This is a genomic window from Xanthobacter tagetidis (genome assembly GCF_003667445.1).
GTDB lineage: Bacteria > Pseudomonadota > Alphaproteobacteria > Rhizobiales > Xanthobacteraceae > Xanthobacter > Xanthobacter tagetidis.
This window is the reverse complement of record NZ_RCTF01000007.1, coordinates 169,225-224,366: the sequence shown is the minus strand read 5'-3', so window position 1 is coordinate 224,366 and position 55,142 is coordinate 169,225. Positions and strand designations below refer to the sequence as shown.

General features: G+C 69.5%; 54 protein-coding genes and 1 tRNA gene (2 of these 55 only partly in view). 17 read left to right on the top strand and 38 right to left on the bottom strand.

Annotated features, from left to right (window positions below; all coding sequences use genetic code 11):
* Window positions 1–629, bottom strand: the 5' portion of a protein-coding gene (proB, locus tag D9R14_RS11000; RefSeq protein WP_121623391.1) for a glutamate 5-kinase. 508 nt of this gene lie to the left of the window's left edge; only the first 629 of its 1,137 coding nucleotides appear in the window; its start codon is at window positions 627–629; its stop codon lies beyond the left edge, outside the window.
* Window positions 630–830: 201 nt separating this feature from the next.
* Here proB and D9R14_RS10995 point away from each other — a divergent pair, with 201 nt between their 5' ends.
* Window positions 831–1,442, top strand: a complete 612-nt coding sequence (locus D9R14_RS10995; protein WP_121623363.1) for a hypothetical protein — start codon at window positions 831–833, stop codon at window positions 1,440–1,442.
* Between the two features lie 33 nt (window positions 1,443–1,475).
* Here D9R14_RS10995 and obgE read toward each other — a convergent pair whose 3' ends face one another.
* Window positions 1,476–2,513, bottom strand: coding sequence for a GTPase ObgE (obgE, locus tag D9R14_RS10990; RefSeq protein WP_121623362.1), 1,038 nt, complete (start codon window positions 2,511–2,513; stop codon window positions 1,476–1,478).
* 49 nt (window positions 2,514–2,562) lie between these two features.
* The gene (locus D9R14_RS10985) at window positions 2,563–2,916 is read right to left on the bottom strand and encodes an antibiotic biosynthesis monooxygenase family protein (protein ID WP_121623361.1); all 354 of its coding nucleotides are present in this window, start codon (window positions 2,914–2,916) and stop codon (window positions 2,563–2,565) included.
* Between the two features lie 143 nt (window positions 2,917–3,059).
* Between D9R14_RS10985 and D9R14_RS10980 the strand changes: the two genes are divergently transcribed.
* Complete coding sequence (locus D9R14_RS10980) at window positions 3,060–5,234, top strand: primosomal protein N' (RefSeq protein ID WP_121623360.1); 2,175 nt, start codon at window positions 3,060–3,062, stop codon at window positions 5,232–5,234.
* Between the two features lie 276 nt (window positions 5,235–5,510).
* Here D9R14_RS10980 and D9R14_RS10975 read toward each other — a convergent pair whose 3' ends face one another.
* A complete protein-coding gene (locus tag D9R14_RS10975) occupies window positions 5,511–6,548 on the bottom strand; it encodes a c-type cytochrome (protein WP_121623359.1) in 1,038 nt (345 codons plus the stop codon).
* 175 nt (window positions 6,549–6,723) lie between these two features.
* Between D9R14_RS10975 and D9R14_RS10970 the strand changes: the two genes are divergently transcribed.
* Window positions 6,724–7,338, top strand: coding sequence for a 50S ribosomal protein L25/general stress protein Ctc (locus D9R14_RS10970; protein WP_121623358.1), 615 nt, complete (start codon window positions 6,724–6,726; stop codon window positions 7,336–7,338).
* A 108-nt stretch (window positions 7,339–7,446) separates the two neighbouring features.
* On the top strand, window positions 7,447–8,055 hold the full coding sequence (pth, locus tag D9R14_RS10965) for an aminoacyl-tRNA hydrolase (protein WP_121623357.1): 609 nt from the start codon (window positions 7,447–7,449) through the stop codon (window positions 8,053–8,055).
* A 30-nt stretch (window positions 8,056–8,085) separates the two neighbouring features.
* On the opposite strand, the gene D9R14_RS10960 is transcribed toward pth, so the two are convergent.
* Together D9R14_RS10960 and D9R14_RS10955 are read right to left on the bottom strand one after the other, a co-directional pair.
* Window positions 8,086–9,549, bottom strand: coding sequence for an aldehyde dehydrogenase family protein (locus tag D9R14_RS10960; RefSeq protein ID WP_121623356.1), 1,464 nt, complete (start codon window positions 9,547–9,549; stop codon window positions 8,086–8,088).
* Between the two features lie 52 nt (window positions 9,550–9,601).
* The gene (locus D9R14_RS10955; protein WP_121623355.1) at window positions 9,602–11,017 is read right to left on the bottom strand and encodes a UbiD family decarboxylase; all 1,416 of its coding nucleotides are present in this window, start codon (window positions 11,015–11,017) and stop codon (window positions 9,602–9,604) included.
* 157 nt (window positions 11,018–11,174) lie between these two features.
* Between D9R14_RS10955 and D9R14_RS10950 the strand changes: the two genes are divergently transcribed.
* Window positions 11,175–12,185, top strand: coding sequence for a LysR family transcriptional regulator (locus D9R14_RS10950; protein ID WP_121623354.1), 1,011 nt, complete (start codon window positions 11,175–11,177; stop codon window positions 12,183–12,185).
* 31 nt (window positions 12,186–12,216) lie between these two features.
* On the opposite strand, the gene D9R14_RS10945 is transcribed toward D9R14_RS10950, so the two are convergent.
* The 5 genes from D9R14_RS10945 to D9R14_RS10925 form a co-directional block, all read right to left on the bottom strand.
* A complete protein-coding gene (locus tag D9R14_RS10945) occupies window positions 12,217–12,540 on the bottom strand; it encodes a hypothetical protein (protein WP_121623353.1) in 324 nt (107 codons plus the stop codon).
* Between the two features lie 451 nt (window positions 12,541–12,991).
* A tRNA-Ala gene (locus D9R14_RS10940) sits at window positions 12,992–13,067 on the bottom strand.
* Window positions 13,068–13,177: 110 nt separating this feature from the next.
* Window positions 13,178–16,420, bottom strand: a complete 3,243-nt coding sequence (locus D9R14_RS10935; RefSeq protein ID WP_121623390.1) for an efflux RND transporter permease subunit — start codon at window positions 16,418–16,420, stop codon at window positions 13,178–13,180.
* Between the two features lie 44 nt (window positions 16,421–16,464).
* Window positions 16,465–17,493 carry an efflux RND transporter periplasmic adaptor subunit gene (locus D9R14_RS10930; RefSeq protein WP_121623352.1) on the bottom strand — a complete coding sequence of 343 codons (1,029 nt, stop codon included), beginning with the start codon at window positions 17,491–17,493 and terminating at the stop codon, window positions 16,465–16,467.
* Window positions 17,494–17,523: 30 nt separating this feature from the next.
* Window positions 17,524–17,727 carry a YgaP family membrane protein gene (locus tag D9R14_RS10925; protein ID WP_121623351.1) on the bottom strand — a complete coding sequence of 68 codons (204 nt, stop codon included), beginning with the start codon at window positions 17,725–17,727 and terminating at the stop codon, window positions 17,524–17,526.
* A gap of 115 nt (window positions 17,728–17,842) precedes the next feature.
* Here D9R14_RS10925 and D9R14_RS10920 point away from each other — a divergent pair, with 115 nt between their 5' ends.
* The gene (locus D9R14_RS10920; RefSeq protein WP_245420722.1) at window positions 17,843–18,133 is read left to right on the top strand and encodes an ArsR/SmtB family transcription factor; all 291 of its coding nucleotides are present in this window, start codon (window positions 17,843–17,845) and stop codon (window positions 18,131–18,133) included.
* Window positions 18,134–18,237: 104 nt separating this feature from the next.
* Here the strand turns inward: D9R14_RS10920 and D9R14_RS10915 are convergent, their stop codons facing one another.
* From D9R14_RS10915 to D9R14_RS10875, 9 genes are all read right to left on the bottom strand, one after another.
* Entirely contained in the window at window positions 18,238–19,605 is a 1,368-nt protein-coding gene (locus D9R14_RS10915) for an arylsulfatase (protein ID WP_121623349.1), read from the bottom strand.
* A 28-nt stretch (window positions 19,606–19,633) separates the two neighbouring features.
* Window positions 19,634–20,587 carry a formylglycine-generating enzyme family protein gene (locus tag D9R14_RS10910; RefSeq protein ID WP_245420721.1) on the bottom strand — a complete coding sequence of 318 codons (954 nt, stop codon included), beginning with the start codon at window positions 20,585–20,587 and terminating at the stop codon, window positions 19,634–19,636.
* 91 nt (window positions 20,588–20,678) lie between these two features.
* Window positions 20,679–20,873, bottom strand: a complete 195-nt coding sequence (locus D9R14_RS10905) for a hypothetical protein (RefSeq protein WP_121623348.1) — start codon at window positions 20,871–20,873, stop codon at window positions 20,679–20,681.
* Between the two features lie 54 nt (window positions 20,874–20,927).
* Window positions 20,928–21,803 carry an ABC transporter ATP-binding protein gene (locus D9R14_RS10900; RefSeq protein ID WP_121623347.1) on the bottom strand — a complete coding sequence of 292 codons (876 nt, stop codon included), beginning with the start codon at window positions 21,801–21,803 and terminating at the stop codon, window positions 20,928–20,930.
* The gene (locus D9R14_RS10895; RefSeq protein ID WP_121623346.1) at window positions 21,803–22,585 is read right to left on the bottom strand and encodes an ABC transporter permease; all 783 of its coding nucleotides are present in this window, start codon (window positions 22,583–22,585) and stop codon (window positions 21,803–21,805) included. The genes D9R14_RS10900 and D9R14_RS10895 overlap by 1 nt, the downstream gene beginning before the upstream one ends.
* 59 nt (window positions 22,586–22,644) lie before the next feature.
* Complete coding sequence (locus D9R14_RS10890) at window positions 22,645–23,469, bottom strand: ABC transporter ATP-binding protein (RefSeq protein WP_121623345.1); 825 nt, start codon at window positions 23,467–23,469, stop codon at window positions 22,645–22,647.
* Window positions 23,466–24,320: an ABC transporter permease gene (locus D9R14_RS10885; RefSeq protein WP_245420720.1), complete on the bottom strand. Its 855-nt coding sequence runs from the start codon at window positions 24,318–24,320 to the stop codon at window positions 23,466–23,468. The genes D9R14_RS10890 and D9R14_RS10885 overlap by 4 nt, the downstream gene beginning before the upstream one ends.
* A gap of 29 nt (window positions 24,321–24,349) precedes the next feature.
* Window positions 24,350–25,588: an ABC transporter substrate-binding protein gene (locus D9R14_RS10880; protein WP_121623343.1), complete on the bottom strand. Its 1,239-nt coding sequence runs from the start codon at window positions 25,586–25,588 to the stop codon at window positions 24,350–24,352.
* A 259-nt stretch (window positions 25,589–25,847) separates the two neighbouring features.
* Window positions 25,848–26,573, bottom strand: a complete 726-nt coding sequence (locus tag D9R14_RS10875; protein ID WP_121623342.1) for a Crp/Fnr family transcriptional regulator — start codon at window positions 26,571–26,573, stop codon at window positions 25,848–25,850.
* Between the two features lie 249 nt (window positions 26,574–26,822).
* Between D9R14_RS10875 and D9R14_RS10870 the strand changes: the two genes are divergently transcribed.
* The gene (locus D9R14_RS10870) at window positions 26,823–28,148 is read left to right on the top strand and encodes an NAD(P)/FAD-dependent oxidoreductase (protein WP_245420718.1); all 1,326 of its coding nucleotides are present in this window, start codon (window positions 26,823–26,825) and stop codon (window positions 28,146–28,148) included.
* Between the two features lie 8 nt (window positions 28,149–28,156).
* Here the strand turns inward: D9R14_RS10870 and D9R14_RS10865 are convergent, their stop codons facing one another.
* A complete protein-coding gene (locus D9R14_RS10865) occupies window positions 28,157–28,795 on the bottom strand; it encodes a helix-turn-helix domain-containing protein (protein WP_245420716.1) in 639 nt (212 codons plus the stop codon).
* A 116-nt stretch (window positions 28,796–28,911) separates the two neighbouring features.
* On the bottom strand, window positions 28,912–31,272 hold the full coding sequence (locus tag D9R14_RS10860) for a mechanosensitive ion channel domain-containing protein (protein ID WP_121623340.1): 2,361 nt from the start codon (window positions 31,270–31,272) through the stop codon (window positions 28,912–28,914).
* Between the two features lie 339 nt (window positions 31,273–31,611).
* Here D9R14_RS10860 and D9R14_RS10855 point away from each other — a divergent pair, with 339 nt between their 5' ends.
* Complete coding sequence (locus D9R14_RS10855) at window positions 31,612–32,037, top strand: Hsp20 family protein (protein WP_121623339.1); 426 nt, start codon at window positions 31,612–31,614, stop codon at window positions 32,035–32,037.
* Between the two features lie 43 nt (window positions 32,038–32,080).
* A complete protein-coding gene (locus D9R14_RS10850; protein WP_121623338.1) occupies window positions 32,081–32,365 on the top strand; it encodes a BQ00720 family protein in 285 nt (94 codons plus the stop codon).
* Between the two features lie 79 nt (window positions 32,366–32,444).
* Here the strand turns inward: D9R14_RS10850 and ptsN are convergent, their stop codons facing one another.
* The 4 genes from ptsN to D9R14_RS10830 all read right to left on the bottom strand — a co-directional run bounded on the left by ptsN (window position 32,445) and on the right by D9R14_RS10830 (window position 35,379).
* Window positions 32,445–32,909, bottom strand: a complete 465-nt coding sequence (gene ptsN, locus D9R14_RS10845) for a PTS IIA-like nitrogen regulatory protein PtsN (RefSeq protein WP_121623337.1) — start codon at window positions 32,907–32,909, stop codon at window positions 32,445–32,447.
* A gap of 480 nt (window positions 32,910–33,389) precedes the next feature.
* A complete protein-coding gene (gene hpf, locus D9R14_RS10840) occupies window positions 33,390–33,959 on the bottom strand; it encodes a ribosome hibernation-promoting factor, HPF/YfiA family (protein WP_121623336.1) in 570 nt (189 codons plus the stop codon).
* A 153-nt stretch (window positions 33,960–34,112) separates the two neighbouring features.
* Window positions 34,113–34,676 carry a cytochrome b gene (locus tag D9R14_RS10835; RefSeq protein ID WP_121623335.1) on the bottom strand — a complete coding sequence of 188 codons (564 nt, stop codon included), beginning with the start codon at window positions 34,674–34,676 and terminating at the stop codon, window positions 34,113–34,115.
* Window positions 34,621–35,379: a RibD family protein gene (locus D9R14_RS10830; protein ID WP_121623334.1), complete on the bottom strand. Its 759-nt coding sequence runs from the start codon at window positions 35,377–35,379 to the stop codon at window positions 34,621–34,623. The genes D9R14_RS10835 and D9R14_RS10830 overlap by 56 nt, the downstream gene beginning before the upstream one ends.
* Window positions 35,380–35,540: 161 nt before the next feature.
* On the opposite strand from D9R14_RS10830, the gene ribA reads away from it, so the two are divergent.
* Window positions 35,541–36,656 (top strand): GTP cyclohydrolase II RibA, encoded by a 1,116-nt coding sequence (gene ribA / locus D9R14_RS10825; protein ID WP_121623333.1) that lies wholly within the window; start codon window positions 35,541–35,543, stop codon window positions 36,654–36,656.
* Between the two features lie 80 nt (window positions 36,657–36,736).
* On the opposite strand, the gene D9R14_RS10820 is transcribed toward ribA, so the two are convergent.
* Window positions 36,737–37,258 carry an invasion associated locus B family protein gene (locus D9R14_RS10820; protein ID WP_121623332.1) on the bottom strand — a complete coding sequence of 174 codons (522 nt, stop codon included), beginning with the start codon at window positions 37,256–37,258 and terminating at the stop codon, window positions 36,737–36,739.
* 420 nt (window positions 37,259–37,678) lie between these two features.
* Between D9R14_RS10820 and D9R14_RS10815 the strand changes: the two genes are divergently transcribed.
* A complete protein-coding gene (locus D9R14_RS10815) occupies window positions 37,679–38,659 on the top strand; it encodes an NADPH:quinone oxidoreductase family protein (RefSeq protein ID WP_121623331.1) in 981 nt (326 codons plus the stop codon).
* Here D9R14_RS10815 and D9R14_RS10810 read toward each other — a convergent pair.
* The 5 genes from D9R14_RS10810 to D9R14_RS10790 all read right to left on the bottom strand — a co-directional run bounded on the left by D9R14_RS10810 (window position 38,643) and on the right by D9R14_RS10790 (window position 42,231).
* Window positions 38,643–39,044 (bottom strand): YkvA family protein, encoded by a 402-nt coding sequence (locus D9R14_RS10810; protein WP_121623330.1) that lies wholly within the window; start codon window positions 39,042–39,044, stop codon window positions 38,643–38,645. The two genes, D9R14_RS10815 and D9R14_RS10810, sit on opposite strands and share 17 nt — an antisense overlap.
* Before the next feature lie 101 nt (window positions 39,045–39,145).
* A complete protein-coding gene (gene thpR, locus D9R14_RS10805) occupies window positions 39,146–39,679 on the bottom strand; it encodes an RNA 2',3'-cyclic phosphodiesterase (protein WP_121623329.1) in 534 nt (177 codons plus the stop codon).
* Between the two features lie 132 nt (window positions 39,680–39,811).
* Window positions 39,812–40,501, bottom strand: coding sequence for a GyrI-like domain-containing protein (locus tag D9R14_RS10800; RefSeq protein ID WP_170168576.1), 690 nt, complete (start codon window positions 40,499–40,501; stop codon window positions 39,812–39,814).
* Between the two features lie 427 nt (window positions 40,502–40,928).
* Window positions 40,929–41,675: a glutamine amidotransferase gene (locus D9R14_RS10795; RefSeq protein ID WP_121623327.1), complete on the bottom strand. Its 747-nt coding sequence runs from the start codon at window positions 41,673–41,675 to the stop codon at window positions 40,929–40,931.
* A 76-nt stretch (window positions 41,676–41,751) separates the two neighbouring features.
* Window positions 41,752–42,231, bottom strand: coding sequence for a tellurite resistance TerB family protein (locus tag D9R14_RS10790; protein ID WP_121623326.1), 480 nt, complete (start codon window positions 42,229–42,231; stop codon window positions 41,752–41,754).
* Between the two features lie 348 nt (window positions 42,232–42,579).
* On the opposite strand from D9R14_RS10790, the gene D9R14_RS10785 reads away from it, so the two are divergent.
* Both D9R14_RS10785 and D9R14_RS10780 read left to right on the top strand, forming a co-directional pair.
* Complete coding sequence (locus tag D9R14_RS10785) at window positions 42,580–43,248, top strand: PRC-barrel domain-containing protein (RefSeq protein WP_245420714.1); 669 nt, start codon at window positions 42,580–42,582, stop codon at window positions 43,246–43,248.
* 48 nt (window positions 43,249–43,296) lie between these two features.
* On the top strand, window positions 43,297–46,299 hold the full coding sequence (locus D9R14_RS10780) for a response regulator (RefSeq protein ID WP_147453005.1): 3,003 nt from the start codon (window positions 43,297–43,299) through the stop codon (window positions 46,297–46,299).
* 96 nt (window positions 46,300–46,395) lie between these two features.
* On the opposite strand, the gene D9R14_RS10775 is transcribed toward D9R14_RS10780, so the two are convergent.
* Together D9R14_RS10775 and D9R14_RS10770 are read right to left on the bottom strand one after the other, a co-directional pair.
* Complete coding sequence (locus D9R14_RS10775) at window positions 46,396–46,704, bottom strand: hypothetical protein (RefSeq protein ID WP_121623323.1); 309 nt, start codon at window positions 46,702–46,704, stop codon at window positions 46,396–46,398.
* 229 nt (window positions 46,705–46,933) lie between these two features.
* A complete protein-coding gene (locus D9R14_RS10770) occupies window positions 46,934–47,713 on the bottom strand; it encodes a response regulator (RefSeq protein WP_121623387.1) in 780 nt (259 codons plus the stop codon).
* 190 nt (window positions 47,714–47,903) lie between these two features.
* Between D9R14_RS10770 and D9R14_RS10765 the strand changes: the two genes are divergently transcribed.
* The 3 genes from D9R14_RS10765 to D9R14_RS10755 all read left to right on the top strand — a co-directional run bounded on the left by D9R14_RS10765 (window position 47,904) and on the right by D9R14_RS10755 (window position 51,061).
* Entirely contained in the window at window positions 47,904–49,643 is a 1,740-nt protein-coding gene (locus D9R14_RS10765; protein WP_121623322.1) for a sensor histidine kinase, read from the top strand.
* A 216-nt stretch (window positions 49,644–49,859) separates the two neighbouring features.
* Window positions 49,860–50,138, top strand: a complete 279-nt coding sequence (locus D9R14_RS10760; protein WP_121623321.1) for a con-10 family general stress protein — start codon at window positions 49,860–49,862, stop codon at window positions 50,136–50,138.
* A gap of 383 nt (window positions 50,139–50,521) precedes the next feature.
* A complete protein-coding gene (locus D9R14_RS10755) occupies window positions 50,522–51,061 on the top strand; it encodes a sigma-70 family RNA polymerase sigma factor (protein WP_121623320.1) in 540 nt (179 codons plus the stop codon).
* A 13-nt stretch (window positions 51,062–51,074) separates the two neighbouring features.
* On the opposite strand, the gene D9R14_RS10750 is transcribed toward D9R14_RS10755, so the two are convergent.
* Both D9R14_RS10750 and gloB read right to left on the bottom strand, forming a co-directional pair.
* Window positions 51,075–51,515, bottom strand: coding sequence for a cupin domain-containing protein (locus D9R14_RS10750; protein WP_121623319.1), 441 nt, complete (start codon window positions 51,513–51,515; stop codon window positions 51,075–51,077).
* Between the two features lie 3 nt (window positions 51,516–51,518).
* Window positions 51,519–52,292, bottom strand: a complete 774-nt coding sequence (gloB, locus tag D9R14_RS10745) for a hydroxyacylglutathione hydrolase (RefSeq protein ID WP_121623318.1) — start codon at window positions 52,290–52,292, stop codon at window positions 51,519–51,521.
* Window positions 52,293–52,610: 318 nt separating this feature from the next.
* Here gloB and D9R14_RS10740 point away from each other — a divergent pair, with 318 nt between their 5' ends.
* The gene (locus D9R14_RS10740) at window positions 52,611–53,342 is read left to right on the top strand and encodes a class I SAM-dependent methyltransferase (RefSeq protein ID WP_121623317.1); all 732 of its coding nucleotides are present in this window, start codon (window positions 52,611–52,613) and stop codon (window positions 53,340–53,342) included.
* A gap of 18 nt (window positions 53,343–53,360) precedes the next feature.
* On the opposite strand, the gene metW is transcribed toward D9R14_RS10740, so the two are convergent.
* The gene (gene metW / locus D9R14_RS10735) at window positions 53,361–54,029 is read right to left on the bottom strand and encodes a methionine biosynthesis protein MetW (protein ID WP_121623316.1); all 669 of its coding nucleotides are present in this window, start codon (window positions 54,027–54,029) and stop codon (window positions 53,361–53,363) included.
* A 5-nt stretch (window positions 54,030–54,034) separates the two neighbouring features.
* Window positions 54,035–55,142: the 3' portion of a homoserine O-acetyltransferase MetX gene (gene metX, locus D9R14_RS10730; protein WP_121623315.1), read on the bottom strand. 107 nt of this gene lie beyond the right edge of the window; the window shows 1,108 of its 1,215 coding nt (coding positions 108–1,215); its start codon lies off the right edge, out of view; its stop codon occupies window positions 54,035–54,037.

Below are 55,142 nucleotides of genomic sequence, written 5' to 3'. Positions count from 1 at the left end.
GCCTCGATCTCCGCGGTGATGCGCGGCACCACGGGAATGAGCGTGGCGCCGGGGTCCTGCGCCGGCGGGGCGGTATAGAGGCCGTCGATGTCGGAGAGCAGCACCAGCAGGTCCGCGCTCGCCATGGTGGCCACGCGGGCGGCGAGGCGGTCGTTGTCGCCGTAGCGGATCTCGGTGGTGGCGACCGTGTCGTTCTCGTTGATGATCGGCACGGCGCGCAGGTCCAGAAGCCGGGCCAGCGTCGAGCGGGCGTTGAGATAGCGCCGGCGCTCCTCGGTGTCGCCGAGCGTCAGCAGCACCTGCCCGGCGGTCACGCCTTCATGGGACAGCGTCTCGGCCCAGGTGCGGGCGAGCGCGATCTGGCCCACGGCGGCGGCGGCCTGGCTGTCCTCCAGCTTCAGCGGCCCCTTGGGCAGGCCGAGCACCGTGCGGCCGAGCGCGATGGCGCCTGAGGACACCACCAGCACGTCGCAGCCCTTGGCGTGGAGCGCGCCGATATCCTCCACCAGCGCCGTCAGCCATGGCAGGCGCACCTTGCCCCGCGCGGAATCGACGATGAGGGCGGAGCCGACCTTGATGACGATGCGGCGGAAGTCGGCGAGGGAGGGCGCGGCGGAGGGGGCGGTCATGGCGATGGGCACGGGCTGGTGGACGGGCACCGCGGGCGGCGCGCCCGCGCGGGAGCACGGCATAGGCCATCGCGCCCGCGAAGTCCAAGCCCGCCGCGCGGGCCGCCTCCGCGATAGGGCCAGAAAGAGCCGTTGATCCGCGCGCGGACATCCGGTCTTGCGGACAGACACGCGCCGCAGCGCGGACTTGAGGAGGCGACCATGACCATCGGCAGGCTCATCACCGGGAGTGTCCGGGGCGGCGCGCTCGCGGCCGCGCTGTTCGCAGCGGGCACGGCGGCGGCGCAGACGCCCACCAGCGCCCAGCAGCAGGCGCTGAAAGCCTCGTGCCAGTCGGACTTCCGCGCCAATTGCGCCGGCGTCTCGCCGGGCGGCCAGGCGGCGCTCGCCTGCCTTCAGAAGAATGTGGCGCAGCTCTCGGCCAACTGCCAGAGCGCGGTGAACGCCATCGGCGGCGCGCCCGCCGCCGCGACGCCCGCGACAAGCGCCCCCGCCGCGACGACCCCGGCACCGGCGACCACCGCGCCTGCCACCACCGCACCTGCCACCAAGCCCGCATCGAAGCCCACGACGCCGCCCCCGCCGAAGCCGCCGAAGCCCGCGGCGGTTCCCCCGCCGCCTCCGGCCGCGGCGCCGCCCACCGTGATCGTGCTGTCGCCGCGCGAGGAGATCGTGCTGGTGCGCCGCTTCTGCGGGGCGGACGTGCGCACCTTCTGCCAAGGCGTGCCGCTGGGCCGGGGCAACATCGCCACCTGCCTCGCCGCAAACATGCCGCGCCTTTCGCCCGGCTGCCGCGGCGCGCTCACGCGCTGAGGCTGCGGGCTGCGGCGCGGGAGGTCGGCGCGGTCAGGGCCGCCAGGACACCCGCGCCGTCTCCGCCTCCGCCTCGGCGCCGCGCGCCTCCTCGATCACTGCGAGCAAGGCGCGCAGCGCCTCCTGGACACCCTGCCCGGACTGGGCGGAGACCAGCAGCGGCGTCTTCTTCGCCGCGCGCTTCAGGCGCTCCTTCTGCTGCTTCAGCAGCTCGGGCGAAAGCGCGTCCACCTTGGAGAGGGCGACGATCTCCGGCTTCTCCGACAGGCCGCCGCCATAGGCCTCCAGCTCGGCGCGCACCACCTTGTAGGCCTTGCCGGCATGCTCGCTGGTGCCGTCCACGAGGTGGAGGAGCACGCGGCAGCGCTCCACATGGCCGAGGAAGCGGTCGCCGATGCCCACCCCCTCGTGCGCACCCTCGATCAGGCCGGGAATGTCGGCGAGCACGAATTCGCGCCCGTCCGCCCGCACCACGCCGAGGCCGGGATGGAGCGTGGTGAAGGGATAGTCGGCGATCTTGGGCTTGGCCGCCGTGGTGGCAGCCAGAAACGTTGACTTGCCGGCATTGGGCAGGCCGACGAGGCCGGCGTCGGCGATCAGCTTCAGCCGCAGCCAGATCCACTTCTCCTGGCCTTCCAGGCCTGGATTGGCGCGGCGCGGGGCCTGGTTGGTGGAGGTCTTGAACTGGGCGTTGCCGAAGCCGCCGTTTCCGCCTTCCAGCAGCTTGATGCGCTGGCCCACCTCGGTGAGGTCGGCGAGTACCGTCTCCTCGTCCTCGTCCAGGATCTCCGTGCCGGCGGGCACCTTCAGCACCACGTCCGCACCCCTGGCGCCGGTGCGGTTCGCGCCCTTGCCGTGGTCGCCCTTCTTGGCCTTGAAGTGCTGCTGGTAGCGGTAGTCGATCAGCGTGTTGAGGCCGTCGACGCACTCGATCCACACATCGCCGCCGCGCCCGCCGTCGCCGCCGTCGGGACCGCCGAACTCGATGAACTTCTCGCGCCGGAACGAGACGCACCCCGCCCCGCCGTCACCGGAGCGCACATAGACCTTGGCCTGATCGAGGAATTTCATGGGTTCGAGGTAGACGCGCGCCGTCCCGAACGCAAGGGGTCGCCGCGGCTCAGATCTCCGGCGCGTGGGCGGCGCGGCTGTCGGCGGGCGCCTCTTCGCGCTCGGTGAGGCCGTAGTCGCGCATCACGCTCGCCACCCGCAGCCGGTAATCCTGGAACACGCCGCCGCGCCCCGCCGCCTGCGCCTTCCGGTGGGACATGAGGGCGCGCCAGTTCCGCACCGCCTCCTCGTCGCGCCAGATCGAGAGCGAGAGCAGCTTGCCCGGCTCGGTCAGGCTCTCGAACCGCTCGACCGAGATGAACCCGTCCATCTGGACGAGATCGCTGCGCAAGGCGGCCGCGATGTCGAGATAGCGCTGGCGCTGCCCCTCGGCGGGCCACACCTCGAAGATGACGGCGATCATGACCCCTCCGCGTCGCGCCGGCTCGACCGGCCTCGCCCCAGCATGCCCGGCCCGGCGCGCCGCGGCCACTCCGATTCTGGCGCGCGCTCATGGGTGCCTGCGGCCGCCTTTGACGTTTCCGGCGCGTCGGATCACAAGGGGCCATGAGCCCACGCACCGTCGACGTCCTCCTGCCTCTCGGCCTCGACGCCGCATATTCCTACCTCGTGCCCGACGGCATGCGCCTCGCGCCCGGCGACCTGGTGCACGTGCCGCTCGCCACCAAGAGCGTGATCGGCGTGGTGTGGTCCGAGGCCGGACCGCCGAAGGCGGTGGATACCGCCAAGCTGAAGGCGGTGAAGGCGCGGCTCGACTATGCGCCGCTGCCGCCCGACCTCATGACGCTGATCGACTGGATGGCGGACTACACCCTCGCCCCCCGCGGCATGGTGCTGCGCATGGCGCTGCGCCACGGCGAGGCCCCCGGCGCCGGTCGCGAGCGGGTCGGCGTGCGCGCCACCGGGGCACGGCCCGAGCGCATGACGGCGGCGCGCGAGCGCCTGCTGGCGCTGGTCGCGGACGGCTTCGTGCGCGGCAAGAGCGAGGCGGCGCGGGAGGCGGGCGTCTCCCCGTCCGTGGTGGACGGCCTGATGGACGACGGCGCACTGGAGGCGGTGGTGCTGCCGCCCGAGCCCGCCGCCTATCCGCCCGACCCGGACCACGCCGCCGTGTCCCTCTCCGAGGCGCAGGCGGAGGCCGCCGAGGTCCTGCGCACGGCAGTGGATGCGCACGCCTTCGCTGTGCACCTCTTGGATGGCGTCACCGGCTCCGGCAAGACCGAGGTCTATTTCGAGGCGGTCGCCGAGGCGATCCGCCAGGGCCGGCAGGCGCTGATCCTGCTGCCGGAGATCGCCCTCACCCAGGCGTTCCTGGAGCGCTTTTCCGCGCGCTTCGGCGTGAAGCCGGCGGAATGGCATTCCGGCGTCTCCACGCGCCGACGCGCGCGCATCCTCAACGAGGTGGCCTCCGGTGCGGTGAAGGTGGTGGCGGGCGCGCGCTCGGCGCTGTTCCTGCCGTTCCGCGACCTCGGCCTCGTGATCGTCGACGAGGAGCACGACCCCGCCTACAAGCAGGAGGACGGTGTCGCCTACAATGCCCGCGACATGGCGGTGGTGCGGGCGCGGCTCGCCGCCTGCCCGATCGTGCTCGCCTCGGCGACGCCATCCATCGAGACCGAGGTGAACGCCCGGCGCGGGCGCTACAAGCGCCTCGCGCTGCCGCTGCGCTTCGGCGGCGCCAAGGTGCCGGCGCTGACCCCCATCGACCTGCGCAAGGAGGGCCCGCCGCGCGGGCGCTGGATCGCCCCGCGGCTGGAGGCGGAGGTCAACGACACGCTGGAGGCGGGCGGCCAGGCGCTGCTGTTCCTCAACCGGCGCGGCTATGCGCCGCTGACGCTCTGCCGCTCGTGCGGGCACCGCATGCGCTGCCCCTCCTGCACCGCCTGGCTGGTGGAGCACCGCTATCGGCGCCGCCTCACCTGCCACCATTGCGGCTACCAGGCGCCGGTGCCCGAGGCCTGCCCGGCCTGCGGCGAGAAGGACAGCCTCGTTCCCGTCGGCCCCGGCGTCGAGCGGCTCCAGGAGGAGGTGAACGCGCTGTTCCCCGCCGCGCGCACGCTGGTGCTCTCCTCCGACCTGCTGGGCGGCGTCGAGCGCATGCGCGCGGAGCTCGACGCGGTGGCGAAGGGGGAGGTGGACGTGGTGGTCGGCACCCAGCTCGTCGCCAAGGGCCACAACTTCCCCGGCCTCGCCCTCGTTGGGGTGGTGGATGCGGACGTGGGCCTCGGCCACGGCGATCCGCGCGCCGCCGAGCGCACCTTCCAGCTGGTGCATCAGGTGGCGGGGCGCGCCGGGCGCGGGGCGGCGGAGGGGCGCGGCTTCGTGCAGACCCACATGCCCGAGCACCCGGTGATGCGGGCGCTGGTGAAGGGCGACCGCGCCGCCTTCTACGAGAGCGAGATTGCCGCCCGGCAGGAGGCCATGCTGCCGCCGTTCGGGCGCATGGCGAGCCTTGTGGTCTCGGCGAGCGAGGCGCTCGCGGCGGAGGCCCATGCCCGCCGCCTCGCCGCCTGCGCGCCGATCACGCCGGAGGTGCGCATCCTCGGGCCGGCGGAGGCGCCGCTCGCCGTGCTGCGCGGGCGCCACCGCTGGCGCCTGCTTGCCCGCTCCCCGCGCGGCTTCGACCTGTCCGCATACCTCCGTGCATGGCGCGACGTGGCGCCGCGGCCGAAGGGCAATGTGCGCGTGGCGATCGACGTGGACCCGCAGAGCTTCCTGTGACGCCCTTTTCTTCCGCGCGCGGCGCACTATGGTGGAGCCGTCATCAAGGGACAGGCGGAGCGGAAGGCCCATGCGCGCGATGGTGAGGATTGCCGTGGTCGCCGTGCTCGCCCTCGGCCTTTCCGGCTGCGACAAGTGCGGCAACTGGTTCGGCCAGTCGACTCCGAAAACCTGCAGCTCCGACACGCCCCGCTAGCACGGGCCGATCCCGTCCGCCCCGCACGCGGATCGGGTCACGCGATCTCCCACATCAGGTGAAAGGCCCGGCTTCCCGGCTCACCGGTCGTTGGGATTGGGCACGCTGCCCTTCTCAGCCTTCAGCCGCGCGATCTCGGCGCGGATGGGGGCGAACGGGCCGTATTTGTGCTGGGCGGCGGAAAACCCATCCGCATAGGGGCCGTAGGCCGTGTCGACGGGCTTCAGCAGCAGGTCCGGGAAGTCCCTGTCGATGCCGGCGCGTGCCGGCCGCGGCTTCGAGAGCACGAACGCCGCCACGTCCCAGGCATCGGCCGGCTCGACGATCGGCATCCGCCAGTCGACCCCGTTCGGCATGTTGTCGTGCATGAAGTTCGCCGCCGTGATGAGGCGGTTCATGCCGGCGCCGTCATTGAAGCTGTCCGGCCCCCACAGCGGCGGCACGCCGTAGCCGAACGAGGCGTCCGCCACGTTGCGGCGCACCCCCTGGCCCTCGGGACCGTGGCAGACGGCGCAAGTCTGCGCGAACACCTGAGCGCCGCGCGCCGGGTCGGCGGGACGATCCAGCTCCGGCATCGCCCCTGCCCCCGCGCCGACGATCTTCGCCCCCGCCGGCAGCGAACCGGACAGGACCTTCAGATAGGCCACCAGCGCCTTCATGGGCCGGGCGTCGGCAGGCATGGCCCGCCCGTTGAGCGAGCGCGTCATGCAGCCGTTGAGCCGGTCCTCGATGGTGGCCGGCGCGCCGGAGCGGGAGGAATAGGCCGGATAGTCCGCCGAGGCGGCGACCAGCGGCAGGCCGAACTTCTTGGTGCCGGCATTCAGGTGGCAGTTGCCGCAGGCGAGGTTATTGCCGGCAAAGCGCATTGCCGGGTCGGCGGCGTCCGGCCCGATGTGCCGCGGCGTCGCCAGCAGGATCGAGCGGCCGAGGCGGGCGAGGCGGCCGGCCTCGTCGTCCGGCAGCAGGTCCATGTCCGGCAGGTCCCACACGGCGATGCGCTCGTTGGCCTTGGCGAGCGCGGCGCCATGTGCGGCGGCATCGGGCGCCGGCTGCGACGCGGCCGGCGTGCAGGCCAGAACGAGGAGGACGACCGTGCCCAAACCCGCGCGCCAGGCCATGCCTTCCCCCCAAAGTGCCGCCATTGTTGCCTTCGCGCGCCCATGCGGCTATAAGCGCGCCTTCCCGCGCGCAGGCATGCGCCCCCCTGGAGGCGTGCCGGCATGCGGGACGATCTGCGGCCGCGCGAGCGGCCGTGTTCCTTTCTAGAACCAATTCAACGTTAGGACGAGTGCCATGACTGCCATCAAGGAACTGAAGGCTGTGGCGCGCCCGCGGGTCGGCAAGGGGGCCGCCCGTGCCGAGCGCCGCGCCGGGCGCGTGCCCGCCGTGATCTACGGCGAGAAGCAGGAGCCGATCGCGATCTCGCTGAACCACATCGAGATCAACAAGATCATCTATGCCGGCCACTTCCTCACCACCCTCTTCGAGGTCGATGTGGATGGAACGAAGCACCGGGTGATCCCGCGCGATTACCAGCTCGACCCGGTGAAGGACTACCCCCTGCACGTGGACTTCCTGCGCGTCTCCAAGGGCGCGACGGTCACCGTCGAGGTGCCGGTCCACTTCGTCAAGCAGGAGGCGTCCCCGGCCCTCAAGGGCGGCGGCACCCTCAACGTGGTGGCCCACACGGTCGAGCTGGAATGCCCGGCGGAGTCCATCCCGGACGCCATCGAGGTCGACCTCTCCGGCGCCGGCTACGGCGACAGCTTCCACCTCTCCGGCATCACCCTGCCGAAGGGTGTGACCTGGGCGGGCCATGGCGACGACACGCTCGCCACCATCGTCGCCCCGTCGGGCCTCAAGGAGGCCGACGCCGACGAGGCCGCCAAGGAAGAGCCCAAGGCCTGACCGGCCTGATGCCGTTCCGGCCGGGCCGAGGCCCGGCCGGCCACCCGGCGCCCTGACGCGCGCCGCCAGGCGCCCACGTCCTATCGTCCCACAGGAGGCCCGCCCCCCGTGTTCCTGCTCGCAGGGCTCGGCAATCCCGGGCCGAAATATGCCGGCAACCGGCACAATGTGGGCTTCATGGCCCTCGACGCCATCTGCCGCCGCCACCGCCTCGCACCGCTGCGCCGCCGCTTCCAGTCGCTTGCCGCGGAAGGCGAGATCGCCGGCGAGAAGGTGATCGCGCTGTTCCCCGAGACCTACATGAACGAGAGCGGGCGGGCGGTCTCCGAGGCCATGCGCTTCTACAAGATCCCGCTCGACCGCGTGTTCGTGCTGCACGATGAACTGGACCTGCCCCCTGCCAAGGTGCGGCTCAAGAAGGGCGGCGGCAATGCCGGCCACAACGGGCTCCGCTCCATCACCGCGCAGTGCGGCAACGACTATTGGCGGGTGCGGCTGGGCATCGGCCATCCCGGCGACAAGCAGATGGTGATGCCCTACGTGCTCGGCGACTTCGCCAAGTCCGAGAAGGGCTGGGTGGACGCGGTGTGCGACGCCTGCGCCGATTTCACCGACCTTCTGGCCGCCGGCCGGCCCGAGGAATTCCAGAACCGGGCGCACCTGTTCCTGGAGGCCCAGGGCTTTTCCGAGCCGAAGCGCGTCGGCGAGAAGGGCTGAACGCGCACCGCCTCCCGCCCCTCCGGCACCTCAGACCACGCCGGCGTCCTGGAAGACGTGCTTGATCTCCACGAAGTCGATCAGCGCGTCATAGCCGTGCAGGCGGCCGAGGCCCGAGCGCCGGTAGCCGCCGGTCTCCGCCTCCGCGAACAGCCTGTTGTGGTCGTTGATCCACACCGTGCCGTTGCGCAGCGCGCGAGCCACACGCAGCGCGCGGGCGCCGTCGTTGGTCCACACGCTGGCGGACAGGCCGTATTGGGTATGGTTGGCGCGGCGCACCGCGTCCTTCTCGTCGGAGAACCGCTCGATCACCACCAGCGGGCCGAAGATCTCCTCCTGGACGAAGAAGGCCGCCGTGTCCTCGTGCGCCACCAGCGTCGGCGACAGGAAGGTGCCCTTCTCCAGCGCGCCGCCGGGCCGCGCGCCGGCCAGCACCACCTCGTCGGCCGCCGCCATGGTCTCCTCGATCCGCCGACCCACCCGCGCGAGCGCGTCGGCATCGATCAGCGGGCCGATCTGGGAGCGGGGCGCGTCCCCCGGCCCCACCTGAAGCCCGGCGAGCGCGGCCTTGAGCGCCGCCTTCATCTCCTCGAACCGGCTTTCGTGCACCAGGACGCGCCGCGCCGCCGTGCACTGCTGGCCGGAGATGATGGTGGCAGCCGCCGCAAGCTTCGGCGCAACGGCTGCCACGTCCGCATCGGGGAACACCAGGCAGCAGGACTTGCCGCCCAGCTCCAGCGACAGCTTCTTCATGGTGGGTGCGGCGTCCGCCATGATGCGCGTGCCGGTGGCGTTCGAGCCGGTGAAGGAGATCACGTCCACCTCCGGCGAGGTGACGAGCGCGCGCGCCACCTCGTGCCCGGTCTCGCAGACGAGGTTGAGCACGCCCGGCGGCAGGCCCTCCACCTCGTGCAGCGTGCGCAGGATCTCGGCGGTGAGGATGGCGGTCTGCGGCGCCGGCTTCACCACCACCGTGCAGCCGGCCGCGAGCGCCGGGGTGAGCGCGCGGATCAGCAGCACCGACGGTGCGTTCCACGGAATGATGAGCCCGGCGACGCCGGCCGGCTCCTTCATCATGGTGGAAAAGACGCCGGGCTCCACCTCGAAGGCGTGGCCGGGAATGTAGCGCGCGAGGCCGGCATAATAGCGGATCTCGGACACCGAGCCGGCGATCTCGCCGCGCGACTGGGCGAGCGGCTTGCCGTTCTCGGCGGTCAGGAGCCGGGCGAGCGCCTCGCCGGCGCGCTCCATGGCGTCGGCCCAGCGCAGCATCACCATCTGCCGCAGGCGCGGATTCTGCGCCCAGCCCGGCTGCTCGAAGGCCCGGCGGGCGGCGGCGATGGCGGCGTCTGCGTCCGCCGCCCCCGAGGCCGGGAAATGGCCGATGACCGCGCCTGTGGCGGGATCGAAGCTCGGCGCGGCGGCGCCATCGGCCGCGTCCACCCACGCGCCGTCGATGAGGTTCCTGGCGACGAGGCCGGTCAGCGCGGTCATGGGTGATGCTCTCGATTGTCGGGTTGCGGCGGCACCGGCGGCACGGCGTGCGTCAGGACCTGCCGGCCATGAGGCGGGCGAAGGCGGCGGCGGGGTCCGTCACCAGAGCGGTCTGAAGATCGACCGCCTCCTCGCCCTTCACATGGATGCGGCGGAACGCCATGGGGTCGTCGGTGAGCGGGGCGGTGGCGTCGAGGCCGAGCTTGGCGGACACCCCGTCGTCGGACGAGGGATCGAGCTTGGAGCCCTGCGCGCCGGCCACCAGCACCAAGTCGCGGTCGGCCTGGAAGCGGGTGGCGACCGCCCATTCGATCTCCTCGGCGACGGCGATGTCCACGTCCTTGTCCACCACAATCACCTGCTTGATGTCGTAGTGGCCGCCGAACGCGCACATGATGATGTTCTTCGGCTCGCCCGCGCTCTGCTTGTCGATCTTCACCGCCAGGTGATAGCGGCAGGTTCCGCCCAGGGTCAGGCGCACGTCGAGCACGTTGGGGAACGAGCGCTTGAGGTGCTGCAGCAGCGTCGCCTCGCGCGGCACCTCGCCCAGCACCAGGTGCTCGAAGCTGCCGCCGACGATGGTGTGGAAGATCGGCTGGCGGCGATGCGTGAGCGCATCGATCTCGATCACGTCGCGCGGGGCGCGGGGGCCGTAATATTGCGGGAACTCGCCGAACGGGCCTTCCGGCTCCAGGACGCCGGGCAGGATGCGGCCCTCCAGCACGATCTCGGCGTCCGCCGGCACCCGCACCGCATTGGTCCGGCACTTCACCACCTCGATTGGGCGCCCCAGCAGCGCGCCGGCGATGGCCATCTCGTCCTCGTCGAGCGCTGCGATGGCCTGGGAGGCGAGCAGCAGCGCCGGGTGGACGCCGATGACGATGGCCACCTCCAGCGCCGTCCCGGCCGCGGCCGCCATCCGGCAATAGGCGCGGGTGTGGCGCGGCAGGATCAGGATGCCGATGCGGTTCGGACCGCTGACCTGGCAGCGGTGGATCGAGACGTTCTGCACACCGGTGACGGGATTGCGGGCGATAAGCAGGCCGGCGGTGATGTAGGGGCCGCTGTCCAATTCGTTGTGCTTGGGCACGGGAAGCTGGCGCAGCAGGTCCACCTCGGTGTGCACCACCTCCTGGGCGGGGCCCTGCGCGACTTCGACGCTCGGCAGCGGACGGGCCGCGGCGGCGAGAAAGCGCGGCAGGAGGTCGGCCTCGCTGACCCCGAGGCTGTCGGCGACCCAGGCGCGGCGGGTGAAGAGGTTCACCGCCACCGGGATGGCATGGCCGCTTGGCCGCGGGAACAGAACCGCCGTGTCGCGCTCCGTGCGCTTGGCGATGGCGGCGAGCTCGTCGATCAGGCCGACGCCCTCGCGTGCCACCGCGAGGTCGCCGCGCCCGGCGAGCACGTCGAGCCAGGCGCGCAGGTCCGGCGCGGCGGCGTTCGGGCGGGCGGCGGGTGGGCTGTCCATGGGGGATGTGTTCCTCGGGCGCGGTGCCGCGCCGCTCGCGCGCCCCGTCGCGGACGCGGTCCGACCATAGGAAGGCTGGATCATCAAAACAAATAATGATTGATTATCTGAAAAATCATCAAACCTGATGATGCGCGCGCCGTTGCGGGAGACAGGCATGGACGTCCGCCAGATGCAGTATTTCCTCTGCCTCGCGGAGACGCGCCACATGACGCGGGCGGCGCGCCGGCTCAACATCGTCCAGCCGGCGCTGTCGATGCAGATCGCCAGGCTGGAGGCGGAGTTCGGCCAGAAGCTGTTCGACCGCAGCGCCCACGGCGTCACCCCCACGCGCGCCGGCGAGACGCTGGCGCGGCTCGTCGCCCCCATCGTCCGCGACGTGGAGCACGCCATCCAGGAGATGGCCCGCCTCGACGGGCGCATCGGCGGCCGCGTGGCGGTGGGGCTCGTGACCTCGGTGGCGCAGAGCACGCTCGCCAGTTCCACCGCGACCATCGTGGCGCGCTATCCGGACGTCGAACTGTCCGCCTGCGAAGGCTATACGGAGACGCTGCTCGACTGGGTGGCCTCCGGCCAGCTCGACCTCGCCTTCGTCAACGTGCCGCGCCGCAGGCTGAGCCTCGATGCGGTGCATGTGCTGGACGAGGACATGGTGTTCGCCTGCCGGAATGACCCCGCGGACGCGCCGCCTGGGGATCTCACCATCGCGCAGCTCGAACGCTTCGACCTCGTGCTGCCCTCGCGCCGGCACGGGTTGCGCGCCATTCTCGACGAGCGCGCCGCGGAGGCGGGCATCAAGCTCAAGCCCCGTCTGGAAATCGATACGCTGCCCGCCATCTGCGACGTGATCGCGAGCACCGACCTCGTCACCGTCCTGCCCACCATCGCCCTGCACCAGGCCCTTGCCCTCGGCAAGGTGCAGGCGCGCCGCTTTCGCGGCCCGCGCCTCTCCCGTTCCATCGTGGTCGCGCACCATCCGCGCCGCGCCATCTCGGCCGCGGCGATGGCGGTGGTGGAGGTGCTGCGCCAGGACATGGTGGCCGCAGCCGCTTCGGCCAGCCGCTTCATCGTCGACCCGCTGCAGGCCGATGGGGATCCCAGCATGCCTGCGGGCGCGCCGCGCGCGGCGCCGCGACGTGCTCCACGAAGGCCGAAACCCGCGTCCTGAGGGCTGCCGGCCAAGGAATAGCTGGCCTGGCTTAGCGCCGCCCGTTGCTGGCGATCACATAGCCGGCGGCAAAGCCGATCAGCATGCCCATGAGGCCGGCCGACGACAGCACCGCGGCTGCGGTCCCAGGGTGCTCGCCAGCGGCTTCCGAGACCATCCGGGCCTTGCGTCCGGCCTGCTTCACCGCGCCGCTGGCCTTGGAGCGGATGTCGTGGAAGGCCTCCTCCGCGTCGTCGGCGACGTCCGCCATGCGGTCCTTGATGGACGTGCTCAGCCGAGCCATCTCGTCCCGCAGTTCGACAACTCGCGGTTCCAGGGCCTCGCGTGCCGCCCGGCCGGTATCGCTCTCTGCCATTGCTGCAATCCTCGCATCGTGCCGCGCCGGCCCATCTGCTGACCCGGTCACTCAGGTCAAACGCGGCCGCGAGACCCCCTGTTCCATCGGCCGCGATCTCCCGCATGCGCCGCGCCCGCAGCCGAGGAGCACAAGAGGCAAGGAGCGGACGAAGGTGATGCGGGCCGAGCCACGCCGGAGGGCGCCGGCCACGGCCCAGACGAGGACATCCGAGCGGATACGAATATCCTCCCGACCGGGTCGTTTTTCGATCTTACGGGAGAGGGCGCCTTGTCTCACCGATCGTCGCGAAGGCAGCCCGGCATTGACCGCGGCGCATGAGAAGGCGACAAGAGCTGATCCAGCGAGCGCCGTTTCCGGCAATGGGGCCCACCTGAGGATAGCGGCGATCGAAGCGCCGCTACGACCCTGCCGTTCGAGGTGCCAGCGGCGGTTTGCCTGTCGGGGAGCTTGGTGGAGCCGAGGGGAATCGAACCCCTGACCTCTGCAGTGCGATTGCAGCGCTCTCCCATCTGAGCTACGGCCCCGAACCATGGGAGGCGCCATTTACCGGGCGGCTCCCCCCCCTGTCAAGCGCGCGGGGAGCGTTGACGCAAGCCCTCCTCAGGTCCGTTGCCGCACCTTGCGCGGGACGGCCTTACGCCTCCCGTTCGCTGCGCGTGCCGCGCCCGCCCCGCAGCACCACATAGATGGCCGGGATCACCAGCACCGTGAGCGCGGTTGACGAGGCGAGCCCGAACAGCAGCGAGATGGCGAGGCCCTGGAAGATCGGGTCGGTCAGGATCACCGCCGCGCCGATCATCGCCGCGAGCGCAGTCAGCAGGATCGGCTTGAAGCGGATCGCGCCCGCCTCCAGCAGCACCTGCGTAAGCGGTCGCTGGGCGCCTCCCGGCGCCGCCCGCGCGTGGCGGATGAAGTCCACCAGCAGGATCGAGTTGCGCACAATGATGCCGGCCAGCGCAATGAAGCCGATCATCGAGGTGGCGGAGAACGGCGCGTCGAACAACCAGTGCCCCGCCATGATGCCGATGAAGGTGAGCGGGATCGGCGTGAGGATGACCAGCGGCAGCTTGAACGAGCCGAACTGCGCCACCACCAGGATGTAGATGCCGAGGATGGCGACACCGAAGGCAGCGCCCATGTCGCGGAAGGTGATCCAGGTCACCTCCCATTCGCCGTCCCACAGCACGGTCGGCCGGCTCTCGTCCACCGGCTGGCCGTTGAGCGCGATCTGCGGCTTGGGCAGGCTGCCCCAGTCCATGGCGTCGAGCGCCGCGTTCACCGCGATCATGCCGTAGACCGGCGCCTCGTAGGCGCCGGCAAGGTCCCCGCTCACCATCTCGGCGGCGCGCCCGTTGTGCCGGAAGATGGGGAAGGAGGAGGGCTCCCGCCTGACGCTCACCACGTCGCCCAGCTCCACCACGCCGCGCCCGCCGGGCAGCGCATTGGCCGGAACCGGCGTCGTCAGCGTGCGCGCGTCGGCCGCCTTGTCGGCCTTCGAGAGCGCAAGGCGGATGGGAATGGGCGCGCGGCCCTCGCCGCGGTGGGAATAGCCGACCGTCTGGCCGCCGAAGAAGGTGCGGATGGCGTCGTAAACGTCGGCCTGCTCCACCTTGTAGAATTCGAGATTGTCCTGGTCGATGGCGAGCCGCACCCGCTCGGCGGTGGTGCCGAAGCTGTCGTCCACGTCGACGATGTAGGGCACGCTCTCGAACGCCTGGCGCACCTTGCGCGCCACCGCGCGGCGGGTGTTCGCATCGGGGCCGTAGACCTCGGCGAGCAGGGTCGCGAGCACCGGCGGGCCGGGAGGCGGCTCGACCACCTTCAGCGCGCTGCCGTCGGGCAGCGGCACCGCCTTGAGCCGCTCGCGCAGCTCCAGCGCGATGGCGTGGCTGGTGCGCCCGCGTTCCGCCTTCGGCGCGAGATTGACCGCGATGTCACCCTGGCGCGGCGTGGCACGCAGATAGGAATGGCGCACCAGGCCGTTGAAGTTGAACGGCGAGGCGGTGCCGGCATAGGTCTGGAACGAGACCACCTCCGGCACCGCGGCGAGCACGTCCACCATCTGCTGGAGCACCCGGTTGGTCTCCTCCACCGCAGTGCCCTGGGGCATGTCGAGCACCACGTTCAGCTCGGTCTTGTTGTCGAACGGCAGCAGCTTCACCGTCACCTGGCGGGTGTAGATGAGGCTGAGCGAGGCCAGAGTCACCACGCCCACCGCCAGCAGGAAGGCGAGTGCGCGCCCCCGCGAGGCGAGGATGGGGCTGGCCACCTTCACATAGAGCCGGCCGAGCGCGCCGCCGCCGGCCGCCTCGTGCTGGTGCGCCACCGCCTTGGCGGAGCCCGCCACCTTCATCATCAGCCAGGGGGTCAGCATCACCGCGACGAAGAAGGAGAACACCATGGCGGCTGAGGCGTTGGCAGGGATCGGGCTCATGTATGGGCCCATCATTCCCGACACGAACAGCATGGGCAGCAGCGCCGCCACCACGGTGAGCGTCGCGACGATGGTGGGGTTGCCCACCTCCGCCACCGCATCGATGGCGGCGCGGGCGCGCGGGCGGCCGTCCTTCATCGCCCAGTGGCGGGCGATGTTCTCGATCACGACGATGGCGTCGTCCACCAGGATGCCGATGGAGAAGATGAGCGCGAACAGGCTGACGCGGTTGAGCGTGTAGCCCATGAGGCGGGAGGCGAACAGGGTGAGGAGGATGGTGGTGGGGATCACCACCGCCACCACGATCGCCTCGCGCCAGCCGATGGCAAAGCCCACCAGGACGACGATGGAGATGGTGGCGAGGCCGAGATGCAGCAGCAGCTCGTTGGCCTTCTCGTTGGCGCTCTCGCCGTAATTGCGGGTGACGGTGAGCGCCACGTCCTGCGGCAGCCACTGGCCGCGCACGGCGTCGAGGCGCTGGAGCACCGCGTCGGCGATGACGACCGCATTGGTGCCGGCGCGCTTGGCGATGGCGAGCGAGACCGCAGGCCGGCGCTCCAGCGTGTCCTTCACCCGCGTCACGTCGAACACGCGGGTCTCGTTGGGCTCGGTGGCGAGCGTGATGGCGGCGACATCGCGCACATAGACCGGCCGGCCATCGCGGGCGGTGAGCAGCAGGTTGCCGATCTCGCCCGCCGACTGCAGCGTCTGGCCGGCGACGAGGGTGCGCTGCTGGCCCTTCTCGCGCACGTAGCCCGCCTGGAAGGAGCGGTTGGCGCCCTCGATCTTGCCGGCGAGCTGGGCGAGCGTGATGCCGTAGAGCGAGAGCTTCTCGGGGTCCGGCGCGACGCGGATTTCTTCCGGCTGGGCGCCGACGATGTAGGTGAGGCCGATGTCGGGCAGCTTGGCGATCTCCACCTGGAGCTCGCGGGCGAGACGGGTGAGGTCGTTGGCGGTCCAGCGGGCGGCGACTTCGGGCGTAAGGTCCGCGCGCGGCGCCAGCGTCACCACCAGGATCGCCACGTCGTCGATGGACCGCCCGACGATCAGCGGCTCGGGGATGCCGACGGGGATGCGGTCGAGATTGGCGCGCAGCTTCTCGTGCACGCGCAGGATCGCTGCGTCCGGGCTGGTGCCGGTGAGGAAGCGGGCGGTGACGAGGACGCCGTCGTCGGCGGTGGTGGAATAGACGTGCTCGACCCCGTCGATGCTCTTGACGATGGTCTCCAGCGGCTCGGTCACCAGCTTCACCGCATCTTCGGCCTTGAGCCCGTTGGCCTCCACATGGATGTCCACCATGGGCACGGAGATCTGCGGCTCCTCCTCGCGCGGCAGCGTGACGAGGGCGATGAGGCCGAAGGCGAAGGCGGCGATCAGCAGCAGCGGGGTCAGCGGCGAGCCGATGAAGGCGCGCGTCAGCGTGCCGGCGATGCCGAGCCGCACAGGCGGGATCTCGCCCGAGCCGGGGGTGTCGATGGGCGCCCCGCTCATGGCGCCAGCACCGTGTCGCCGTCCACGAGGCCGGTGAGCACGACGACGCGCGGCGCGCCGTCCACCTCCAAGCGCTCACCCAGCACCACCGGCACGGCGATCGTCCCGCCGGCGGCGGCGACGCGCACGAGGTCGATGCCGTGGCGCGTCGTCACCGCATCCAGCGGCACCGCCAGCACCGAACGTCGGCCGATCTCGATCCACACCAGGGTGCGCTCGTTGACGAAATAGTCGCCGAGGCCTTCCACATCCACGTCCGCCATCACCCGCCCGGCGGTGATCTCGGGATAGACCTTGACGATGCGGCCGGAGCGGGCGGCGGCGATGCCGCCGGCCTTCTCCGGCGACAGGCCACGCGCGCCGATGCGCACCGTTCCGCCTTCCTTGATGTCCGCCGCATGGCGCTCGGGCAAGGACAGGCGCAGGTAGTACTGGCCGGAGGCGATGCGGGCGATCTCGTCGCCCGCCAGCACCACGCTGCCGGGGGTGACGGGCACGGTCAGAACGCGCCCGCCGGCGGGGGCGAGGACCGCGCCCTCGCGCGCCCGCTCCACCACCACGGCGCGGTCGGCCTCAGCCGCGGCCACCTGGTTGGCGGCGACGTCATACTGGGTCCTGGCGGTGTCGACGCGGCTCTGGCTCGCGACGCCGCGGGCGAGCAGCTGCTGCGCGCGGTCAAGCTCGGTGGCGGCATTGGCGAGCTGGGACTTCAGCTCCTGGATTCTCGCATTGGCGGCGTTGAGCGAGAGCGCGAGCTTGTCGTCCACCACCAGGGCGATCTCGTCGCCCTCCTTCACCTGCGAGCCCTCGGAGACCTTCACCTCGCGCACCGTGCCGCCGATCCGGGCGCGGGCCGGCACCACGGTGCGGCTCTCCACCTCGGCGAACACCGCCTTCAGCTCGGGCACCTCGATCGGGCGCACGAGGAATTCGGCGGCCTGCGCCGGGATGGCCGCGGTGCCGAGCGCTCCGGCGACGGCAATGAGGCGGAACGCCGGCGCGAGCCGGCGCGGGAGAAGCTGCATGATCGTGTCCCTGGTGCCGGCGGGGTCCGCTCAGTTGAAGGCGCAGCCCGACTTCACGCCCAGTTTCTTCAGGATGATGGCGGCCGGGCAGAAGCCGGTGACGGCGGCCTGCATGAGGTTGGCGCCCACGAAGGCGGTGAGCCAGAACCACAGGGGCGAGACGTAGATGCCGAGCGCCAAAGACAGCAGGACCATGAACCCGGCAAACAGCATGACCGCGCGATCAACCGACATTATGCTCTCCTGGAACTTGTGCCATCCGGCGCCATCCGCAGGCTGCGGCGGTGCGGGTGTTGGCTTGCACATAACATTCAAATAATCTAAATTCAATACTATGAATGTTTCAGACATGATCCCTGCATCGGAGCAGGCGGCCGAGCTGATGCGGGCGCTCTCCCATCCGCAGCGCCTCCTCGTGCTGTGCGCGCTCGGCGCCGAGGAGAAGTCGGTCGCGCAGTTGCGCGAGGAGCTGGGGATCGAACAGGTGCCCATGTCGCAGCAATTGATGCGCCTGCGTGCGGACGGCCTCGTCGCGGCGCGGCGCGAAGGCACCAGCGTGTTCTATCGCATCGCCCGCCCGGAGGTGCTGGACGTGGTCGAGGCGCTCCACGGCGCCTTCTGCGGCAAGGCCAAGGCCTGACCGGCCCACCGGGCGCGGCTGCACGCGGGGGCGGATGAAACGGACCGGGCCGGACGGCATCCCGTCCGGCCCTCGCCCATCACAGATTCGGATTGGCCCGCGCGTCACTCCGCCGACGGCGGCACGTAGCGCCCCTTCAGGCCCTCCGGGACCGGCGGGTGCTTGCGCAGCGTCTCCTGGAAGGCGGAGATCGCCTTCAGGCAGACCGACATCACCCATGTGTTGCGCAGGCTCTCCTCCGGATACTCCTCCTTCGGATCGGCCACGAGATTGAACACCTTGGGCATGGTGAGCTTCTGCGGCGAGGCGAACCAGTCACGCGTCTCCTCGTAGAAGGCGAGCTTCCAGTTGCGCCACTTCACCGCCTCCAGCCGCTCGGCGACGAAGGCGAACACCACGTCGCGCGGCGACTTCTCGCTCTTGCCCAGGATCAGGTCGCTCAGGTCCATGCCGTCGATCGGCCGGTCGTCGGGCACCTTGGCGCCGCACAGGACGGCGAGCGTGGTGAACGTGTCGATCTGGTGCACCATCTCGTTGGTGACCGCGCCTGGCGGGATGCGGCCGGGCCAGCGGATGATGCACGGCACCCGGAGCGACCCCTCCATGTGCGTGAAATAGTAGCCGCGCCACGGCCCGGACGAGCCCTGCCAGGGCCAGGTGGGATCGGGTCCGTTGTCGGAGGTGAAGACGACGATGGTGTCGTCGCGCACGCCGAGCCGCTCGATGGTGTCGAGGATCTGGCCAAGGCGATGGTCGGTCTCGGCGAGGCTGTCGGCGAAGTCGCCGTTGCCGGTCGCGCCCTTGAAGTCGGGGTGGGGCAGCGTCGGCAGATGCACCTGCGTGAGGGGCACATAAGCGTAGAACGGCATCTTCGCCGCGACGGCGCGCTCCATGAAGTCGATGGTGCGCCGGGTGATCTCGGCGTCCATGAAGGCGCGCTGTTCGAGGTCGTAGGGCTTGAGCCGCCGGCTCGTCTCGCCCTTCACGCCCTCCATGATGTATTGCGGCTCGATGCCGGCTTCGAGGAAGTGCGGATTGTCGGGCCAGAACACCTCGTCCGTGGTGCGCGGGATGCCGTACCACTCGTCGAAGCCGTGGTCGTTGGGCAGGCGCCCGTCGACGCTGCCCAGATGCCACTTGCCGAAATGTCCGGTGGCGTAGCCGATGTCGGACAGAAGCCTGGCGATCGTCACCTCGTAGGGGTTCAGCCCCTGCACCTCGATGTCGCCCACTGCCGGGTTGCCGATGGGCACCGTGAGCGTGCCGGAGCGGATGGCGTAGCGCCCGGTCATGATGGCCGAGCGGCTCGGGGTGCACTGCGCCTCCACGTTGAAGTTCGTGAACCGCATGCCCTCGGCGGCGAGCGCATCGGCGCGCGGCGTCGGCGCGCCCCGGAGCGCACCGCCGCCATAGCAGCCAAGCTCTCCGTAGCCGAGATTGTCGGTCAGGATGAAGACGACGTTGGGCTTCATTGGTCTTGTCCTTGGGCGGGGGTGAAATTCAGGCGTCGGCCACGCAGCGGAAGCCGATGTGGCAGGCCGCGCTGTCGATCATCTGCGGCTGGCGCGCCGCCGGCCGGTAGCGCTGGCAGAAATCCGGCGCGCACAGGAACGAGCCGCCCTTCAGCACCTTGCGCGGGATCGGCAGGTCCGGCTGGGCGGGGTCGAGGCTACGCGCGCGTGCTGCGCAGCAGGATCTTCCGGGGGCGCCCTCGGCTGCGGCCGCGTGCCGGGTGCCATACCAGTCGTCCGTCCACTCCCAGACGTTGCCGATCATGTCGTGCAGGCCGAAGCCGTTGGCGGGATAGAGCCCCACTGCCGCCGTGCCGGGCGGCGTGTCGCCTGCGTGGCGGGGAAACGGGCCGCCGGGCCAGATGTGCGCCATGCGCCGCCCGCCCGGCGCGAGCTCGCCGCCCCAAGCATATTCGGCCGCCCTCAAGCCGCCGCGGGCGGCGCATTCCCATTCGGCCTCGCTGGGAAGGCGCTTGCCGGCCCAGGCGGCATAGGCGGCCGCGTCCTCATGGGCCACATGCACCGCCGGGTGATCGTCGCGGCCATCAAGATCGCTGGCGGGCCCCTGCGGATGGCGCCAGCAGGCACCGGGAACGTAGCGCCACCAATCGGCCGGACCGCGGTTCGGACCATCGGTGCGCGGCGCGAAGACGAGGCTGCCGGGCACGAGCTGGTCCGCGGTCACGCCGGGATAGCGCGCCGGATCCGGCACCCGTTCCGCGACCGTGACGTAGCCGGTGGCGGCGACGAAGGCCGCGAACCGCGCGTTCGTGACCGGCGTGCGATCCATGAGGAAGCGCCCGACCTTTGCCCGGTGCGCCGGCCGCTCCTCCGGATAGAAGCGGTCGGACCCCATCACGAAGGCGCCGCCTGGAACAAGTGCCATGCCGTCCTGGGCCCCCTTGGGAGCGAGGAAGAGATCGAGCGCGCGTCTGAATCCCATGGCGGTCCTCGAAGGCAAAGGTGTCCCTGCGGCGCGCGCGGCGCCGTCTGAAAGGCGGTTTCGGCAAGGGCCCCGCGTCGGGGGGCGCGAACTAGGCCAGGGCCATGCCCGCGAGCAGAAGGACGCTCACGCTGGTGGCTCCGTAGGCGAAGAGATAATGGCGGCGGCGCCTGCGGTCGGGGTCCGGCCCGTCCATCAGCGGCACCCGGGCGGCCAGCAGCGACCAGCCTCCGCCGAGCAGCGCGAAGGCGATCGCCGCCACCTTCAGGATCAATGCCGTGTCCATGGCCCTCCCCCTGTCGGCTGGGAGCGCGCGAGGCGGCGAACCGCGCCGCGCCCATCAGTCGGCGACATGACGCCTCTCGAACGCTTCCTTGATGTCGGCCCCGGCTCCGGTCTCCTCGAAGGCGGCGGCGGCTTCGGCATAGAGCAGGTTCAGCGCCTGCTCCTTCAGCTCCGCGTAGCGGGGCGAGGAAAGCTGCTCGAACCGGCGCGGGCGCGGCAGGTCGACCTCGATCACCGCCGCCACCCTCGCCGGCGCGCGGGACAGCACCACCAGCCGGTCGGCGAGGAAGATCGCCTCGTCGATCTCGGAGGTGACGAAGATGGTCGTGGTGCGCGTCTCCTCGAACAGCCTGGTCAGGTATTCCTGCATCAGCTGGCGCGTCATGGCATCGAGCCCGCGGAACGGCTCGTCCATCAGCAGCACCAGGGGATCGTTGATCAGCGCGCGGGCCAGCTCGCCGCGCCGCTGCATGCCGCCGGACAGCTCGCGCGGATAGCGGTTCTTGAACTCGCCGAGGCCGAACCTCTCCAGCAGCGCCCCGGCTTCGGCGCGGATCTCCGGCATGGTCTTGATGCCGCGCACCATCGGCCCGTAGGCGACGTTCTCCAGCGTCGTCATCCAGGGGAACAGCGCCGTTTCCTGGAACACCATCAGGCGGTCCCAGCCCGGTCCCTTCACGTCCACCCCGTCGAGCCGCACGGTGCCGGCGTCGGCGCCGATATAGCCGGCGATGAGGTTCATCAGCGTGGTCTTGCCGCAGCCGGAGGGGCCGACCAGCACCGTGAACAGCCCGCGCTCGGCGAGGAAGGAGCAATCCTCCACCAGTTGCAGCGACTTTCCGCCCCGGTCGAACATGCCGACACTGGCGTGGCTCACCACGATCTCGCCGGAACCGGCGCCGGGAGAGCGTGCATTGGTCCGCGCGTCCATCAGCGCCTCCCCTGCCAGGGGGTGAGCAGTCGGCCGACCCGGCCGATGAGGGCGCTCGACACGAATCCGGCGATGCCGATGGCGAGCATGCAGACGATGACCTGGGCGCCGGCATTGATCTCGAACGACTGCCAGAGCAGGTAGCCGAGGCCGGTGTCGGAGGCGATCATCTCCGCCGCCACCACCATTTCCCAGCTGATGCCCATGCCCACCACCATGCCGGTGACGATGGATGGCATGGTCGCCGGCAGGACGATGTAGCGGAACAGGTGCCAGCGGTTCGAGCCGAGCGAGAGCGCGGCGCGGCGGTAGCTCTCGTCGATGGTGGAGGCGCCGCCGATGGTGTTGAGCAGCACGATCCAGAAGGCGCCGAGGAAGACGATGAACACGGTGCTCATCTCGCGGGTCGGCCAGAAGATGATCGCAACCGGGATCCACGCCACCGGCGGGATCGGCCGCAGGATCTCCGTGACCGGGAAGATGGTGTGGAACGCCATGCGGTTGGTGGCCATCATCAGGCCGATCGGCACGCCGATGATCTGCGCCAGCGCGAAGCCGGCAAGGATGCGCAGCACGCTCTTGTAGCAGGCGGTCCAGAAGGTGGCGGACGACAGGAGGTCCCAGGATGCGGCCACCACCTTGGTGGGCGGCTCGACCGCGGACAGGCCGGGAATGCCGAGCGGGCGCGCGAACTGCCAGGCGAGAAAGAAGGCGATGAGGGTCGCGGCCCCCACCACCAGGTCGAAGTGGCGATGGACGTATTTCCTGATCCCGGCGGACAACGGAACTCCCCTTTCGGCGGGCGTCGCGGATGGAGCGGATGCGGCGGTGGCGAGCGACTTCATCGGGCCATCTCCTTCTCGCCGGCCTCGAAGGCGCGCATGGCCTCGGTGTGGACCACGGCGGACAGCGCGGCCTTCAGCTCGAGGAAGCGTGGCGAGGTGAGCACCTCGTGGCTGCGCGGCTTCGGGATGTCGACGCTCACGACCTCCTTGATGCGGCCGGGGCGCGATGTGAACACCACGACCTTGTCGCCGAGGAACAGCGCTTCCTCCAGATCGTGGGTGATGAAGAACACGGTCTTCGGGAACTGCACCAGAAGTTCCAGCAGGTATTCCTGCATCACGCTCTTGGTGAGCGCGTCGAGCGCCCGGAACGGCTCGTCGAGCAGCAGCACGGCCGGGTCGTTGATGAGCGCGCGCACGATTTCCACGCGCCGCTTCTGGCCGCCGGACAAGTCGTTCGGATACTTGTCCTCGCACCCCTTGAGGCCGACGCGGGCGAGCAGCTTCAGCCCGTGCTCGCGGGCCTCGCGCTCGCTCATCCGGCCCTGCATGACGGGGCCGCATGTGATGTTCCACATCACGCTGCGCCAGGGGAATAGCGCGCCGTTCTGGAACACGACGATGCGGTCCTCGCCCGGCGCCGCGCTTGCGTCGGGGGTGGCGATGGTGCGCCCATCGAGCTGGATGGCGCCCGCGGTCAGCGTCTCGAAGCCGGCGACCGCATTCAGCAGGGTGGTCTTGCCGCATCCGGAGGGTCCGACGATGGCGCAGAATTCGCCGGGGGCGATGTCGAGGTCGACGCCGTCGAGCGCCAGCACCGCCTTGCCCTCGGGATCGTAGACCTTGCGCACCGCGCGGAAGGAGAGAGCGCCCCGGCTCATGCCACGCCTCCGAGGGTCTTGCCGCGCCAGCGCATGAGATAGGCGCCGAGCCGGCGGATGATGGCGCTGGAGATGTAGCCGCAGATGCCGAGCGTCAGGATCATGATGACCATGGTCTCGAACTGCACGTAGTAATAGGCCTCCCACACCTTGTATCCGAGGCCCGCCGTGCCGGAGACGATCTCCGACGCCACCAGCGAGAACCAGCAGGCGGCCATGGCGATCTGCAATCCGACGAAGATGAAGGGCAGCGCGCCGGGGATCACCACGTGGCGCAGGATCGCCCAGCGCGAGAAGCCGAGCGACTGGGCGGCGCGGAAATAGACCTCGTCGATCGAGCGGACGCCCAGCATGGTGTTGAGGATGGTGATGAAGAAGGCGGCGAGAAAGGTGAGCGCGATCACCGCGCTCTCGCGCGACGGCATCACCAGGATGACGAGCGGAATCCAGGCCAGAACCGGGATCGGCCGCGCCAGTTCCAGCAGGGGCTGGCACACGGCGCGAAACCAGCGGTTCCAGCCCGACAGGATGCCGATCACCACGCCGGCCGAAACCGCGATGAGGAATGCGAAGACGACCCGGCCGGCGCTGGCCTGCAGGTGATCGTAGTATTCCTTGGTGAATACCGAGACGCCGAAGGTGGGATCTGGGCTGAACATCTCGCGCAGACTGACCGAGAGCTTCGGAAGCTGCGCGAAGCGCCACACGGCAAACACATCCACCAGCAGGAACCAGGACAGGAAGAATATCGAGATGCCGAGCATCGCCTGGAAGAACGCAATCCACCGGGCCGCGGGCCTGGCGCCGGCCGGGCCGGACCCCGGACCCGGCAAGGAAGTGGGAGCTGCCATGACATGGCCTTTCCTGCTTTCGTCGTGGCTCAGCTGAACAGCGCCACATAGTCCTCGATGCGGTCCTTGTTGCCGAGCAGCGGATAGCCCTTGTCCAGCGGCACCGCCTTCAGGGTCACGAGCGGAGAGGAGACGCCCATCTCCTTCATGGCTTCGCGGGCGATGCTGTCGTCGACGGCACCGGGCAGCAGGGTCGAGGACGGGATCACCTTGTTGGCGGCGAGATACTCGACCACCTTGGCCTGGACAGCGCGGATCTCGTCGTTCCACACGAACAGCTTCTCGTCCCGGATCGGGCCGCCGTAATAGGGTTCGGGAAGCAGGCCGGCCAGCGAGAACCAGAGCGCCTGACGGGACAGGCCCTTCACGTATTTCTGCGCGATGGTGATGACTTCGTCATGGTTGCGCGGATCGCAGTACCAGATCTGCGCTTCGATCTCGGACTTCAGCCAGGCCTTCATGATCTCCGGCTTGGCGTCCATGAAGTCCTTGCGGGCGACCATGGTGCCGAAATCGCGCTCGTTCCAGGGATAGCCGGTGGCCACCACGCGCGCGATGCCTTCGCCGGCCACGGTGCTCACCGCCGCGCCCTGCGGGTCCCAGGTGCACGCGCCGTCGATGGTGCCGTTCCGGAGGCTGGTGGTGATGACGCCGATGGCGAGATTGAGGTATTCCGCCGGCTTGACGCCCTCGCGCTTCAGGACGTCCTGGAAGAAGCGATCGGACGCCGAGCCCTTCGGCGTGGCGACCTTCTTGCCGTCCATCCACTTGAGCGCTTCCTTCGAATTCGCGAACTCGGGCGCGTCCTTGCGCACCAGAACCTGGAAGGTGGCATAGCCCGAGGGCGACGAGCCGATGATGCCGACCGCGCGGATGTCCACGCGCTCGCGCTGGAAGGTGGCGATCAGGCCGGGCGCATCGCCGTTATGTCCGATCACGCTCTTGTTGGCGATCAGCTCGCTGGTGACGATGCCGCCCTGGATCGGGTGGGAGAAGGTGACGTTGGAGCCGGCCGGCAGATACTTTTTCCAGAAGCCCTTTTCCTGGTTGATCATGCCGAACCAGCCCTGGGTCCAGTCCGGCCGGATGGCGACGTTGAACTCCACCGGTGCGCCGGAGAGCTGCTGGCCGTAGGCAAGATCGCCCCAGGCGAAGCCGTAGGACGAGGCCGCCGCCCCGGCGATGGTCGCCGCCGAGCGCACCATGAACTGGCGGCGGGAGAAATCCAGCCGTGACTGGGCCGGAAGGGGCGTCTCGTGATCGGCCATTTGCGCGCTCCTGGAAGTCTGCTGTTTTTTGCTGTGAGGAAACAAATTTATCTGAGAGTAGGAGTCGGGCAGGAATAGTCGCAATCCCCGTAGTCAAGGAATTGCACTGCGCCTCAAGCAATGGCGCGCATTTAGGCAGACGCCTTCAAGATCGCCGGGAATCGGTGCAGACACGCTCTGCACCGAGAAGATCAGCAGAACCAGATCGCCAGTACAGCGGTCGAAATTATTGAATTGAAATACCACCTCGACGTCGCACTCAGTGGTCGAGCGCCTTCAGCGCATCCCAGTCACGGATCACAAGGTTGCGGCCATCGCCGCCCACCACGTTGTCTTCGCGGAACTTGGCGAGGGTCATTGTGACCCACTGGCGCGTCACGCCGATCAAGGCGGCGAGTTCGCTGTGGGTGTAGGGCAGTTCCAGATGCACCCCGTCCGCGGCCGGCACGCCATAGCATTCCGCCAGTTCCAGGATCGCCTTGGCGAGGCGCGCGGCCGCGCTCTGCGTCCCGAGCATCTGCAGCAGGTTGGACATGCAGCGGCCCTTGATGACCAGCCCGTCGAGCAGCGCCATGGTGAGCAGCGGCATGTGCGGCAGCAGTTCGCACAATTGGTCGCCGCTCAGGTAAAGCACCTGGGAATGCTCGGTCGCCTGCCCGGACCAGCAGTGCTTGCCGCGGCCGAACAGCTCCGGCCCGCCCACGAAATTGCTGGGCGTCCAGTAGGCAATGGTCAGTTCGCGCCCGCGCTCCGAGGTGTAGAAGGTGCGCACCCGGCCACTTTCGATGACGAAGATGCCGCCGTGCCGCGTCCCCTGCCTGAACAGCAGGTGGCCGGGATTGAGCCAGAGCGGACGCCCGGCCGCGCGCAGCGCCTGCCTCTCGTCGGGTGACAGGCGCTCGAAGATGCCGAGTTCCAGCGGGTCGCCCCGAAGCTGATCGAAATAGACGAACTCTTCCGCCGGCCGTGAGGGGTATGCTCTCATGATCGTCCACCGCGCGAGAGATGCCGCGACTGCGTCCCGGTATTGTCAGGCAATCTTCATGCCGCGGGACGGGACCCGCCAGGCACATGAGGATTTTCGCGCCGGCGAGCCGGAAGCTGTCGCGGATGCTCATCATTTGCGAAGTTTGCTTCAGCTGCAAACAGTTTGTATGAAATAGGAAGTGACACGGCGCAGGATGACGGCGGGGCGCGCATGGACGATGGTGGGAGAGGTCCGAGCCTGGTCTCCTTGGCGCGCGGCCAAGCCGGGACTGCGGCCATCGCGCGTCAGCCATACTGGTGGGATCGGACGCCGCCGCGCGATCCCGCGCTTCCCATCCCGCTCTCCGCCCGGCTGCCGCGGCAGGCCGATGTGCTGGTGGTGGGCTCCGGCTTCACGGGATTGTCCGCGGCCCTGATCCTCGCCCGCGCGGGGCGGCAGGTCCTCGTGGTGGACGCCGGTCCGCTGGGGTTCGGCGCCAGCACCCGCAACGGTGGGCAGGTGGGCAGCGGCAATCAGAAGTTCCGCGTCGCGTCGCTCATCGCCATGTTCGGCGCGCGCAAGGCGGAGGAGATGCTGCGCGAGGGCGTCGAAATGCTGGACGGCATCGAGCGCCTGGTCGCCGACGAGGGCATCGACTGCGCCTTCGTCCGCTGCGGGCGCTTCCGCGGCGCCATGCGGCCGGCCCACTACGAGGCCATGGCCCGCGACATGGAGGATCTGGCCCGGCATGCCGGCGTCGCCTTCGAGATGGTGCCCAAGGGCGAGCAGCACCGCGAGATCGGCTCGGACCTGTTCTTCGGCGGCTCGATCCTGCCCGACGATGCGAGCCTCGATCCCGGCCTTTACCATGCCGGGCTCCTTGCCAGGGTGGCGGCCGCCGGGGGGCGCCTGGAGAGCCGGGCACCGGTGCGGGCCATCGAGACCGGATCGGGCGGGCACACGGTGCGCTTCGACGGGCACCAGATGCAAACGCGGGCGGTGCTGGTGGCGACCAATGGCTACACAGCCGGCGTCGGCGCCTATCTGCGCCGGCGCATCGTGCCGATCGTCTCGGCGCAGATCGCCACCGGCCCCGTTCCGGACGCGGTCATGGACCGCGCCATGCCGCGCCGCCGCGTCTACGGCAATTCCAACCGCGTGTTCTTCTATTTCCGGCCCGCGCCCGGGGCGAACCGCATCGTTTTCGGCGGCCGGGCAGCCCATTTCCGGCGGGAGGGCGCGCCGTCCGCTTTTGCCCATCTGGCGCGCGAGCTTCTTTCGGTCTTCCCCGATCTCGGCGGGATTCCCGTGACGCACACCTTCAGCGGCGCCATCGGCTACACGCACGACAACTTTCCCCATCTCGGCCAGGATCGCGACGGGGTGTTCCACGCGCTCGGCTATTGCGGCACCGGGGTGTCGCGCGCCACCCATTTCGGCCGCAAGATCGCACTGCGCATGCTCGGGCGGCCGGAAGGCGCGAGCGCGTTCGACCACCTGCCCTTTCCCGGCCATCCGCTGCGCGCCCTCGCGCCGCTCGGCGTGCCGCTGGTGGAAGGATGGTATCGCCTGCGCGACCGGACCGGGTTCTGAGCGCGGGCCTATTCCCCATAGACGATGATCGAGAGAAAGCGGATCGGGGGATCGAGCAGCCGCTCGGGCCCGTGCACCACCGCCCCGGCGAAGGTGAAGCTGTCGCCCGGCTCCAGCAGGAACAGCCGGTCGCCGAAGCGGTATTCCATGCGCCCGCTCAGCATGTAGATCAGCTCGGTGCCGGGATGCTGGAACCGCGGATGGGCGTCGCTCTCCTGGTCCATCTCGATCAGGAACGGCTCGAACGCCTTGCGTGGCCCCTTCTGGTAGGCCAGCAGCTTGTAGACATGGCCGTGGCGCGTCCCGGTGCGCACCACCTCCATCTGGTCGGACGCCTTGACGAGCTGCGCCGCGCCGGACGTGTCCTCGATCGCCTCGAACAAGGCGGCAAGGCCGATGCCCAGCGCCGCGGTAAGACGCTCAAGAACCTCGAGGCTTGCCGCCGACTGGCCGTTCTCGATCCGGCTCAGCATGGCGATCGACATGCCGCTCGCCGCCGCCAGCTCCGTCAAAGTCAGGCTCCGCTCCATGCGGTTGCGGCGGATGGCGGCGCCGGCGCGGCGATGGATCGGCTGGAGCGCGGTCTCGACGGCGCCATCGGCGGCGCCACCCTCTGCAGGGGCGGGGCTTCGTGCGCGCCTCGTCACCGTCTCCCCCTTTGCCGTACGACCTGCCCCAGCTTAGAGCGTGATCGGCGCAAAATGAATCCCCGCACGCCGACCGCCCATCACGTCCGGCGCGGAGCCGGGGCGCCGGTGGCCGCCTATTTCTCCACCGCCGGCAGCAGCGCCTCGCTCTCGTCCTCCGCCCGCTCGCGCGCGCCGGGATGCTCCTCGATGAGCGGGCCGGGGGTCGCGGCGGAAGCGGCGGCCTCCGCCTTGCGGGCTCGGCTGCGCGACGGCGCGGTTCCGGCCTCGCCGCGGACCATCCGCAGCGGCGGGGCGCCGCCCTTCTTGTCCTCGCCGAAATAGACCGTCTGGTGCGGGTAGGGCACCTGGAAGCCGCGCGCGTCGAACGCCGCCTTGATGCGCCGGTAGAATTCGCGCCGGACGTTCCACTGCCCCAGCGGCCGGGTCTTGAAGCGGCCGCGCAGCCACACGGAGGATTCCTTCAGGCCCTCGACGCCCACCACCTCGAACGGGCCGATGATGGTCTCGGCCAGCGGTCCGTTCTCCGCCATGTCCTGGGCGACCTCGGCCATGACCGCGAGCGCCTCGTCGATGTTCTCGCGATAGGCGATCGCGACATCCACCACTGCATAGGCAAAGTGCTTCGACATGTTCTTGATGGTCTGCACTTCGCCGAACGGCAGGGAATGCACATTGCCGTCGAAGTCGCGCAGGTGGACGGTGCGGATGGTGATCTTCTCCACCAGACCCGCATGGGCGCCCACCTCCACCACGTCGCCCACCGAAAGCGTGTCTTCCATGAGGATGAAGATCCCGGTGATGACGTCCTTCACCAGGGTCTGCGCGCCGAAGCCGATGGCGAGCCCGAGCACGCCGGCACCCGCCAGCAGCGGGGCGATATTGACCCCAAGTTCGGAGAGCACGATCAGCCCACCGATGGTGATGATCACGACCCTGAGACCGTTCATCATGAACGGGAGCAGGGTCTTCAGGCGCGTGGACGTGGGGTTGCGCGCGGTCATCCGCTCGGCGAAGGCGGCGCCGAGTTCCCAGGTGGCAAAGCCCGCGGCCACGACCACCAGGATGGAGATGGCGCGCGCCAGGAGCGACTGCCCGCTGGTGGAGGCGAGCCACTCGAACGGCCGCGCGCCCCAGATTTCCAGCAGCGCGACGATGGTGAGCGCGCCCACCAGCGCCTGGCCGGCCTGTCGCAGGGCCGGCAGGTAGCGATTGGCCCGCATCTCCAGGAGCGGATATTTCAGCTGCATCTCCGGCGCGAGGCGGAACACCATGCCGAACACGCGGTGCAGCGCGAACAAAATGAGGCGCGCCGCCGTCACCGTGAGCACGGACAGGATCGTCGCCCGCGCGAGGAAGGCAAACCCGCCCTCCAGATTGGTCACCCACACCACATAGGCGGCGGTGACGTAGGCGATGGCCAGCAGGTGCCAGAAGTCCGCCACCTGGTTGCGCAGGCGCGCGACGCCGCCGCTCGGCGCCGCCCATGCGCGCAGGCGCCGGGCCACCGAGGAGCGGACCTGCAGGATGAAGACCACCGCCATGCCCGCGATCACCAGGGCGAGCAGGTCGCCCAGGACGTTGTAGGCGGCGAAGGACAGGCCGAGAATCCAGGCCGTGCGCAGCAGGAAGTAGCCATAGACGGCGGTGTGAGTGAAGCGCCGCACCCACAGGAAGCCGTAGGCGGCGCTTTCGTCGTCGAGGGGCAGAAGCCGCAGCCGGGCAGCATCGGGCGCGAGCACCGCGCGGGACCCGACGATGATGACCCGCGCCAGGACGTTCGCGTTCACCACCGTCACCACGGCAAGCCGCACCAGGAAGCTGGTCTCCACCACCGCCAGAACGCCGAAGGCTGCCGCCGCGAAGGCGACGATGGGCAGCGTATCCAGCACCGTTCGTACCAGGAGGAGCAGAACCCGGCTCGCAAACGAGCCGCCACCGCGCGCCTCCACCGCCCGGCGGAACCCCGCGAGCAGCGCCTTGACGGCCCATTCGGCCGCCAAGGCGGCAAACAGCACCGCCGCAACCACCCCCACCGCCCAGGCGATCCGCTCGATCACGAACGGGTCGGACAGGCTGGAAAACAGCTGGTTCAGCTGCGCGGGCACCGTCTCCGCCTCCGCGACAATCCCGAGCACGGAGCCGGAGAACGCGCCGAGCGCGCTGGTCGCGCCGGCGAGCCAGTCGTCGCGCAGCGGCAGCTCGGCCTCCTGGCGATCCGCCGCGATCAATGCGCTCAGGCGGGCGACGAAGGCCTCGCGCGCCTTGTCATCCTGCAGCGTCTTTACGAGGTCGCGGATATCGGCGCGCAGCGTCTCGGGAAGCGTCGCCGGTGCGGCGCTGTCCGAGGCACTGGGTTGGGCCGGCGCCGCCGTCGCGGGCGGAGGTCCGGGCGGCGGAGTGGCGGTCTGTGCTGTGGCGATCGGGGCGGCAACGCAAAAAAGCAGGCATGCCGCAAGGCGGGCCAATGGGATCATGTGGGAAACTCCCGTCTAGCCGTGGCGCTTGGTGTCGCTCAAGGGGCGGCGCAAAGGCGCCGCAGCGGGTGGGTCAAGCCTTGCATCGCCGGGCGCGATTGTCCACCCGCCCCGGCCGCGGCCCTCCTGAAGCGGCCGGCTTCGCGATCCAGGCTTGGCTTTGGCGATCACGTCGCGAACCGCCTGTTCGGGTTCCCCCGGACGGCGCCGCGGGCTTGCGAGGGGGCGGGGGCGCTCCCATATCGGGTGAGCCGGGATGCCGCGACGGGTCCCGGCGGGCCGCGGCCGAACGGGCGCGGACCAAGGCAATGCAAAGTCGCTTGACGAGGGCTTTGATCGATGTCGCGCATGTCTTCGCTGTCGAGCCCCTTCCTGCTCGGGTTCGACGAAGTCGAGCGGTTGCTCGACCGTGTGACCAAGAGCGCCGAGGGCTATCCTCCCTACAACGTGGAGAGGGTGGAATCGGACGGGCAGGCGCCGCGCCTGCGCATCACGCTGGCGGTGGCGGGGTTCACGGCGGACCAGCTCGAGATCACCCTCGACGAGAAGGAACTGACCATCCGCGGCCGTCAGGCCGAGGAGATCGAGGACCGCATCTTCCTTCACAGGGGGATCGCGGCGCGTCAGTTCCAGCGGACCTTCGTCCTCGCGGAGGGCATGAACGTGGTCGGTGCGGAGCTGCGCAACGGCCTGCTCGCGGTGGACCTTATTCGCCCCGAGCCGGAGCGGCGCGCGAAGCGGATCGACATCGTTTCTCGTCCCTGAGGGGCGGGTGATGGCGCGGATTGCCGAGAGTGAGGAGTAGACCATGACGAACGAGAAGACCGAGGCGCTCGCGCCCGAAGCCATCGCCCCCGAGGCGATCACCCCCGAGGCCCTCGCCGGGCTCGGCGGCGGCCACATCGCTTATGTGCGCACCATCCGCTCCGAGGACGTGGCGAGCATGTTCCCCCAGGCCCCGCAGATCGCGCCGGGCATGACGCTGTTCACGCTGCACGCGGCGGACGGCACGCCGATCCTGCTGACGGACAGCCGCGAAGCCGCGCTCGCCAATGCGGTGCAGAACGAGCTGGAGACCGTGAGCGTCCACTGATTTTCACTGATTTTGCGCCCGCGGTGCAGCGGGCGCAAAAGTCCCGCTCAGGCGGCGCAAGCCGGCCCACCGGCCCGGCTCAGGCGGCGTCGGAGGCGGGTGTGGCGGTGAGCTGGGTGAAAATCGTCTTGGCGTCGCGGGTGGCGCGGAGCTTTTCCACCGTATCCGGGTCCCGCAGCATGCGGGCGACGCGAGCCAGCGCCTTGAGATGATCGGCGCCGGCCGCTTCCGGTGCCAGCAGCAGGAACACGAGGTCCACCGGCTGCCCATCCAGGGCCTCGAAGTCGATCGGCTTTTCCAGGCGTGCGAACAGGCCGACCAGTTTGTCGAGCTTGGCAAGCTTGCCATGGGGGATGGCGATGCCGTTGCCGACGCCGGTGGAGCCGAGGCGCTCCCTCTGGAGCAATGTCTCGAGAATGTCCCGCGGGTCGCGGTCGATCATAGCGCCGGCCTGCTGCGCCAGTTCCTGGAGAGCCTGCTTCTTGCTGCTGGCCCGCAGCATTGGAAAGACCGCGTCGGGGGCAATGAGATCGGCGAGGGGCATGGATCGGGTCCCTGCGGCGTGCGCGGTCGGGCTCGGGAATGGCGACAGGCGCTAGAGCCTGATCCTCTCAGGTCGGAGCGACCGGAGCGGTGGATCAGTCCCTGAACGCTGGTCGAGAACATTGACCGACCTGATCGCGATGCGATCAGGTCGGACCGTGCTCTAGTCCCAAGCCGAGCCGACCGTCAATGGCCTGCGATGGCCCGCCGGATTCCCCTGGGGACAGGCGTTGCCGTCTGCTCCCGAGGTCGCCCGCCGGGCGCGCTTCATCATCCCGGGCCAAGCAACAGCACGTCCGGCACCTGCGCCGGATACGTGTGATCCATCAGCCCCCGCATGGCGCCGCCGTGGCAGCGCCGGTCTTCTCCACGCAGCGGCGCCCACGGCGCCGCCGGACTTCTCCACGCGACGGCGCCCGCGGCGCCGCCGGTCTTGCGGCCCCCGTCGCGCTGCCGGCGAAGCGGGGACCCTCTGCTCGGTTCAGGCCGCCGGATCGATCCAGCCCACATGGCCGTCGGGACGCCGATAGACGACGCTCACCCGGCCGTGGCCCGCATGGCGGAACACCACGACCGGCGCCCCGGTGATATCGAGTTCCAGCACCGCGTCCGCAACCGAAAGCGCGCGCAGACGCGTCACCTGCTCGGCCACGATGGTGGGGCTCCAGCCCTCCAGCGCCTCTTCGGTCTCGTCGTCCGGGACCGGAGCGAGGATGTAGCTCTGGGCCGCGTCGGCAGTGCCGTTGCCGGCATGGACGTGGCGGTCCTTGATCCGATGCTTGTAGCGTCGCAGGCGCTTCTCGATCTTCTCCACCGCGGTGTCGGCGGAGGCATTGGCCTCCTGCTCGCTGCCGTGGGCCTGAAGATTCACGCCTGAATCAAGATGAAGCATGCATTCGGACCGGTAGCCCGAGCCTTCGCGCGCAACGGTGACCTGGCCAGACCAGCCACCGTCGAAATATTTCGCGACAACTTCGGAAAGCCGATCCGTCAGGCGTTGCCGGAGAGCTTCTCCGACATCGATGTTCTTTCCTGACACTCTTAGGGCCATGCGATTTGATCCCCTTTGAGCGGGTGCCGGGAGGCGCCTGCTCTGCTTCTCAAAACCGGCCGGCCCCACAAGTGGTAGGAGTGCTTTGCCAACGTGTCAACAAACCAGCGCCCGCGCGGGCGCGCGGTGCACCGGCACGAATCGCCCGCCCGATCAGCGCGAGAGGAACGGCAGCATGCGCGAGAGCACGCCGTCCTGCTTGACGATGCCGTGATAGAGACCGGCGGCGATGTGCAGCGCCACCAGCGCCGCCATCAGGTAGCCGCCGCGCTCGTGCCATTCGCCCAGCACGTCGGAGAGCGCTTCGTTCTTGCCGAGCGGCGACGGCATGGTGAACAGCCCGAACACCGACACCTGCGCGCCGAAGGTGGTCGCCGTGAGCCAGCCGAGGATCGGCATGACGATGATGAGCGCGTAGAGCGCGTAGTGGGTCAGCTCGGCTGCGCCCCACATCCACACCGGCATGCCGGCCGGGCGGCCGGGAACGGGATTGAGCGCGCGAGCGAGCACCCGCAGGACGGCGAGCGCGAAGATCAGGATGCCGATCGATTCGTGATAGTAGAAAAGCTGGTCCTGGAGCGCCCCGCCGTCGAGCCGCACCATCAGAAGGCCGGCGGGAATCACCATCAGGACGAGGATCGCGACGATCCAGTGCAGCCACCTAGCCGGCGGCGCGTAGACGCTCGGGCGGGCGGGATGTGAGGTCTCGTGGGCCATGGCTTTCCGTCTCCGCAGATGAGGCGCGCAACCGGCATTCGAACCAGACGTCGCCATCGGGCAGAAGCTCGACGCGGGTGGCCGGCCTGAGGGCGCTGGACAGGCTGGCGACGGGAGCGAGCTCCAGCCCGGTGCGTCCCGAGCCGATGATGACCGGCGACACGAAAACGTGAACCACATCGAGGCAGCCGGCCTCGATGAAGGCGGACAGCGTCCGCGCGCCGCCTTCCACGAGGATGCGGGCGAAGCCCAGCCGCCGCAAGGCCGCGACCACGCGTGCCGGCGCGAACGCGCCGTCGGCGTCGATCTCGACCGTCTCGACCCCCGCCGGCACAGCCGCGGCGACGCCGGGCCGGCGCACCACCACCCGCCGGACGCCGTCCTGCGCGAAGCACCGGGCGCCGGGATCGGCGCGGCCACTGGGGTCGAGCACCACCCGCGCGGGGCTGCGGCCGACCACGCGGCGCACCGTCAGCAGCGGGTCGTCGGCCACAACGGTCCCGACCCCGACCACCACCGCATCCACGCTGGCGCGCAGGGCATGCAGCCGGTCGAGCGCCGCCGCGCCGTTGATGTACTTGGATTCGCCGTGGATCGTTGCGATCTTGCCGTCGAGCGACTGTCCGATCTGTCCCATCACCACGGGCTCGACGGTTTCGTGATGAGGGGCGAGGGTCGCGCCGTTCGGCATCTCGTCATCCATGTGTGCGGGCCTGCCGTAGAGAGTGTGTCATGGGGAACGCATCTCCACGCGAAAGGTTACGCCTGAGCCGTCGTTTTGGATCGGCTTTTCGCGGCAGGCGCATTCCAGCGGCGCGCAAGCGGTCAGGGCGCCGCGGCTAAGCGAGCGTATGAGGTAGCAGGATGTCTTTTGCCGACCGTCTCGGCATCGGTGCCGCATCGTCCGAAGCTTTTGTCGAGCGCGCTCTTGGGGAGCTGCGCTCGGGCAGGCCGGTGCTGCTGCAATCGGGCGACGAGGAGGTGCTGGTCCTCGGTGCCGAGGCGCTCGACGCCGAGGCGGCGGAAGCGCTCGCGGCGCTCGATGGCGGCGGCGGCCCGGCGCGCCTCGTCCTGCCGGCTCCCCGCCTGACGAGGCTCGGCGCACCGCGCGCCGTGGCCGGTTCCGTGGCCCTGCCCGCGTTCGATGCGGCACGGGTGGAACAGCTCGCGCTCGGCCTCGATGCCCGCATCGACGCGCCGGTGGCGAACGCCGGCCCGGCCGATCTGGCCGCCCTCGACCTCCTGGCGCTCGCGCTGGTGCTGCCGGCCGCGATCGTGATCCCCATCCGCCGCGACGAGGTGCCCGGCGCGGTGGCCGTGACGGCCGAGGAGGTGGCGCGTTTCCGGAAGGCGCAGGCGGCGGGCCTGCGCATCGTCGGGCGCGCGCGGGTGCCGCTCGAAGGCGCGCGGGAATGCGAGTTCGTGGTGTTCCGCGGCGGCGAAGGCCTGCGCGATCAGGTGGCGGTGATCGTCGGCCAGCCGGACACGGCGCGACCGGTGGCCGTGCGTCTGCACTCCGCCTGCCTGACCGGCGACCTGTTCGGCTCGCTCAAGTGCGATTGCGGCGACCAGCTGCGCGACACGGTGGCGCGCATGGCGGCCGAAGACGGGGGCATCCTGCTCTATCTCGACCAGGAAGGCCGCGGCAACGGCATCGCCAACAAGATCCGAGCCTACGATCTCCAGGCGCAGGGCTTCGACACCTACGACGCCGATGCGGCCTTGGGCTTCGGCCTCGACCAGCGGCGCTTCGAGTTCGCCGCCGAGATGCTGCGTCAGCTCGGCGTGACAGCCGTTCGCCTCCACACCAACAACCCGCAGAAGGTGGAGGCGCTGAAGCGGTCCGGCCTCGACGTCGTCGCCGAGCAGCGCGTGCTCGGGCGCCCGACGCTGGAGAATGTGCGCTATCTCGCGGCGAAGCGCGACCGCGCCGGCCACGCCATCGACTTCGAGCAGCTCGCCGCGCGCGCTCCCGACTGACGCAAGCCCCCTCGGCTTCCCGACGTCGCCGTGCCGGCCGGACAGGTCGCCCGCCAGCGGCGGTCAGACCTGACCTAACGTCACTTGCATTCCTGCGCCACCCGGTCGAGAGCCTGGGAGATGCCGGAGAGCGAATATTTGTCGGTAGTCTCGTTGCCGCGCGTGGACGTGCTGACCACTGTCACGTCGCGTCCCTTGCGCATGGCGTCCACGAGCTTGGCCTCGTCCGCGGCATTGCGCACCCAGGCGCCCTGGTCCTGCGTGTAAAGCTCGAACTTGGTGCTGCCCACCGTGACGGTCACGGTGCTCTTGTCCCTGAGCGGGAAACCGACGGTGATGCTCACCTCCTCCTTCACGTTCTGGCTCGGGCGGGTCGAGACGAACATGAAGGCGGGATCGCGGTTGAGCCCCTCCGGAAGCCGCTGTTTCGGCTGGCTGGTGGCGTAGCACACCTTGGGGCCGCTGGTGGACGCGTGAACCGCCCAGTCGCCGAACTGTGCGACCGCCTTGGATTGTGCCTGCGCTTGCGCCATGCTCGGGGCGGCCACCAGGCTGGTGAGGAAAACGCCGAGGAGCGTCGGATGGATACGACGAAGGGCCATGGCTTCTCCTTATGCTGAATTCGACCGGTCTTGATCAAAACGCTTCTTGCGTCGGTGGGCCGCTCCACCTTGAAGACAGAGAACGCGTTATCCGGCCCGCTTGCAATGCAGGCCGACGGGCGCGTGCCCTAGCGCGCGGTCCAGTCAAAAAAATGACCCGCACGCCGGCGCCTGTTTAGACCATCCCCTCGTGCCGGCTCAATGCCGCAGGCACACACGATATTGTAGGTTGACGAGTAAGTCATTGCACACACTGTTGTTTTTTGTTTCGGAACGGCCCGAAACACGGTATCTGCGAAAGAGATGTCGTCGCGCCTGCAAGCCGATACGGCGTCGGGGGCGCCCTAGTGATCGAGCCGCGCGGGTTAACACAACGTTTCCGGCGTGCCGGATGGCCGCCGCGATTGGACGGGAGGAATGATGAGAGCCGTACTTTGCACCCGCCTCGGTTCGCCGGAGAGCCTCGAGATCGCCGACCTGCCGGATCCCGTCCCCGGGCTCGGCGAGGTGGTGGTTGACGTTGCGGCGGTCGGGCTCAATTTCTTCGACACGCTGATGCTGAAGGACCTCTATCAGCTGAAGCCGCCTGTCCCGTTCTCGCCGGGCGCGGAATTCGCCGGCCATGTGAGTGCGCTCGGCGACGAGACCGACGGCTTCGCCATCGGCGACCGGGTGTGCGGCTACGTGTCCTACGGCGCGGCGCGGGAGAAACTGGTGGTGGCGGCCGAGCGCCTGGCGCGGGTGCCGGCCGATTTCGATCTGGTGAAGGCCGCGGCCTTGCCTGTAACCTACGGCACAGCACTTTATGCGCTGCGCGACCGCGGCGCGCTGAAGGCGGGCGAGACGCTGGCGGTGCTCGGCGCCTCCGGCGGCGTGGGGCTCGCGGCGGTGGAGATCGGCGCCATCTTCGGCGCCCGCACCATCGCCTGCGCCTCCTCCCCCGAGAAGGTCGCCTTCGCCAAGGCCCACGGCGCCGGCGCCGGGCTCGACTACAGCAAGGAGGACCTCAAGGCCGGCCTGAAGGCGTTCGCCGGGGGCCAGGGCATCGATGTGGTCTACGATCCGGTCGGCGGCGAGCTGGCCGAGCAGGCGCTCCGGGCGCTTGGACCGCTGGGACGCTTCCTGGTGATCGGCTTCGCTTCGGGGCAGATCCCGAAGATTCCGCTCAACCTGTTGCTGCTGAAGAACTGCGATGCACGCGGGGTGGATTTCGGCGCCAAGGCGCGCGGCACGCCGGTGTGGCTGCGGGACGCCATCGCCGAGCTGATGGCCTATGGCCAGGAGGGGCGCATCTCCGCGCATGTGGACGCCACCTTCCCGCTGTCCGACTGCGCGGCGGCCCTGGCGGAGATCGCCGGCCGCCGCGTCAAGGGCAAGGTGGTGCTTACGACCGGACGGTAGCGCCCTCCCCCTCGTCCGCCCCCGCCTTGCGCAGGTCCGAAATGGCGGCGCGGGCGGCGGCGTAGTGGTGCGGGAGGACGTGGCCCGACAGCAGGCGCATCGCCCCCATCAGAACCGCCGCATCATCGCCGAAGCCCACCAGCGGCAGAAGGTCCGGTGCCACGTCGAAGGGCAGGACGAAATAGGCGAGCGCACCGAGCAGGGTCGCGCGCACCCGCAGCGGCGTCGCCTTGTCGAAGGCGGCGTAGTAGGCCGCGACGGCTTCCTCGGCGAAGGGAATGAAGCTGGCATGGCGCCGCAGCTTGTCCCAGAAACCCGAGCGCACCCGGCGCTCGTCGCGCGCCGCGCGGGCGCCGTCGGCACCCGAAAGTGAGCCCCAGTCCATGCGCGTCCACCTCCGATTTCCCGGCCGGGCAAACCTGCCCGGGTCTGAAAGAATCAGATGGGGACCATTCGCGCAGGTGCAAGGTTCCGGGGTCGTTGGCCTCAGATCAGCGGATAGGACGCTTCCACAACGTAGGGACCGCCGCCGACGCTGTCGCGGGAAGAGAACAGCACGAAGCGCGGCACATGGAAGGTGGGGCTGCGATAGGGGCCGCGCGCGGCGAGATAGTCGGCCACCTGCCGGGTCGAGGCGTCGCGCAGGCGGGCCAGGGTCACGTGCGGCTTGAAGTTCCGCCCTTCCGCGCCGAGGCCGAGCCGCTGCATGAGCCGCTCGTGCTCGGCCTGAAGCTCGGTCAGTGCCGGATTGGCCTTCACCGCCGCGAACACGGCGCGCGGCTTGTGGCCGCCGAACTGGTCGACGCCGTCCAGCGTCGCGTCGAACGCCGGGCGGCGCACCTGGCCGAGCATCAGCATGATGTCCCGGCCGAGGGCGTCGTCCACGTCGCCGATGAAGCGCAAGGTGACATGGTAGTTTTCCGGATCGATCCAGCGGGCGCCGGAGATGCCGCCGCGCAGTCCGGAGAGGGTGGTTCCGACCTCGTGCGGAATTTCGATGGCGGTAAACAGCCGCGGCATTGTCGCCTCCGCGAACCCTTGCTCGACCCGCCTGCCGGGCGCCGCTGCATCCGCGGCGCCGGCCCGGGGGGGCATGCGCCAGTGAAGAGGATTCGCGCGGTAGATGGAAGCGCCGCCGCGCCGCACCTGCCCTCACTGCACAGGAACGAAAATGTCGATCTCGAGCGCCTCCGGCGCTGCGGTGAGGATGTCCGTACGGTAGCGCTCGATATAGAAGTCGCCCGCCGTCAGGTTCTTCAGGTCGAGGTAGTTGAAGATCAGCTCGTAGGTATTGTCCATGTCCGCGAACGTGCCGGCATGGCGGAACTTCAGCATCTTTCCGGCCTGCGACGCGCCGAGCTTCATGGTTCCGGCCGGCTTCTTCGTGGTCGCACCGGAGAAGGGAAGCTGAAGCTCGAAGGAGAAGCCGCGGTCGTCGCTCTCCGTATAGACCACCATCGCCTCGCCCGCCCGCGTCAGGCCGAGGCTGGACAGTTCCGCCTCTCCTGCCTTGGCCGCGCCAACCAGAGAGTCATACGCGTCGTCCCAGCTGGCCGTCCCGGAAACGATCAGGACCGGCACCGACGGGAGTTCGACCTCCTCGGCGGCGAACGTGCCGCCGCCGGGGCTGACGGGCACACTCTCGACGCCTCTGGGGTTCACCAGAGGCGGAGCGGAGAGGCCGCCATCGGCGGGGGGCGCAGGAACGGCCGGTGCGGGCGTGACGGAAGGCGCCTGGGCGGCAGCCGACCCGGATGCGGCGAGGGGCGCCATGCCGACCGTCAGGCACAGCAGGACGTCGCGCAGCGCGGGAACCATGCGCCGCGGGGCACCAAGCCTCATGTGATCCTCCCTGCGGGTCCGGCGGCACGACGCAAGCCGATGCGGCACCCGACCGGCGCCGTGTCTTATACCATCTGCGCGCGCGGCTGAATCGACAAGAGGGCGCTCCGGCGCGGCCGCGATCGCCGCGGCGGTGCCGTGGAGGGCACGCAACGGCGGCCCTTCAACGAAGCGGGGCGCCCGCGACAGCGGACGCCCCGATCGGGGAGCCGGCGACGCTGAGACCTGACGGCCGGCGCTTTGAGCAGAGCAAGAGGCCGGCCAAAGCAGGCATACGATATGTGGGGCCGGCCAAGAGAATGTGGGCCACATCTGGGGCCGGCCCGCCCGCGCCTCGCAACTTGCCTCGCAATTTGCAAATTGCGAAAGACGGCCGGCATGTGCCAAGCGTCGCGCAGGCCGAGGGCCGTTCGGAAAACCGGGACAATCACCGGGCCGGCCGGCGCGGAGTCTCCGTCGGCGTCGATCCCGCCTCAAGCGCGCCGGGCTGCGCCGCGGCGGCTTCGCCGAGCCAGATATGGAGAAAGCGGTCCAGCCAGCGGTCGATCGCGCCGTCATACCGCTCCCACCCTTGAAGATGGGTCTCCCCCGCCTGGGCGCCGGGCTGTCCGAAGCGGTGGGCTCCGCGCACGATCCACACCGACATCATTTCGCGCGTCACCTCGGGGTGGAACTGCAGCGCGAAGGCGTTGCGGCCGTAGCGGAAGGCCTGGTTGGGGAAGGTCTCGCCGGTTGCGAGCAGTTCGGCGCCTTTGGGCAGGTCAAAGCCCTCCGAGTGCCAATGATAGACATGGCCCGGCCAGTCCAGCAGCGCCCTCCCCGCATCGGTCGCCGCCAGCGGGTAATAGCCGATCTCGCACGCCCCGTCCTCGCGGGGCGCGACGCGGGCACCGAGGGCGCGCGCCATGATCTGCGCGCCGAGGCAGATGCCGAGAAGCGGCCGGCCCTCCGCCAGCACGCGGGCGGAGAAATCGGTCTCCTCGCGGATAAAGCCATGGCTGTCGTTGGCGCTCATGGGACCGCCGAAGATCACCACGCCCGCATAGTCCGCAAGGTCGGCGGGAAGCGGATCGCCGAGCGCCGGGCGGCGGATGTCCAGGCCGTGGCCGCGCAACGAGAGACGCTGTCCGATGCGCCCGGGCGTGGAATGGGCCTGATGGACGACGACCAGCACCTTTCCGGCCTCGCCGCCGCAGGCGCAGGGGTCCGCGCCGGCGGGCGTCCGGTCTTCGAACGGCCCCTTCGGAAGACTAGTCCTGTTGCTCACCGTCCCCTTCCGTCTCGTCTCGGACCTCGCGCCGAATGCGGGTGCGCTCGCGCGAACCCACGTTCAGCAACTCTGCGGCGCGCCAGACGAGATTGTCCTCGAACTCGCTGAGGCCGCCATCGGCATAGGCGACCTCGAACATCATCTCCACGATGCGGCGCCGCCCTTCGTCGTCGAGCGCGCGATTGAGCACGCTGGTGAAGGCATAAAGATCGACCGCTTCGGCGTCCTTGGCAATGGCCAGTTCCAGCAGCGCATCGGTGTCGTCGCCCGACAGGTCGAAGCGCCGCGCGAGGATGTCCTTGAGGATCGCCTGCTCCTCCGCGGTCACGGCGCCGTCGATCGACATCACATGGACGAGAAGGGCCGCCGCGGCGAGGCGATAGTCCCCGTCGGCGAACGCCACGACCTCCCGTTCGCCGCCCGTAATCTCGGTGATGAAGTCTGAAAGGGCGCGGAACATGGGGCGGGCGGGTCCTGCTGAGGGAACGGAACATATCTGGGTGGCGTCGCCGCAGCCGCAAGGCCGGTGCGAGCCGGCTCGCTCGCACAGCGCGACGGGCGAGGGTCTGTTGCCACGGCCCTAAGCGCCGCACAAGCCCTGAGCGCCGGCTCGGGACGTGGCGCCCGCCGGCGATCAATCTCCAAACGGGCGGCGACCGCCGGTTTGGAAAATCGGCTTGCGAGCACCACCGGCGGTGGGCGCCCCGAAACCCTCCTGACCGCTCCGCGATCTTTCAGGGACTTTTCATGCAGGCTCCGAGCCATCGACCAGAACCCCCGGCGCCGAATGGTTTTTCGGGGGAACCCGATGACCGGATTCACGTTTGAACAGAAGAGCGTGAGCGCCAAGGCCAAATATCACTCCGAGCCGCGAATCTTCGGCTGTTCGATGTCCAGTCAACGAGCAGTCAAGCTTGTGCACCCCAGGAGAATATTAAGCCGGCACCACGACATCTGCCCCAGGACCAATCAATCGGAGGACGACATGAAAAAGATCAAGCTCTTGACTGTGGCTGCGGCATCTCTACTTGCGTCGGCGGCCATCGCCCAGCAGACCGCCCCGACCACCACGCCCGGCAGTTCGACCATGCCGCCGGCGGCAACGGCCGCTCCCCCCGCCACTTTCATCGGCATGCAGACCGCGGATCAGATCATGGCCAGCGATCTCATCGGCATGTCCGTCCGCGGCGCCGGCGATGAATCGATCGGCGAGATCAACGATGTGGTGCTGGCCCGCGACGGGCGGGTGATCGGTGCCGTGATCGGCGTCGGCGGCTTCCTGGGCATCGGCGAGAAGTCCGTCGCGGTGCCGTTCCAGATGGTCGAGATGGTGCGAGGGCCCAACACCACCGACCACGTGGTGATCCGCAAGACCAAGGACGAGCTCAAGGCCGCGCCGGAGTTCAAGGAGCGTGAGGCGCCGAGCGCGACCAACACGACCCGTACGCCGGCCCAGCCGGCCCCCGCTGCGCGTTGATGAAAGCAGGGGACGGGCGCGTTCAGCGCCCGTCCCCGCCCTCCCGCCGTGCCGCCCTCTCGACCCTCCCGGCAAGAGCCTTTACCCGCCGCTTGCCATCCGCCGAATGCGAACCCCACCGCGCCGGTAAGGGAATCCGCATTGAAAAGTGCGTCCGTTCAAGGCCATGGTGCATCGGTCGACGGGACAGGAACGGGAGCAGGAATGGGCGCGCCGGATTGGGGACCTGTCGCGTCATCCATGCGTTTTCTGGCGCAACCCCGCTCACTCGCCTGGCGAATCGCTTTCGCCGTCGCGGTGATCGGCGCGGCATTCGTACTGCGAGCGCTGTCCTCCTATGCGCTGCGTGATTACGCGCCGTTCCTGCTGCAAATTCCGGCGGTGCTCCTGGTCGCGCTGGTGGGCGGACTAAGGGTCGGCCTGTTCGGGCTGGTGCTCGCCATCGCCGCCAACGCCCTGTTCATCCCCTGGACGGCGGCCTCCGGCGCCGACGTCACCGGTGCGAGCATTTCGCTGGCCTCCTTCACCATCAACGGTTTCGCCTGCTGCCTGATCGCCGCGCTGCTGCGCGCAAGCGTGGTCAAGCTCGAACAGGCGCGGGCGTCCCTCGACGTGGCGTCGCGCGAGAAGGAGACAACGCTCGCGACGCTCGAATCGCTGCTCGACAACGCGCCGCTCGGCTTCGCCTTCTTCGGTCGCGACCTGCGCATTCATCAGGTCAACGATACGTTTGCCCGCATGGGCGGGCTCTCGCGCTCGGACCATGAAGACCTCAAGATGGCCGCGCTGATGCCCGCACTGGCAGAGCGGGCCACCGTCCTGGTGGAGCGCGTCTTCGAGACCGGCGAAATCGTCCCGGACGTGGAGATCAGCGGCGCCATCCCCGCGATGCCGGGGATGCACCGGCACTGGCTGGTGAGCTTCTATCCGGTCAAGGATGGACTGGGCGCCGTGCGCTTTGTCGGCTCGACCGTGGTGGACATTACCGAGATCAGGAAGGCGGAACAGCGCCTCGCCTACAGCGAGCGCCGATACCGGCTTCTGGCGGAAGCTCTGCCCAAGATGGTCTGGACCGCCGACCCGCAGGGCCAAGGCGACTATTACAATCATCGCTGGCAGGAATTCACCGGCGCACCTGCCGATGGCAGCGAGTTCGGCGAGTGGCACAGCTATGTGCACCCGGAGGAAAGGGCGGACCTGATCCGGGCATGGAATGCCTCGATCGCCAGCGGCGAGGCATTCAACCGGGAATGCCGGTTCCGGGCGGCGGATGGCTCCTATCGCTGGTTTCTCTGCCGGGCCGTGCCGGTGCGCGACGAGGATGGCCGGGTCGACCGCTGGTATGGCAGCTGCACCGACATCGCCGAGATCGTTGCCGCGCGGGAGGCGCTGGCGCGCTCCCACGAGGAACTGGAGCGCCTCGTCACCCAGCGCACCACCGAGCTTGCCCAGGCCAACGAGCGCCTGCGCCGGGAAATGAAGGAGCGCTTCGCGACCGAGGCGCAGCTGCGGCAGGCGCAGAAAATGGAGGCGGTGGGCCAGCTCACGGGTGGCATCGCCCACGACTTCAACAATCTCCTCACGGTGATCGTCGGCAATCTGGAGGCGGCCGAACGGCGGATCGGCCCCGACAACGTCCAGGCCCGGACCTTCCTCGACCACTGCCGCCAGGGCGCCATGCGCGCCGCCACCCTCACCCAGCGGCTTCTCGCCTTCTCCCGCCGCCAGCCGCTCGATCCCAAGCCGACCGACGTGAACCGGCTGCTGGTGGGCATGTCGCAGATGCTGCGGAGCGCGCTCGGGGCGCGCGTCACCCTCGAGACCGTGCTCGCCGGCGGTCTGTGGGGCGCGGAAATCGACCGCAACCAGCTGGAAAACGCGGTTCTCAACCTCGCCGTCAACGCGCGCGACGCCATGCCCGACGGCGGCAAGCTCACCATCGAGACCGCGAACGCCTATCTGGACGACGCCTATGCGGAAGCGCACGACGTGGCGGCGGGCCAATATGTGGTGATCTGCGTCAGCGACACCGGCACGGGCATGAGCGCGGAGGTGATGGCGCGGGTATTCGAGCCCTTCTTCTCCACCAAGGGGCCGCGCGACGGCACCGGCCTCGGCCTCAGCCAAGTCTACGGATTCGTCAAGCAGTCCGGAGGGCACGTCAAGATTTACAGCGAGGTGGGTGAAGGCACCACGGTGAAGCTGTATCTGCCGCGCCTTGAACGACCGGTGGATGAGGGCGAGCAGGCCGATATGCGCGCGCCGCCCGAAGTGCGCAAGGCGCGCATCCTGGTGGTGGAGGACGACGCTCAGGCGCGGCAGCTGGGGGTCGACGTGCTAAGGGCGGCGGGGCACGAGGTGAGCGAGGCCGACGGCGCCGACGCGGCGCTGAAGCTGGTGCAAGGGCTTGCGCCCTCCCGCCACCCCGAGCTGCTGTTCACGGATATCAGCCTCGGCACGGGGCTGGACGGGCCGGGGCTCGCTGATCGGCTGCGCCAGATCGTGCCGCAAATTCGAGTGCTCTTCACCACCGGTTATGCGAGAAATGCAGTGCTGCGGCAGGGCCGGCTCGAACGGGGGGTCAACCTCCTGACCAAGCCGTTCTCGCAGGCGGAGCTGGTGCGGAAAGTGACGGGCATCCTGGAACAGACCATCGACAGGAAGGGTGCGGCGCTGCTGGTGGAGGACGAGCCCTTCGTCGCCATGGTCGCGCAGCAGATCCTGGAGGACCACGGCTTCGAGGTGACCGTCGCCTCGCACGGCGCGGCGGCGCTCGCCCATGCGCGATCAGGGCAGGACCTGCCGGAGCGGGAAGCATTCCGCCTGGCGGTGGTCGACCTCGGCCTGCCGGACATGCGTGGCGACGCGGTCGTTCGGGAACTGCGGACCATCATTTCCGGCCTCGCCATCATCATCGCCACCGGCTACGGCACCGAGGATCTGGAAGGCGAGTTCGGCGGCGTCGAGGGGATCGCGCTGATCGGCAAGCCCTATGATGGCGCAACCCTGCGCGGCGCGTTGCGGGGCCTTGGCTTTACCATTTTGGATTGAGGTGTTCCCCCCAGCGGGGCAAGCGTTGGCGCGACCGCGCTGATGTCCGGCCGCAGCGGGGCGTGCCCCGCGCTGCGGCCGGACACCTCATGAATGTCAGCGCCGCAACAGGATCTGCCCGAGAAGAAGGCCAAAGGCGGCGGCCACCGCGCAGGACGTCACCGGCTGGGCACGGATGGTCTCGCGCAGCTGCAGATACTGGTCTTCCGCCCAGTCCGAGACCTCGCCGGCGGCCATTTCGGCACTGCCCGCCGCGCCGCGCGCCGTGTGCCGCGCCGTCTTGGTCAGGGTCTCGGCGAGGCGCGTGAAGTCCTCCTTCAGCGTCTCGAGATCCTTGCGGATGTCCTCGATGGAGGGTTCGCCCTTGGGCATGGGCTTGTCGGCGATCACGGGCTTGTCGACCATGGACGAATCTCCGCTTCCTGTAGTGTCGGACTGCCGGCGCTGGTCCTGGCCAACCGCCGGCCCAGCCATAAAGGTAGCGCGCGATCCGGGCGAGAAGAAAGGACTGCTCCCGGCCGCGCGCGTGGACATTCAGCGGGATGCCGATCGATCGACCGCCACCCGCTGCCTGTCCGATAAACGCCGCTCTGCGAAAAGCGATCCGCCCCAGGGCCGAAAGACGTGTCTGGACTCAGGCGGCGTTGGGCTCGCTGCGCGCCTCGTGGAAGAACAGCGCCTGAGCCACGGTCGCCTTCACGGTCTCGCTCAGGAACGGCTTGGTGATGAGATAGGTGGGCTCGGGACGCTCGCCGGTCAAAAGGCGGTCGGGGAAGGCGGTGATGAAGATCACCGGCACGTTGAAATGCGAGAGAATGTCCGTCACCGCGTCGATGCCCGACGACCCGTCGGCAAGCTGGATATCGGCCAGGACGAGGCCAAAATCGCCGCTCCGCGCCAGTTCGACCGCCTTCTTGTGGGTCGGGGCGACGCCGATCACCTCATGGCCCATCTCGCTTACGAGCGTCTTCAGGTCGAGCGCAATGACCCACTCGTCCTCGATGATGAGAACGCGGGTGGCGATCTGCCGGTCGATCTCCCGCTGCGCGGTGATCACCTGGGCTTCCACGTCGTCGATCGATGTGGACAGGATCGACGACACCTCGGCATAGGTGAAGCCTTCCATGGCCGTGAGCAGGAGCGCGACGCGCGAGCCCACGTCGAGCGCCTGAAGGCGTTCGTCGGCACGGGAAGCCGCATCGCCGGCCGCCCCGACGCGGCGCTGCCATACGCCGTGGAACGCACGGTAGAGTGCCACGCGGGGCGAGGCGCCCGGATTGATGTGGATCTTGCCGTCGAGGATCGCCTGGAGGGTCTCCTGCACCAGAAGGTCGCCCGCCCTCTGGGTTCCAGAAAGGGCGCGCGCATATCGGCGGAGGAAGGGGAGCTGCTTGACGATCGACTGGTGGGGCATGCGCATTCCTCGCTTATAGCGCGGCTGTGGTCCGACAGCGTGAAACGCCCGAGGCCGGCGGAAGTTCCCCAGATTTAAGGGAACTTGCCTCCCGCACAGGCATTATACGTCGAACCGGTGCGCGCCGCATTACAAGGCCGTCGCCGAATGCGCGGCGGGCTGCCGTGATAGGGCGACTTCGGAGCAGGGGATGGAACTGGTGCCTAAGGACGCGGCGCGTGTCGATCCCCGCAGACGTATGGGTATCTTCCCACTGTCTTCCGGAGCGCCCCGCGATCTCCTCGACAGCGTGCGGCGACGCCTGCTGCTGGTGGCGCTGCTCGCCATCGCGCCGGTGGCCAGCCTGAGCATGGTGCAGGGACTGATGCACCTCAAGGGCGCCGAGGACGAGGCGCGCCAGCGGCTGCTTCAGCTCGCCGTTTCGGCAGCCTCCAGCCAGGCCAATATCATCGCGTCCGCCGAAAGCGTGCTCCAGGCCATGAAGACCGTCGAGGCGGTGCGCGCCGCCGGCTCCGCGTGCCAGGCGACGCTCTACGGCGCCACGCTCAGCCTCCCCTTCGTGTCCAACATGGGGGTACTGGACAAGGATGGGACGGTGGCCTGCAGCGCCATCGCGGCGCCACGCTCGGTTGCAGGCGAGCCGTGGTGGGACAATCTCGTTCGGGCGCCGGCGCGCCCCACTTTGACCGAGCGGCGGATGAGCCCCGCCACGCGGACCGAGATCATCATCGTTCTGGAGCCCCTGCCCGCACCGGACGGCAGCTTCGACGGCGCCATCGCGCTCGGCCTCGATGCCACGCGGCTCGATACCATGCTGCGCCAGGCGACGGTGGAGGCGGGCGGAGTCGCGGCGATCTTCGACGCTGCCGGGCGTGAACTGATCTCCAATTCGCGCACCCTCAGCCAGGAGCTCTTCAGTCCCGCTGGACTGGCCGGGTCCGGGTCCAGGCCGGTGCTGCGCGAGGTCGCGGACGCGACCGGGCGGAAATGGACCTACACCGTCGCGCCACTCGACCGCCAGGGCCTGGTCGCGGCCTATGCGCTGCCGACGCGGGAGCTGTTCGGCTGGACCCCGCTCGCGGTCGCGGCCAGCTTCGCCCTGCCGGGGCTGGTGGCAGTGGTCTGCCTCGTCGGGCTGTGGTTCGCGGTAGACCGCATGGTGCTGCAATGGCTGAACTATTTGCGCCGCGTGACCTCGGTCTATGCGCGGGGGCACTACCGCTTTCGCCCGACGCGACTCGAGCGCGCGCCGAGCGAGTTCCGGGCGCTTGGGGCGGCGGTGGAGAACATGGCGCATGCCGTGCGGCTGCGCGACGCCAAGCTCCGGGAAAACCTCGCCGAAAAGACCGCCCTGGTGCGCGAGATCCATCACCGGATCAAGAACTCGCTCCAGGTCGTGGTCAGCCTGCTCAGCCTTTATGGCCTCGGCATCGGCCAGGGCGAGGACCGGCGCCGGTTCGAAGAATTGCGCACGCGCGTCAACACCCTCGCGGTGGTCCACCGCATCCTGCACGAGGCGAGCGAAGGCTCGGCCGTGAAGCTGCGCGAGCTTCTGCGCGAGCTGGCGGCCCTTCTTGAGGGCGTGCCGGACCGCAGCCTGTCCGTCCGCATCGACGCGCCGGATGTCCAGCTGCCGGTCGACATGGCTGCCCCATTCGCCCTGATGGCCGTGGAAATCGTGCTGGGACTTGCGGTGCCGGACGGTCCGAAGCTGCCGGTCACGATCGGATGCAGCCAGAGCGATGGCCGGCTCGTCGTCACCATCACGGCCGGGCCGATGGCAAACACCGTCGCGAGGCCGGGGCGGTTCGACCTCGACCAGGGGTTTGCCAGCCAGCTCGGCGGCCAGCTCACCCGGGCCGAAACCGGGGATAACGTTCGCGTTACAGGCGACTTTCCGCTCCGGCCCGGCCGCGCGCCGACCGCTTGACGAGCGCCCGGCTGCGCGCGTCCGCAGCGAACCCCTGCCTTACCTGCCGCTTTGAGCGCCTGCGGGCCGAGGCCTACGTGAATTGTCTTGATGGCGTTGCGCCAGGACCTCGCGGGAGAGCTCCGAGGGAAAGGTTCGGGAACCTTAGCGGTTCTGCCTCGTTGTCAGTGCGTGAGTCTGTGACTCGACGGGCCTTCCGAGACTCGAGGATACATCATGGATAAAGCGCGTTCCAAGGGCACCTCCAACCGCGGCTTCGCCGCCATGGACGCGGAAAAGCAGCGTGCCATCGCCCGCAAGGGCGGCGAGAGCGTCCCCGCTGAGAAGCGCAGCTTCTTCCAGAACCGGGCGCTTGCCGCCGAGGCTGGACGCAAGGGCGGCCAGAGTGTGGCGGACGAGGATCGAAGCTTTTCCCGCAACCGCGCGCTCGCTTCACAGGCCGGCCAGAAGGGTGGCCAGAAGAGCGGTGCGCCGGTCGGGAGCGGCCGGTCCTGAAGGCTGGAACCCGATTGGCCCTATCACGTTATGGAGAGGCTCCGGGGACGGTCCGTCCGTCCGCGGTCATGCCACGGAGCTTGCTCCGGATAACGTGATCCGCCCGCGGGTCTTTCGAACCCTGCCATGGCGCGGCGGAATTCTTCCTTCTTCCCCGAAGAATTCAGTTGCGCCAGGCCTTGGCTCCCGATCCGTGCCCGGCCGGGTTCGGGAAATGCCGTTTGTCTGCTTCTGGTTAGAGGGCGATTTTCCGAGTAGAATCAATTTGCTCCGATCGTTCTCATCGTCTGCGTTTTTTGCCGCCGCGCGCGGCGCAAGCCCGGAGACCGCGATCGCGCGGTTCCAAGAAGGTGCCCATGAATCCGACGGAGAAGAGGTCAGGAATGGACGCCGGCTCCCTCCAGAGGGAGGTGCTGGAGTTCCTGCCGGCGCTGCGCGCATTCGCGCGGTCATTGACGCGCGACCGCACGGAGGCTGACGACCTGGTCCAGGAGACGCTGCTGAAGGCGCTCTCCAACATCGACAAGTTCGATCCCGGGACCAATCTGCGCGCCTGGCTCTTCACCATCCTGCGCAACACCTACTACACCGAGATCCGGAAACGACGCCGCGAAAGCGACGGCCTTTCGGTTCTGGCCCAGCAGGACTCGAACATGGGTCCGGGCCAGGAATGGTCCATGACGCTGTCCTCCCTCAAGGACGCCCTCGCGCAGTTGCCAGACGACCAGCGCGAGGCGCTGGTGCTGGTCGGCGCGGCGGGCCTGTCCTACGAGGAAGCGGCGGAGGTGTGCGGCTGCGCGCTCGGCACCATCAAGAGCCGCGTCAACCGCGCCCGCACCAAGCTGCTCGGCCTGATGGGGGCGGACGCCACGGCCGACGTGGTGGAGGGCGACGCGGTGGCGATCTCGGCAGCGCGCAGCTGAGGCTGGCAGCGGTTCAGCCCGGGTTCCAACCTTCGGGCGCCAGCACGAAACCCTCAAACGAGAAGGCTGGCGCGACGGTGCACCCCACCAGGGTCCAGTCGCCGAGGCTCTCGGCCGCCTGCCAGGCATGGGTCGGCACGATGCCCTGCGGCCGCTGGCCAGCCGCGAGGTCCGGCCCGAGCAGCTGCTCGCGCACTTCCTTGCCCTCCTCGGCGACGCGCAGCAGCAAGGGCGCGCCGGCATGCCAGTGCCACATCTCCACCGCGTCAACCTTGTGCCAGTGCGAGCGCTCGCCCGCCTTCAGCAGGAAATAGATCGCGGTCGACGCCCCGCGCCCGCCCTCCGGCGCGGCGTCTCGGAAGGTCTCCAGATAGTGGCCGCCCTCCGGATGCGGCTTGAGGCCGAGCAAGGCGATGATGTCGTCGGCGCCGGGCGCGGCGGGCGGAACGCGCATCGCTCAGCCCCGGAACACGCTCTTGCGGGCGCGCAGTTCGGTGAACACCGCGCCGGGGTCGGCGCCATCCACGCCCATCATCTCGGCCATGGCCGGATCGTCGGCGCGCAGGAAAGGATTGGCGGCGATCTCGTCCCCCAGGGCGGAGGGGATGGTGGGCTCGTTCCTGGCGCGCTTCGCCTCGGCCGTCTGGGCCTGCGCCTTGAGCGCGGTATTGCCGGGGTCCACCGAGAGCGCGAAGCGGGCATTGGAGAGGGTATATTCGTGGCCGCTGAAGACCTGGGTATCCGTCGGCAGCGTCTTCAGGCGCTGGAGCGAGGCCCACAGCACCGGCGGGTCGCACTCGAGCGGGCGCCCGCAGCCCAGCGTGAACAGCGTGTCGCCGGCGAACAGCAGGTGCTCGCCTTCAAACCAATAGGACACATGGCCGGCGGTGTGGCCCGGCGTCTCCAGCACCCGGCCCACCAGCGAGCCCACCGCCACCGGGTCGCCGTCCACCACCGCAACGTCGAGGCCGGGAATGGTGGCTGCCTCCGCCTTGGGGCCGACCACGGTCGCGCCATAGCGGGCCTTCAGCGTCGGCACGCCCTGCACATGGTCCTGGTGATGGTGGGTGACGAGGATGTGGGTGAGGTTCCAGCCCTCTTTCTCCAGCGCCGCGATCACGGGCGTCGGTTCCGGAACGTCGATCACGGCCGTGGCCTCGGTGACGGGATCATGCAGCAGCACGGCGTAATTGTCGTCGAGGCAGGGAATGATGCGGATCTCGGCCGGCAAGGTGGTCCTCCTGTCGCGCCTTGGAAGCCCGAACCCGGCGGACGGTATCGGTCCGCCCGGATCGGCTTCGGGTGTGAGTGAGCCGCGCCGAGTATGGCGCGATCCTGTGTCCGGGACATGAGGGAGACGGCGAAGTCCCCCATTTCCTCATGCCGCCCCGCGGCCTTGATGATAGCCCGATGCCGCGCGAGCGCCAGCACGGGTGCCCGGGTTGCGCTCGGCATGCGCGTGGCGCAAGAGGAGGGGGAGGCGCCCCGCCTCCGGCGACGGGGGAGGCCGCGCCTTCAAGACGCCATCGGCTTCAGGCATTGGGCACCCATGTTCCTCGACGTCGTCGACCTCCGCAATTTCTACGCCCAGCCGGTGGGCGTGATGACGCGCCGCCTGCTGGGCCGCGCGATCCGCGGACGATTCGACGACGTGACCGGCATGGCCGTGCTCGGCCTCGGCTATGCGACGCCCTATCTCGGCGTGTTCCGCGAGGAGGCGGAGCGCTGCGTCGCCGTGATGCCGGCGGCGCAGGGGGTGGTGCGGTGGCCCTCGGCGGCGCCGACGCTGGCCACGCTCTCCGACGAGACCATGCTGCCGTTCCCGAGCGGCCGGTTCGACCGGGTGGTGGCGGTTCATGTGCTGGAGATGACCCCCAACGCCGCCGAGCTGCTCGGCGAGGTCTGGCGCGTGCTCGCGCCCGGCGGCCGGCTTCTGGCGGTGGTGCCCAACCGGCGCGGCGTATGGGCGCGGCTCGACACCACGCCGTTCGGCAACGGGCGCCCGTTCTCCCGCGGCCAGGTGGTGTCCCTGCTGCGCGAGGCTCTGTTCACGCCGGTGGGATGGAGCGAGGCGCTCTATGCCCCACCGAGCCGCTGGTTCCTGCGCACGGCGGTGGCGTGGGAGCGGGTGGGCTCGCGCCTCTCGCTGCCGTTCTCCGGCGTGCTGGTGGTGGAGGCGACCAAGCAGCTCCATCGCCCGGCCCAGGTGCGCCGCCGAACCGCGGTGGTCGAGCCGGCGATGGAGCCGGTGCTGGTGCCCGGCGGCGTTCCGGCCGGCTGAGCGTCCGCCGCCGCCGGCTCAGCCCGGCCGGCCCGCATTCTTGCGCGAGAGCAGGAACACCGCCTGCTCACCCAGCAGGTTCCACACCCACCAGGGCATGTTCACCCGCACCCGGTGGCCGGAACTGTCCAGCGCCACCGCCTTCTCCATGCGCGCATCCAGGATTTCCACAAGCTCCACGAAATCGCGGATGGTGCAGAAATGGATGTTGGGCGTGTCGTACCAAGGCACCGGCATGTTCTCGGTGAGCGGCATGCGGCCGTTGACCAGCAGATCGAGCCGCGAGCGCCAGTGGCCGAAGTTCGGGAACGACACCACCGCCCGCCGGCCGATGCGCAGCATCTGCTCCAGCACCCAGCGCGGGCGGCGCGTCGCCTGGAGCGTCTGCGAGAGGATCACATAGTCGAATGCGTCGTCCGGATAGTGGGCGAGGTCCACGTCCGCGTCGCCCTGGATCACGGCCAGACCGCGGGAGACCCCGGCATTCACGCCCTCGCGGGACAATTCGATGCCGCGGGCATCGCACTGGCGCGTGGTGGCGAGAAGCTCCAGCAGCGCCCCGTCGCCCGAGCCGACGTCGAGCACCCGCGAGCCGGGCGCCACCATCTCGGCCACGACCACGAGGTCGACGCGCCCGCCCTGCGAGCGCACCACGCTTTCGTCGAGCACTTGTTCGCGCACGGCCATGGCGCTCAACCCTCCCGGCCCGGCGGCAGGCCGAAGGCGCGCGCCGCGCTGTCGAGGAAGCCGCGGGTGATGGCGAACAGTTCCGGCTCCTCCAGGAGAAAGGCGTCGTGGCCCTTGTCGCTGACGATCTCGGCGAACGACACGCTCGCGCCCGACGCGTTCAGCGCATGGACGATCGCGCGCGAATCCTCGGTGGGAAACAGCCAGTCCGAGGTGAAAGAGACCAGGCAGAAGCGCGTCTTCGAGCCGGCGAAGGCGTTGGCGAGCACGCCGCCATAGTCCTCGGCGAGGTCGAAATAGTCCATGGCGCGGGTGACGTAGAGATAGGAATTGGCGTCGAAGCGCTGAACGAAGCTCTCGCCCTGGTGCCGCAGATAGCTCTCCACCTGGAAGTCCGCGTCGAAGCCGAAGGTGGGGTTGGCGCGGTCCTGCAGACGGCGGCCGAACTTGCGGTGCAGCGCCTGGTCGGAGAGGTAGGTGATGTGCGCCGCCATGCGCGCCACCGCGAGCCCGCGATGGGGCGTCACCCCCTCCGCGAGATAGCGCCCGCCGCGCCAGTCGGGATCAGCCATCACCGCCTGCCGGCCGACCTCGTGGAAGGCGATGTTCTGCGCCGAGTGGCGCGCTCCGGTGGCGATCGGCAGGGCCGAGAACACCCGCTCGGGATAGCTTGCCGCCCATTGCAGTACCTGCATTCCGCCCATGGATCCGCCGGCGACGCACAGCAGCTTCTCGATGCCGAGATGGTCGAGCAGCATGGCCTGCGCGTTCACCATGTCGCGGATCGTCACCACCGGCATGTCGAGCCCGTAGGCGCGTCCGGTGGCGGGATTGAGCGACGCCGGCCCGGTGGTGCCCATGCAGCCGCCGAGCACGTTGGAGGAGATGACGAAGAACCGCTCGGTGTCGATCGGCTTGCCCGGCCCCACCAGGGTTTCCCACCAGCCCGGCTTGCCGGTGACGGGATTGGGGTTCGCCGCATGCTGGTCGCCGGTCAGAGCGTGGCACACCAGGATTGCGTTGGAGCGCGCGGCATTGGGCTCGCCATAGGTCTGGTAGGCGATCTGCAGGTGCGGCAGCGCGACCCCGGCATCGAGGCGCAGCGGCTGGTCC

Excerpts from the sequence above, each read along its gene's own strand:
- D9R14_RS10995 (WP_121623363.1), top strand. The coding sequence starts at position 831 with ATGACCATCGGCAGGCTCATCACCGGGAGTGTCCGGGGCGGCGCGCTC.
- obgE (WP_121623362.1), bottom strand. The coding sequence starts at position 2,513 with ATGAAATTCCTCGATCAGGCCAAGGTCTATGTGCGCTCCGGTGACGGC.
- D9R14_RS10985 (WP_121623361.1), bottom strand. The coding sequence starts at position 2,916 with ATGATCGCCGTCATCTTCGAGGTGTGGCCCGCCGAGGGGCAGCGCCAG.
- D9R14_RS10980 (WP_121623360.1), top strand. The coding sequence starts at position 3,060 with ATGAGCCCACGCACCGTCGACGTCCTCCTGCCTCTCGGCCTCGACGCC.
- D9R14_RS10975 (WP_121623359.1), bottom strand. The coding sequence starts at position 6,548 with ATGGCCTGGCGCGCGGGTTTGGGCACGGTCGTCCTCCTCGTTCTGGCC.
- D9R14_RS10970 (WP_121623358.1), top strand. The coding sequence starts at position 6,724 with ATGACTGCCATCAAGGAACTGAAGGCTGTGGCGCGCCCGCGGGTCGGC.
- D9R14_RS10960 (WP_121623356.1), bottom strand. The coding sequence starts at position 9,549 with ATGACCGCGCTGACCGGCCTCGTCGCCAGGAACCTCATCGACGGCGCG.
- D9R14_RS10955 (WP_121623355.1), bottom strand. The coding sequence starts at position 11,017 with ATGGACAGCCCACCCGCCGCCCGCCCGAACGCCGCCGCGCCGGACCTG.
- D9R14_RS10950 (WP_121623354.1), top strand. The coding sequence starts at position 11,175 with ATGGACGTCCGCCAGATGCAGTATTTCCTCTGCCTCGCGGAGACGCGC.
- D9R14_RS10945 (WP_121623353.1), bottom strand. The coding sequence starts at position 12,540 with ATGGCAGAGAGCGATACCGGCCGGGCGGCACGCGAGGCCCTGGAACCG.
- D9R14_RS10930 (WP_121623352.1), bottom strand. The coding sequence starts at position 17,493 with ATGCAGCTTCTCCCGCGCCGGCTCGCGCCGGCGTTCCGCCTCATTGCC.
- D9R14_RS10925 (WP_121623351.1), bottom strand. The coding sequence starts at position 17,727 with ATGTCGGTTGATCGCGCGGTCATGCTGTTTGCCGGGTTCATGGTCCTG.
- D9R14_RS10920 (WP_245420722.1), top strand. The coding sequence starts at position 17,843 with ATGATCCCTGCATCGGAGCAGGCGGCCGAGCTGATGCGGGCGCTCTCC.
- D9R14_RS10915 (WP_121623349.1), bottom strand. The coding sequence starts at position 19,605 with ATGAAGCCCAACGTCGTCTTCATCCTGACCGACAATCTCGGCTACGGA.
- D9R14_RS10910 (WP_245420721.1), bottom strand. The coding sequence starts at position 20,587 with ATGGGATTCAGACGCGCGCTCGATCTCTTCCTCGCTCCCAAGGGGGCC.
- D9R14_RS10905 (WP_121623348.1), bottom strand. The coding sequence starts at position 20,873 with ATGGACACGGCATTGATCCTGAAGGTGGCGGCGATCGCCTTCGCGCTG.
- D9R14_RS10900 (WP_121623347.1), bottom strand. The coding sequence starts at position 21,803 with ATGGACGCGCGGACCAATGCACGCTCTCCCGGCGCCGGTTCCGGCGAG.
- D9R14_RS10890 (WP_121623345.1), bottom strand. The coding sequence starts at position 23,469 with ATGAGCCGGGGCGCTCTCTCCTTCCGCGCGGTGCGCAAGGTCTACGAT.
- D9R14_RS10885 (WP_245420720.1), bottom strand. The coding sequence starts at position 24,320 with ATGGCAGCTCCCACTTCCTTGCCGGGTCCGGGGTCCGGCCCGGCCGGC.
- D9R14_RS10880 (WP_121623343.1), bottom strand. The coding sequence starts at position 25,588 with ATGGCCGATCACGAGACGCCCCTTCCGGCCCAGTCACGGCTGGATTTC.
- D9R14_RS10875 (WP_121623342.1), bottom strand. The coding sequence starts at position 26,573 with ATGAGAGCATACCCCTCACGGCCGGCGGAAGAGTTCGTCTATTTCGAT.
- D9R14_RS10860 (WP_121623340.1), bottom strand. The coding sequence starts at position 31,272 with ATGATCCCATTGGCCCGCCTTGCGGCATGCCTGCTTTTTTGCGTTGCC.
- D9R14_RS10855 (WP_121623339.1), top strand. The coding sequence starts at position 31,612 with ATGTCGCGCATGTCTTCGCTGTCGAGCCCCTTCCTGCTCGGGTTCGAC.
- D9R14_RS10850 (WP_121623338.1), top strand. The coding sequence starts at position 32,081 with ATGACGAACGAGAAGACCGAGGCGCTCGCGCCCGAAGCCATCGCCCCC.
- ptsN (WP_121623337.1), bottom strand. The coding sequence starts at position 32,909 with ATGCCCCTCGCCGATCTCATTGCCCCCGACGCGGTCTTTCCAATGCTG.
- hpf (WP_121623336.1), bottom strand. The coding sequence starts at position 33,959 with ATGGCCCTAAGAGTGTCAGGAAAGAACATCGATGTCGGAGAAGCTCTC.
- D9R14_RS10835 (WP_121623335.1), bottom strand. The coding sequence starts at position 34,676 with ATGGCCCACGAGACCTCACATCCCGCCCGCCCGAGCGTCTACGCGCCG.
- D9R14_RS10830 (WP_121623334.1), bottom strand. The coding sequence starts at position 35,379 with ATGGATGACGAGATGCCGAACGGCGCGACCCTCGCCCCTCATCACGAA.
- ribA (WP_121623333.1), top strand. The coding sequence starts at position 35,541 with ATGTCTTTTGCCGACCGTCTCGGCATCGGTGCCGCATCGTCCGAAGCT.
- D9R14_RS10820 (WP_121623332.1), bottom strand. The coding sequence starts at position 37,258 with ATGGCCCTTCGTCGTATCCATCCGACGCTCCTCGGCGTTTTCCTCACC.
- D9R14_RS10815 (WP_121623331.1), top strand. The coding sequence starts at position 37,679 with ATGAGAGCCGTACTTTGCACCCGCCTCGGTTCGCCGGAGAGCCTCGAG.
- D9R14_RS10810 (WP_121623330.1), bottom strand. The coding sequence starts at position 39,044 with ATGGACTGGGGCTCACTTTCGGGTGCCGACGGCGCCCGCGCGGCGCGC.
- thpR (WP_121623329.1), bottom strand. The coding sequence starts at position 39,679 with ATGCCGCGGCTGTTTACCGCCATCGAAATTCCGCACGAGGTCGGAACC.
- D9R14_RS10800 (WP_170168576.1), bottom strand. The coding sequence starts at position 40,501 with ATGAGGCTTGGTGCCCCGCGGCGCATGGTTCCCGCGCTGCGCGACGTC.
- D9R14_RS10790 (WP_121623326.1), bottom strand. The coding sequence starts at position 42,231 with ATGTTCCGCGCCCTTTCAGACTTCATCACCGAGATTACGGGCGGCGAA.
- D9R14_RS10785 (WP_245420714.1), top strand. The coding sequence starts at position 42,580 with ATGACCGGATTCACGTTTGAACAGAAGAGCGTGAGCGCCAAGGCCAAA.
- D9R14_RS10775 (WP_121623323.1), bottom strand. The coding sequence starts at position 46,704 with ATGGTCGACAAGCCCGTGATCGCCGACAAGCCCATGCCCAAGGGCGAA.
- D9R14_RS10770 (WP_121623387.1), bottom strand. The coding sequence starts at position 47,713 with ATGCCCCACCAGTCGATCGTCAAGCAGCTCCCCTTCCTCCGCCGATAT.
- D9R14_RS10765 (WP_121623322.1), top strand. The coding sequence starts at position 47,904 with ATGGAACTGGTGCCTAAGGACGCGGCGCGTGTCGATCCCCGCAGACGT.
- D9R14_RS10760 (WP_121623321.1), top strand. The coding sequence starts at position 49,860 with ATGGATAAAGCGCGTTCCAAGGGCACCTCCAACCGCGGCTTCGCCGCC.
- D9R14_RS10755 (WP_121623320.1), top strand. The coding sequence starts at position 50,522 with ATGGACGCCGGCTCCCTCCAGAGGGAGGTGCTGGAGTTCCTGCCGGCG.
- D9R14_RS10750 (WP_121623319.1), bottom strand. The coding sequence starts at position 51,515 with ATGCGCGTTCCGCCCGCCGCGCCCGGCGCCGACGACATCATCGCCTTG.
- D9R14_RS10740 (WP_121623317.1), top strand. The coding sequence starts at position 52,611 with ATGTTCCTCGACGTCGTCGACCTCCGCAATTTCTACGCCCAGCCGGTG.
- metW (WP_121623316.1), bottom strand. The coding sequence starts at position 54,029 with ATGGCCGTGCGCGAACAAGTGCTCGACGAAAGCGTGGTGCGCTCGCAG.